Genomic DNA, 57,671 nt, shown 5'->3' with positions numbered 1-57,671 from the left:
CCATTTCGGTGTAGCAGGTCGTTGAGCCGTAAAAGAGTCCGATTTTCATTATATTCGTCGTTATTTGTGTTGCTGTTGTGGAAGATTCTAACCATAAATTGAGGAAGATTGCAGCGAATATCCTATGTGGGATGATTTTTTATGGTATTGGATTGGCAGGTGCTTTAATCTAAATACTGTAAATATAAACAGATAAGGAAGCATTCATGACGGCACAACAGCCTGTCAATCAACAAGATTTTTCGCTTGTTGAGCAATTCTTAGATGCGATGTGGATGGAGCGTGGCCTATCAGAGAACACGTTGGCTTCCTACCGAAACGATTTAATGAAGTTGCTCGTGTGGATGGAAAAACATCGATACCGTCTTGATTTTATCAGTTTGTCTGGCTTGCAAGAATATCAAAGCCACCTTGTAGATTTAGATTACAAACAGACGTCTCGTGCGCGTATGTTGTCGGCGATTCGCCGTTTATTCCAATACCTGCATCGTGAGAAGGTGCGCGCTGATGACCCGAGTGCGCTCTTGGTTAGTCCTAAACTGCCACAACGTTTACCCAAAGATATTAGTGAAGAGCAAGTGGACGCGTTGCTCGAGGCGCCAGACCCGAACGACCCTATAGAATTGCGCGATAAAGCGATGCTAGAGCTACTCTACGCGACAGGGTTGCGTGTGACAGAGCTCGTCAGTTTGACCATGGAAAATGTTAGCTTGCGCCAAGGGGTGGTGCGCGTGACTGGTAAAGGTGGTAAAGAACGCCTAGTTCCTATGGGGGAAAACGCGGTCGATTGGATCGAGACGTTCATTCAACAAGGGCGTCCTGCGTTACTTGGTGATACATCATCTGATATTGTTTTTCCTAGTAAACGCGCAAGACAAATGACTCGTCAGACGTTTTGGCACCGTATTAAGTACTATGCTTTGATAGCAGGGATTGATACTGATCAGCTGTCGCCGCACGTACTGCGTCATGCCTTTGCCACGCATTTATTGAACTATGGCGCAGATCTCAGGGTCGTACAGATGCTTTTAGGGCATAGTGACTTATCGACCACGCAAATTTATACTCACGTGGCGACTGAACGATTGAAGCAGATCCACAGTCAACACCACCCAAGAGCATAACAATGGTTAGATTCATCCATGTCCTCTTGGAAAAACGATTTTACATTAAGGTGAATTTCATGAGCGTATTACGCCGACTAACTCTGCTGACTTTACCATTTTTTGTTACCGCTTGTGGTGCAGAAGAAAGTCAGGCTCAAACGGAGACTCCTGCGCAACAAGTGGCGCCAGCTGCACAAAGCGGCTTTGATGAAGCAGCATTAAAAACTAAGTTCTCAAAGCTTGGTTTATCTATCGTTGATATTCAACCATCAGACGTCGCTGGCTTATTGGAAATTCAAACCAATGGCGGGATCCTGTTTGCTTCAAATGATGGTAGCCATTTTATCGCCGGTACGCTTTATGCCATTAATGATGATGGCAGTTACAAAGATGTCATAGCAGAGCGTCAAGCGCCGCTTAACGCCGAGAAAATTGCGCAGTTCTCCGATAGCATGATCGAATACAAAGCCGACGATGAAAAGTACGTTGTGACCGTATTCACCGATATCACATGTGGTTACTGTGTGCGTCTGCATAGCCAAATGCAAGGCTATAATGATCTAGGTATTACAGTGCGTTACATGGCTTACCCTCGCCAAAGTGCAACTGGCCCTGTGGCAGAACAAATGGCAACGATTTGGTGTGCTGAAGATCCGGCGTCGGCAATGCACAACGCGAAAGTGAATCGTACATTTGATAACCCTGCGAAAGACCTGAAACAGTGTAAAGAAACCATCCAGGCGCATTACAATCTAGGTCGCCAATTGGGTATTTCTGGTACGCCAGCAATCTTCTTACCGAATGGCGAAATGGTTGGTGGCTACCTACCACCTGCAGAGCTATTGAAACGTTTAAAGCAACTATAATCCATTAGGAGCAGAGTCGGCAAAGTTGTCGGCTCTTTTAAGCATGATAGAAATTCAACGACGTCCTGAACCTGATCTTTCCCTTCTTCCTGATTCCATTCCTCCGATTCTTAAACGTATCTACATCAACCGTGGGATAACGGATCTTTCACAATTAGAAACGTCGGCCCGTGGGTTGCATTCATATCAAAAACTCGGGGGGATTGAGCAAGCTGTCGATCTTTTGTTTCAGGGGATAAAAGAACAAAAACGCATCATCGTTGTCGGTGATTTTGACGCTGATGGCGCGACAAGCTCAGCATTATCAGTACTCGCGCTGCGCATGCTTGGTAGTCACAATGTGGATTACCTAGTGCCAAATCGTTTTGAAGACGGTTATGGGTTAAGCCCAGAAGTCGTTGACCAAGCCTTAGAGCTTGGCGCTGAGATGATCATGACGGTGGATAACGGCGTCTCATCAATCGAAGGCGTGCGTTACGCAAAAGAAAATGGCATTACCGTGCTTGTTACCGATCACCACTTGCCAGGACAAGTGTTGCCTGATGTGGATGCAATGGTGAACCCAAACCTTGAGAGCTGTAGCTTTCCATCTAAAGCGCTTGCGGGTGTAGGGGTCGCGTTTTATCTCATGATGGCACTATGCGTTCATATGCGAAAACACAATTGGTTTGCAGAACAGGGGATGCAAGAGCCCAAGTTGATGGAACTGATTGACCTTGTTGCACTGGGTACCGTCGCCGACGTCGTTCCATTGGATGAAAACAACCGCATTCTTGTACACCAAGGCTTGCAACGTATTCGTGCGGGCAAAGCGCGTCCCGGCATCCAGGCATTAATTGAGGTCGCGAAGCGCGATGCGCGTCGTTTAGTTGCGTCCGATTTTGGCTTTGCTTTAGGTCCACGTATTAACGCTGCAGGTCGTCTTGATGACATGTCTTTCGGTGTTGAACTATTGATGTGTAACAACATCCACGCTGCTCGTCGCATGGCAAGTGAATTGGATGGCTTGAACCAAACTCGTAAAGAGATTGAAGAAGGCATGAAGCAAGAAGCGATGGCTTTCTGTGAGCGCCTTCAGTTTGGTGAAGGCAATGAGCTTCCTTATGGCCTAGCCTTGTTCCAACGTGATTGGCATCAAGGTGTGATTGGTATTTTGGCTTCGCGTATTAAAGAGAAGTTTCACCGTCCAGTCATTGCATTTGCTGATGGCGGAGAAGGGACGATTAAAGGCTCGTGTCGTTCTATTCCGGGGCTACACATGCGCGATGCGTTGGATTTCATCGACACGCAAAACCCGGGTTTGATCATCAAGTTTGGTGGACACGCCATGGCAGCAGGCTTAACGATTAAAGAGCAGGATTTTGAGCGTTTCAGTCGTTTGTTTGATGAAGTGGTAAAAAAGGAACTCGATGAAGCGGCGCTAAAAGGCGTGATCATGTCCGATGGCGAACTTAAGCCGGAAGAGTTCTCTATGCATGTTGCTGAACAGCTGCGATCGGGTGGCCCTTTTGGACAAGCTTTCCCAGAGCCAATCTTTGATGGTGAGTTTAAAGTACTGCATCAAAAGCTGGTGGGTGAGAAGCATCTTAAATTGATGTTAGAGCCGCTTTATAAAGGTCACCCTACCAATGTGATGATCGACGGTATCGCATTCAATGTTGATCTACGTCGATGGCCAGATGCATCGGTTAAAACAGTACGTCTCGCGTATAAGCTGGATGTGAATGAATTTCGTGGTAATCAATCATTGCAATTGATGATCGACCATATCGAAGCTAAGTAATACCTAGATTAACCTTTCTTATAGAGTACGGTTATCCCTAAGTGGGTGTAAAATTTTATGACCGTGCTCTCTCTCACCGCAATCTGATTTCTCATCCGAAATTTTCCTGTATCTCGGTCACATTTTTCAGTAGAATTTCTCGGTTAAATTCTATTCTAAAATGTTGAGTAAACATGTTTGAAATCAATCCAATTAAAAACCGTCTGCAGGACGTGTCTCAGCGCACAAATGTCCTGAGGGGGTATCTTTGACTATGACGCGAAGAAAGAGCGTCTAGAAGAAGTCAACGCAGAACTTGAACAACCAGATGTATGGAACGAACCTGAGCGTGCGCAAGCACTGGGTAAAGAGCGTGCATCACTAGAAGCGGTTGTTGAAACCATTGATCAACTAGAGCAAGGTGTGGAAGATGTAGAAGGTCTTCTTGAGCTGGCTGTAGAAGAAGAAGATCAAGAAACATTTGACGAAATTGAACCAGAACTCGCTGAGTTGGAAGAGAAGCTAGAAAAGCTTGAATTCCGTCGTATGTTCTCTGGCGACCACGATAGCTCTGATTGTTACATCGATTTGCAAGCTGGCTCTGGTGGTACAGAAGCACAAGACTGGACTAACATGCTGCTGCGTATGTACCTACGTTGGGCAGAAGCGAAGGGCTTCAAAGCTGAAGTGATTGAAGTCTCTGAAGGTGAAGTCGCGGGTCTTAAGTCGGCAACAGTTCGCATCTCTGGTGAATATGCGTACGGTTGGTTACGCACTGAAACGGGCGTTCATCGTCTTGTTCGTAAATCTCCGTTCGATTCAGGCGGTCGTCGCCATACGTCATTTGCTTCTGCGTTCATCTATCCAGAGATTGATGAAAACATCGACATCGACATTAATCCTTCCGACCTACGCATTGACGTTTACCGTGCGTCAGGCGCAGGTGGTCAGCACGTAAACACCACAGAATCTGCGGTACGTATTACGCACGTACCTACGAACACAGTGGTTCAGTGTCAGAATGACCGTTCTCAACATAAGAACAAAGATCAGGCAATGAAACAGCTTCGAGCGAAGCTATTTGAGCTTGAATTGCAAAAGCAAAATGCGGAAAAACAAGCTAATGAAGACGCTAAGTCTGACATTGGCTGGGGTAGCCAGATCCGTTCTTACGTATTGGATGACTCACGTATTAAGGACCTCCGTACGGGCATTGAAAACCGTAATACTCAAGCGGTTCTTGATGGCGATCTGGACAAATTTATTGAAGCTAGCCTGAAATCAGGTCTATAAAGCTTTTCACCGACAAAAACAGGATACATCGAAAATGACTGATGCTGTTCAAAACGAAACTGTACTAGAAGAAAATAAGCTGATTGCTGAACGCCGCGCTAAACTGGATGCAATCCGAAAGAGCTGCAAAGCGAACGGCCATCCAAACGACTTCCGTCGTGACGCACTAGCGGGCGACCTTCAGAAAGAGTTCGGTGAAAAGACGAAGGAAGAGCTAGAAGAGCTTAACCACGTAGTAGCAATCGCTGGCCGTATCATGGCTAAACGTGGTCCATTCTTGGTAATTCAAGAAACTTCTGGCCGTATCCAAGCTTATGCTGACAAAGCGGTTCAAAAAGTACTTAAAGAAAAATACCAAGGTCTAGATATCGGTGACATCATCGGTGTTAAAGGTGCACTTCATAAGTCTGGTAAGGGTGACCTATACGTGAACATGGAAGAGTACGAGTTGCTAACCAAAGCACTACGTCCACTTCCAGAAAAGTTCCACGGTCTAACTGACCAAGAGATGCGTTACCGCCAACGTTACGTTGACCTGATCGTTAACGAAGACTCTCGTCAAGCGTTCGTAGTACGTTCTAAAGTAATGTCTGCAATCCGCAACTTCATGATCTCTAAGCAGTTCATGGAAGTTGAAACGCCAATGATGCACGTTATCCCTGGCGGTGCGAGTGCGCGTCCATTCATCACGCACCACAACGCACTAGACATGCCAATGTACCTACGTATCGCGCCAGAGCTATACCTGAAGCGTCTAGTTGTTGGTGGTTTTGATCGCGTATTCGAAATCAACCGTAACTTCCGTAACGAAGGCCTTTCTCCACGCCACAACCCAGAATTCACAATGATGGAATTCTACATGGCGTACGCAGACTACAAAGATCTGATGGACCTAACTGAAGAACTACTAAGCTCAGTGGCGCAAGAAGTTCTAGGTTCAACGTCAATGCCTTACGGTGATGAAACGGTTGAGTTTGGTGGTACTTACACTCGTATGAGCATGTTCGAAGCAATCAAGCACTACAACCCAGACCACGCGCAAATCCAAGCGCTAACAGAAGAAGACCTACAAAACCGTGATCTAATGGTTTCTATCGCGAAATCTGTTCATGTTGAAGTAGAACCTTTCTGGACATGTGGTCAGCTTCTTGAAGAGATCTTTGGTGAAACAGCAGAACCTAAGCTAATGCAGCCTACGTTCATCACTGGTTACCCAGCAGATATTTCTCCGTTGGCTCGTCGTAGCGATGATAACCCGTTCTTTACAGACCGCTTTGAGTTCTTTATCGGTGGCCGTGAAGTAGCGAACGGTTTCTCAGAGCTTAACGATGCTGAAGACCAAGATGCACGCTTTAAAGCACAGGTTGAAGCGAAAGAGTCTGGTGACGACGAAGCAATGTTCTACGATGCAGACTACATCACTGCTCTAGAGCACGGCCTACCGCCAACAGCAGGCCAAGGTATCGGTATCGACCGTTTGGTTATGCTACTGACTAACACGCACACTATCCGTGACGTGATCCTATTCCCTGCAATGCGCCCGCAAGCGTAATTCGATAGGATGAGTAAAAAACCACCTTCGGGTGGTTTTTTTTTGCCTTTTAGTTAAGTTAATTCAAGTTGTTGCATTTGCTTTTTAATGGGATATGCAAATAAACATTCGCCAAATCTCAATCTATTGCATAGTCTTAATACTGAGACAGACGTGAGGGGGCGGAGTCTCGATAATGTTACCCGCTCGCAAAGATAAGTTTGTGGCACAAAATTTCTATTAACAATGAAAAAGGGTTAGAGAATGGCTGGGCAGTTTAAGATGGATTCCATCCCGGGATCGCTTGTGGTAGTTGGCGGTACTTATGAGCCTTGGTTATCGGTACTGGAGCAAGTGGGCTGGAAGTGTCACCAAGTAGGTGATTTACGCAAAGCTAATACGCTGTTAGAAGATATTGGTCCATGTATCGGTATTGTTGATCTCAGCCATGACGAGTTCAGCTTGAATGGCTTGGCGAACTTAGTCAGCTCTCACAAACACGTACGTTGGTTAGCGTTTATTCGTGAATCTCAGCTTGGCACTGACACCATATGCCAGTTCATTGTTAACTTTTGTATCGATTTTTTCACAGCGCCGATCCCAGATGCACAGTTATTAAGCACAATAGGTCACCAGCTTGGCATGCTTAAGTTGGAGAAAAAAGTTTGGCCTAGTTTTGGTAGCAGTTTAGATATGGGTTTGATCGGTGAATCTATCCCGATGAAACGTTTACGCGATCAAGTGAAGCGCATTGGTCCAACGGACGTCAGCATTCTGATTTCTGGGGAAAGTGGGACTGGTAAAGAGGCGGTTGCTAGGGCCATCCATAAAGTCTCTTCACGCTCTCATAAACCGTTTATGGCAATTAACTGTCGCGCACTCAATGAACAACGTTTCCAAGCTGAAGTATTTGGTATTAACGCCGATGAAGATATGGAAGCATGCCTGCTTGAACAAGCAGATGGTGGCACCGTGTTGTTTAATGACATTCTTACCATTTCAAAAGAGCAGCAAATGAATCTGCTGAGATTCTTGCAAGAAGGCACCATTGATACTAAAGATGGCGTAAAAGCGGTTAACGTGCGTATTCTTGCTGCTAACTCGTCGGATGTTGAAAAAGCTTTGATTGACGGTGACTTCAATGAAGAGCTTTACCATTACATCAACGTTCTGCGCATCAATGTCCCTAGCTTGAAAGAACGTGCGAGTGACATCGCATTGCTGGCTCGTTTCTACTTACAAGAGTTCTCAAAAGAGTACAACTCGCAAGCAAAAAGCTTTTCTGAGGATGCATTCAAGGCACTGACACGTTATTTCTGGCCTGGAAATGTGCGTGAGCTGATGAACCAAGTGAAGCGAGCGGTATTAATGTCCGACAGCGTAATGATTGAAGAGCATCACTTAGATTTACCTCAACGTAATGACTCAAAGCGCAGCTTGAAATCAATCCGAGAGAAGAGTGAACGTGATGCGTTGCTGGTTGTTTTGGAATCTCATTCTGGTCAAGTTTCAAATGCGGCGAAAGAGCTCGGAGTTTCGCGTGCAACCATGTATCGACTACTTAATAAACATAACTTGATTTCCGAACAAGCCATGTAGTTGGCCTTTCCCTGTGTTAAATAGGCGAATAAATACAATAAAAGAGAGTGGCCACAGAGCCGCTCTTTTTATTTTTGTTTGGTTTGATTTATAAAATCCGCAAATTTATATATTCCTCAGGTGAATATGTTATACATAAAAGTATATGAAACTAAATTGCGGTGTATTGATTTGTTTTTAATCAAAAAGGCAAAAAATGTTTGATATATATTCATCAAAGCTTACAATTTAACCGTAACTCAATGAGTTATACCTTTCATAAACGGATTAATTTTTAGCTAGGAGGCGCAAGATGAAACATTACGTTGTTAACACCACTGCTTGCGCTGATCGTATGCCTATCGCTCCGATAACCCTTAAATCGGATGATACCAATACCACTGGCTCACAAGATAAAAATTAATCCGTAACCTATCATATTTATTACTAGGCTGCGGGAAAGTAGCGGCTTAGTATCAACAGAATATTTCTGTTCATTTTACGCACTATTTTTCCCAGTCGAATACATCGATAATCGGAGAAAATATTATGCGTCACTCTATTTACTTACAATTGGCCACTTTGCTATTGAAAGCAGACCTTAAACGCGAAGAAAAGCAATGGCAGCGTACCATACGCCGAACTGCTCATGATATTCCATGGACGAATGTTCATCTATTGAGGGATATTGGTTTAGATCGCGATGGTCGTTCTACACGTGCCAATGTTCCGGATGCAGTAAAAGTTGAACGTCGAGTTCGTCATCTTCGTCGAGTTTTAACGTCGCGAATAATGACGTAATCGTTAGCGTGTTGGACTGACTGAGTTGCTAACGAGTCATTCAACACGCTTAACTTTTTATATGAAGTATGACTTCATTGGATAAACAGCTGATCTTGAAGGTCAGCTGTTTTCGTTTGAGGGGGGTACCGTTAAGGGCAAGGATTCGAGTAAGTTGTACCTATTGCTTGAATTTCAGTAAGTAGTTCGTCGCTAAGTTGCAAATCAATACTGTCGATATTGGCTTTTAATTGGTCTAGGTTTGTTGCACCGATAATGTTAGAAGCAACAAATGGACGCTGATTGACAAACGCGAGCGCCATTTGTGCAGGGTTTAGACCATGCTCTTGAGCTAAATTGACGTAAGCTTCGGTCGCTTTAACACCTTGCGGAGTGAAGTAGCGCGCAAAACGCTCCCACTTAGTGCATCGAGCGCCTTCAGGTTTTGCCCCGTTTAGGTATTTACCACTCAGGCAGCCAAATGCCAAAGGAGAGTAGGCAAGTAACTGAACGCCTTCGTAATGGCTGATTTCAGACAAGCCAACTTCGAAGCTGCGGTTCAATAAGTTATATGGGTTTTGAATGGAGACAATTCTTGGCAAATCGTGTTTTTCTGCCAAACGCAATAGCGACATCACACCCCACGGCGTCTCGTTGGATACGCCGATATAGCGCACTTTACCTGCATTCACTAATTCAGTAAGCGCTTCCAACGTTTCAATTAACGTGACTTCTTCTTGTTTGTCAGGGTATGGGTAGTTGAGTTGACCAAAGCAGTTGGTTTGACGCTGCGGCCAATGTAGTTGGTACAAATCGACATAATCGGTTTGTAGACGATTAAGGCTGTCATCAATTGCTGTATGGATGTGGCGACGATTAAGGCTCATGTTGTCTCTAATGTGAGGAACATTGCGAGGGCCTGCCACTTTTGTTGCCAGTACTACTTTCTCTCTTTTGCCGCTTTTTGCTAACCAATTACCGATGTATTGCTCGGTGAGCCCTTGTGTTTCCGAGTTTGGCGGTACAGGGTACATCTCTGCGGTATCGATGAAGTTCACCCCATGATCGAGGGCAAAGTCGAGCTGTTCAAAGGCGTCCTTTTCTGTGTTTTGCTCGCCAAACGTCATAGTGCCGAGGCAGATTTTACTGATCTCAAGTGATGAGTGCGGTAGTTTTGTGTATTGCATATCACGTCCTTGAAGAGTTACCGACTAAATAAGTGACTCCAATATAGGGGATTTGTAGCCGCAATCGCAAATGATTTACGTATAAAGGAAGAGCAAACTCGAAAGCTACAGTTAGCCTAACTACACTTAAATGATCGTGTGAAGGAGGTATGTTATGCAGAAGCATCAATTGGACATGTGGCTACATGGTCCACATAAAGATACTTATAAAACTCCCAAAGTATTTGTGATTGGGTGTTCTGATGTCTCTGACTATCTTTTAGCTGTGGAGTACAAGCATCAACTTGAGCCGATTAAAGACGGTGAAGACCCGATACATTTTGGCTCTCTAGACTTAGTAAAAGAAGAACTATTGAGGTTAGGGGTCGATAAAGCGTATTTAAGGCTGCGCAATGCGTATGACGAATGTGGCACTGAAGAGGCAGCCTCATACTGCGATATTGAGTTATCGCTCGTGACGCACTAAATAGCTGATATAGTTTTATTCTGGTTGAGTGTTAATGTAGTGCTTGAGTAAGATCTGTTCAGTAAACTGTGTTCTAAGGTAAAAGCCTCGGGGCAGAGTTTTCATCGGCTTACCATTTGAGTTATATGCTTCGGTGAGCGCTTTTGCATTTGCGGCTTTAGGGCGAAGATGCAGCGCTTCTCCGTGTCTGGCGGAAATTTGATCAAATCTTCCCAAGACGATCATCTCCATTAACTCTTCCCAGTCATTTCGCAAAATCCGTTCTTCTTCTTCATCTGGTGACCAAATGAGTGGACTGCCCACACGTCTTTCAGCGAGTGGGATTTCTCGTTCTCCTTCTACGGGTACCCAAAGCACACGAGATAGCTTGTTTCGAACATGACTTGTTTCCCATGTAAGACCATGAACACCAGTGAGGGGGGCCACAGAAACAAAGGTTGTTTCTAAAGGTTTGCCAGAGTAACTGATCGGAATACTTTTCAACTCGATCCCTAGTTTTGCGAAATCTTGTTGAGGTTTACTGCCAGCTGGAGCGCCCAAGTGCCATTCGAGTAATTGACCCACCCAACCTTTATCACGTTTTAAGTTTTCAGGAACAATCATATTCGCCTCGGCGGCCAACTCAGCAAAACTGAGTCCTGCCATATCATGCGCTCGTTCCAATAGCTCTGCTTCTGTTTGTGGTTCTGGTTTCATAGTTACAAGGTGGTATTACAAAAAATATAGTTTATCAAACTCCGACCAAATCTACTGTTTAAGATTTCACCGAGGCGGTGTAAGAACGATCAATTCATAACTTATCCACAGGTGGAGGAGATATAGATAAGATCCTGACGAGGTCTGTATGAATAAACAGGGGTTAAAATGCATTTTTGGGGTTGATTTTGTTGTAATCATCTAAACGAATAGCAGGTAAGTGTGGATAAATAGCCTGTTGGTGGATCTTTGACCGATCTGAGTTTGGTGAAAAGATCATCAAGAAATTGAAGATCGAATTATCGTTGTTTTTAAAAATAAATACTTTCTTATCAATGTTTTATGTTTGTTTTTTTGTTTATTCATTTGTTTTTCATTTGATGGGATTGAACTGAATTACTCATTTGAATTGAATTCTTCACAAAGTTATTCACAGAAAAGGTGAATAAATGTGGGCAATGTCTCACTCTTGTGTTGATAAGGTATGGTTTGATTAAAAGATATCCAAAAATGCTGAAAAGGTAATAAATCTTGCTCATATCACATCAGTAAGTTTGCTAGTAATGGGGATATGTGGAAAAATCACGGTAATAAAAAATTTATTCATAGAGGTTAGCCAGTGATAGATGGCGATGGTTACCGACTTAATGTTGGTATTGTGATATGTAATAACCATGGTCAGGTCTTCTGGGCTAAACGATACGGGCAACACTCATGGCAATTTCCACAAGGTGGGATTGACGAAGGTGAAACCCCTGAACAAGCCATGTTCAGGGAGTTATACGAAGAAGTCGGTTTAACGAAAAAAGACGTTAAGATCATTGCAACAAGTCGTCATTGGTTAAGATATAAGCTACCAAAGCGATTGGTGCGTTGGGACTCCAAGCCTGTTTGTATCGGCCAAAAACAGAAATGGTTTCTGCTGAGATTAGAATGCGATGAGTCTCGCATTAATATGCAACGCGGAAAATCCCCTGAATTTGATGGTTGGCGCTGGGTAAGTTACTGGTATCCAGTTAGGCAAGTTGTTTCTTTCAAGCGAGATGTTTATCGACGAGCGATGAAAGAATTTGCATCCTTAGCCATGCCTTTTCGAGAGAGAAAAGCGAAAGGGAAAAGAAAAAAGCAACGTAGAGGATAATCATGCTCAGTCAGCTAAGGGAAATAGTTGAGAAAGTCTCCAGGGTCGATGATGTGCATCTGGCACTCGATATATTGGTGAAAGAGACTTGTGCTGCCCTTAGTACTGAGTGCTGTACTATCTATCTTGCTAATGAAGAAATGCAGCGCCTTGAGTTAATGGCAACTCAAGGCCTTATTTTTGAAGGTGATAGTATTCATATCAACTTCAATGAAGGCTTGGTTGGGTTGGTAAAACGAAGCGCTGAACCCCTTAACCTTGCCGAAGCCTCAAAACACCCCGAGTTCAAATTCTTTCCTCAACTCGGCGAACAGATTTACCACTCTTTTTTAGCTACTCCAATCATTCATCGTAAACAAGTTTTAGGTGTGTTGGTGATCCAACAAAAAACACCGCGCTTGTTTAGTGAAATGGAAGAATCGTTTCTTGTTACTTTATCCGCTCAGTTAGCGGTGCTCATTGCACATGCGCAGAGTCTTGGGCATTGGCAGTTAGCATCTAAACCCACGGTATTAAAAGGTTTGCCTGCGTCTACTGGTGTCGCGATTGGAGAGTTTTGGTTCGACAATACCCAGCCGAGTTTATCGGATGTTTTCCCTTCGTCCACGTTAGATAAGGAACGCGAGCACGAGACATTACTGGTGGCCATAGAGCGAGCGTTAAATGACTTTCGCCGTATGCGGAAAAAGCTGGACAGTGAAATCAACAAAGATGCGCTTGCGATCTTCGATCTGTTTACTCACTTACTGAATGATCCGATGCTTCGCGGTGATTTGAAGAAGCAGATTGAAAAAGGAGATAGGGCAGACTGGGCGTTACGCCAAGTTGTAGAGTCATACTCGAATCGATTTGCCAGAATGTCGGATGTATACATGCGTGAAAGAGCGCAAGATATCCGAGAGTTAGGGCAAAGGCTGCTCTATTTTCTACACAACAGCGAGCAAGAAAATTCTGCAATTGATCGTCCCATTATTTTGGTGGCGAATGAACTCACTGCCACCTTGCTCGCTTCTGTACCTAAAGAGTTTTTGTTAGCTGTCGTATCATTAGAGGGAGGCGCTAACTCTCACGCTGCCATTTTATCTCGAGCTCTTGGGGTCCCTGCAGTCATGGGCGCCAACATTAATCCGGATGTGGTTAATGGCAAACTCGGGATAGTCGACGGCTATACGGGTGAGATCTTCTTAGAGCCAAACCGCCAGTTGTTGCGAGAGTATCGCAGCTTAGTAAGCGAAGAGTCTGAATTGTTTGCCATGGTAAACAAGGACCTCGCACTCCCTGCGGTTACGCAAGATAATCACCATATCGAAATTATGCTGAATGCGGGACTCAGTGCAGACAGTAATATTGCCATCAACACAGGTGTTGATGGTGTTGGGTTGTACCGAACTGAGATTGCATTTTTACTTCAGCATCACTTTCCTTCGGAAGATGAGCAGTATCATCAATACCAAGCAATACTTAACAGCTATCCGAATCAACGAGTAGTGATGCGTACTTTGGATATTGGTGGTGACAAACCTTTGCCGTATTTGCCCATCGAAGAAGATAATCCGTTTCTAGGCTGGCGTGGCATTCGTTTTACATTGGATCATCCAGACATTTTCTTGATCCAGCTGCGTGCAATGTTAAGAGCGAGTGCAGAAAGCGGAAACTTAAGTATCTTATTGCCAATGGTGTCAGGGGTAAAAGAGCTAGACGATGCCATTAGCTTGATTAATCAAGCTCACAGCGAAGCCGTTTTGCTTGATGATAGAATTCAATTCCCACAAATTGGGGTCATGATTGAAGTACCATCGATGGTGTATCTGTTGCCAACGATTGCTCACCGTGTTGATTTTGTTTCTGTCGGGACAAACGATTTAACTCAGTATTTATTAGCGGTAGATAGGAACAATTCGCGCGTAGCGGATGTCTATGAATCTATGCATCCTGCGGTACTGTTAGCGCTTAAGCAAATCCATGAGGTGTGTGATAAATATCAGGTGCCCGTGTGTATTTGTGGTGAGCTAGCGGGTGATCCATTTGGCGCTCTTCTCTTACTTGGGTTAGGGTATACCAGTTTGAGTATGAACACCTCCAATGTGGCTAAGGTGAAATATTTGATTCGTCATAGCCAACAAGAAGAATTAGAAAAATTAGCGGAGCAAGCAATGACAAAGTCCTATGGGGAGGACATTCATCAAATGATGCATGACTTCTTCATTCAACAGGGCTTTGCGGGCTTTATCCGTGCAGGTAAAAAGTAGGAAATCGTGACCGTCTCTTTATTTTTGTTATTGTTGGCGCTAGGCGCTTTTGTGGGTGTGATGGCGGGGTTACTCGGTATCGGTGGTGGTTTGATTGTTGTTCCTGCCTTGTTGTATTTGCTTCCTCTTGCTGGGATCTCTCCAGAAATGAGTATGCACATGGCCTTAGCCACTTCGTTAGCGAGTATTATTGTCACGTCTGGCTCATCGGCGATGAATCACCTTAAGCTCGGCAATGTCGATATGTTTGTCGTAAAATGGTTGATGCCTGGTGTGGTCATTGGTGGCTTTGTTGGTGCCAATATTGCTGAGTGGATCCCTACACACTATTTGCCGAAAGTGTTTGGTGTCATTGTTCTTTGCCTGTCAGTACAAATGTTTCGTTCCATTAAAGTTACGAGCAGTAAACCTATGCCGAGCAGCCCTGTGACTGTAGTTTACGGCACGGGAATTGGTGTCGTATCAAGCCTTGCTGGTATTGGTGGTGGCTCACTGTCGGTACCATTTTTAAATAAACATGGGATAGAGATGCGTAAAGCGGTGGGCTCATCCTCCGTTTGTGGTTGCGTGATTGCTATTTCTGGTATGATCGGCTTCATCTTACATGGCTATAAAGTGGAAGGCTTACCTTCATACAGTATTGGCTATGTTTATCTTCCCGCTTTATTAGCGATTGCTATGGCCTCGATGCTCACAACAAAAGTGGGTGCGAAGCTCGCAACTAACCTTCCAACTGCGGTATTAAAAAAGATATTCGCGGTGTTCTTAATGTTTGTTGCAGCGACCATGCTGCTCTAAGTTTGTACCCAAGTCATTCTCGCTGAACCAAGCATCTAGAGGTTACTTGGGTATATTTATTTTGTTGTGATAAGAAGAGAATGATTTATGTCTCAGGGATATATTGAATTTCCCAATATTGATCCGGTTTTAATCTCTATTGGTCCTGTTTCGGTTCGTTGGTACGGTTTGATGTACCTTGTGGGCTTTATGTTTGCTCTATGGTTAGCGAACCGACGTGCAGATAAGCCTGGAAGTGGTTGGACACGAGAGCAGGTTTCTGATTTGTTGTTCGCAGGCTTCCTTGGCGTGGTGATTGGTGGCCGTGTAGGCTACGTGCTTTTCTACAATTTTGAGCTCTTCATGGCTGACCCTTTGTATCTATTTAAAGTGTGGACCGGTGGTATGTCTTTCCACGGGGGCTTACTGGGGGTGATTACTGCGATGTTCTGGTATGCACACAAAAACGGGCGAACTTTCTTCGGTGTTGCTGACTTTATCGCGCCGCTTGTGCCATTTGGTTTGGGTATGGGGCGTTTAGGTAACTTCATGAACAGCGAGTTGTGGGGCCGAGTAACGGATGTGCCTTGGGCGATCGTTTTCCCAAATGGCGGTCCACTGCCACGTCATCCATCGCAGCTTTATGAAATGGCGCTTGAAGGTATCGTACTTTTCTTCATCTTGAATTGGTTCATCAAGAAACCTCGTCCTCTAGGTTCTGTTTCAGGGCTATTTTTAGCTGGATATGGTACATTCCGCTTCTTAGTTGAGTACGTGCGCGAACCAGACGCTCATTTGGGTTTATTCGGTGGCTTTATTTCCATGGGACAGATTTTATCCCTGCCAATGGTGGTTATCGGTGTCCTCATGATGGTTTGGGCATACAAACGTGGTCATTACAAAGACGAATTACCACAAAAGACGAAGTAAGGTATTGGTGTGAAACAGTATTTAGATTTGTGTCAACGCATCGTTGACCAAGGTGTTTGGGTTGAAAATGAGCGTACAGGCAAGCGCTGCCTGACCGTAATCAACGCGGATTTAACCTACGATGTTGCGAACAATCAATTTCCGTTGGTCACCACACGTAAAAGTTTTTGGAAAGCAGCCGTTGCAGAGCTACTAGGGTACATTCGTGGTTACGATAATGCGGAAGATTTTCGTAAGCTGGGCACGAAAACCTGGGATGCCAATGCCAACCTAAATGATGCCTGGTTGAATAACCCATACCGTAAAGGCGAAGACGACATGGGCCGTGTCTATGGGGTTCAAGGGCGCGCCTGGGCGAAACCTGATGGTGGTCATGTTGACCAGCTACGTAAGATAGTGGATGACTTAACGCGTGGCGTTGATGACCGCGGTGAAATCTTGAACTTCTACAACCCGGGTGAGTTCCACATGGGGTGCTTGCGTCCTTGTATGTACAGTCACCATTTTTCATTGCTGGATGATACGCTTTACCTGAATAGTACTCAGCGTTCGTGTGATGTACCGCTTGGCTTAAACTTCAATATGGTTCAAGTTTACGTGTTCTTGGCGATTATTGCGCAAATTACGGGCAAGAAACCTGGTCAGGCATTTCATAAGATTGTGAATGCTCACATTTATGAAGACCAGCTTGAACTGATGCGCGATGTTCAGTTGAAACGTGAGCCATTAAAAGCGCCGACGTTCCATATCAACCCAGAGATTAAATCTCTAGAAGATTTGGAAACATGGGTCACACTGGATGACTTTTGGGTTGAAGGGTACGAGCATCACGATCCTATTCGTTACCCATTCTCAGTGTAACGAGTATCGTTCTTCAAGATATAGAAAAAGCTCCGAATGGAGCTTTTTTCTTTTTTGTACTTAGAAGGTATTATTTTAGTGCACTGACAATATAACGGTGAATTGGGTTGGTCTGCATCGGTTTGGACAGTGCCGGGCTAATAAACTTAGGTTGAGTGAATATTTCTTTACTCACTAATGAACGGATAAGCTCAAAGTACTTCAGCTCCGTTTTCCCGCACAACAATAGTGAAAAGTCATCGCCCAATTTATCATAGGCATTGAGCACCTCTCGGAATCCTCTAAGATACAAGTAATCCTTCGTTAAACCTCCACCTCGATACACTCGGGCAGTCGTTGTAAATGCTTGAAGATCAGAAGCTTTATACTGTTCTTTTAATAGCATGAACGTATGGCGGAAATCGCGATCCTTGATCATCGACTCTACTGCCAGAACTCGTAAGGCTAAGGTTCTTAGGCGCTTGATACTGAAATGTCCTGACAGATACTCACATAATATAGCCAGCCCTTCTTGAGTGTTGGTATTGGCAGGACAACCTAAGCTCAGGACTTTTAGCGGTTGTTGACGACCGTTAAGCGTAGTTAGGAGATGTACTCCCATTTCATGATGTGCAAGAGCCTCCAGCTCATCAGTGGTGATGTACGCCGCGTGGTTAATTTTGACTCTAGATCCTGAAACTAGTGCGTTTGCTAACATCCCGTCCAACACCTGTATTTCACATTCATACCCATTGCGTTGAGCAAAATTTTGCATGAAACGTGCTATTGCACGGCTATCGTGCTGAGGTTCTTTTTCTTCTTCTGTAGGAAGGTGCAATATGAAATGGGCGTTGGCAATATCTTTGGCGCTCGGTTCCCCATAATAGCGTAAGGAGTTATAAAGAAACTCTTGCGTACCTATGGTATTCACTTGATCCAGTTTATCTGCATAAGACTGAATTACATCCGCGTACAGCCTCTGCAGTTGGGTGTCTTGAATGTTTTCTAGAGGTAGCTCATATAGACGTCGCTTTGCGCTGTGGGTATCTACGTTAGTAATTGAATATTGAAAATTAGGCTCTTGAGAATATTTGTTTTTAATGAAACGTTCTCTTTCTTGAGCATAATTAAGAGGATTCACGCTACTGAGGATATCAATATCAGCAACCAGTTGGGTTAGGTTTTCGTCTATTGCGAGTAGCTGATCAGAAATAGCGTCATTAAGCTGCGTCATGTTGTCGACTCCAAATGAGATAGCTCAGCATAAGCATGCTGATGTGGCTCAAATTATCACCGGACAATCGATTTGAACAGTTTAATTATCATAAAAAAGGCTCCACGATGTGGAGCCTAAACAATAAGCGATGGTATGTCGTTGTTGTTACGTTGTTAGGGCTAGAATTGCACCTGGTAGAATAACGAATACTGACATTAGGTAACCACCAACAACTGCTTTATTCTTAATAGCCATTTCAGAAATCATCTCAGCGCCTTTAACCGGAATCTCACGTAGGAATGGAATTCCAAAGATAAACAGCGTCGCCATGATGTTAAATACTAAGTGGACTAGAGCGATTTGTAGTGCGAATACTGCGAACTCTCCAGATACCGCTGTCGCTGCTAGTAGTGCCGTAATACAAGTACCAATGTTAGCACCCAGAGTGAAAGGGTAGATATCTCGTACTTTCAACACGCCAGTACCAACCAACGGAACCATTAAACTTGTCGTGGTTGAGGAAGATTGTACTAGAACGGTCACGATTGAGCCTGATACGATGCCGTGAATAGGACCACGACCGATGGCGTTTTTCAAAATTTCACGTGCGCGACCAACCATTAGGCTCTTCATCAATTTACCCATCACTGTGATTGCAACGAAGATAGTCGCAATACCCAAAGCAATAAGCATGACGCCGCCAACAGTATCACCGAAGGTAGAAAGTGGCTCTTTAATTGCGCCTACGACTGGCTTTGTAATTGGTTTAATAAAGTTGAAGCCTTTAATGCTCATATCACCAGTAGCAAGCAGTGGAGAAACAAGCCAGTGAGAAACTTTCTCTAAAATGCCGAACATCATTTCCAACGGAAGGAAAATAGCGACAGCAAGCAAGTTGAAGAAGTCATGAATGGTTGCACTTGCAAATGCACGTTTGAACTCTTCTTTACAGCGCACGTGGCCAAGAGACACAAGCGTATTGGTCACTGTGGTACCAATGTTAGCACCCATCACCATAGGGATAGCGGTTTCTACAGGTAAGCCACCTGCAACCAAGCCTACAATAATAGACGTTACAGTACTTGAAGACTGAATTAAGGCTGTTGCCACCAAGCCGATCATTAGACCTGCAACTGGGTGTGCGGCAAATTCAAATAGCACCTTAGCTTGATCGCCAGTTGCCCATTTAAAGCCACTACCAACCATAGATACTGCTAGAAGAAGCAGATATAACATGAATGCCAAGTTAGCCCAGCGTAACCAACGAGCTGTGCTCGAAATTGGTGCCACTGTTGAAGTAGCTTGGTTCATCATAATTTTCTCCGTTGACCTTTCAGTTCATTTTTCGGTCTGTAGTTGAATCTGCGGGCGATGTTAGAGAACAAATATTTCAGTAATATTACAGATTTCTTGCTGTGAGAGATTTTTATTGTTCTTTTTGATAATGGCGTAAAAGAGGAAGAAAGTTAATTTTTAACTTGTTGATTTTAATGGTTAAATTTTGATTTCGTTTTGTTTGGTTTTTGCGTTTTTTTGTAGAGAAAATGCGCCTCAGTTCAACTTTTATGACAGTGTTGACTTTATACTTTCGGTAAAACTTATGCTTTTGTAAGGTATTGTATGGTTTTGTCGAGTTTATTGTTTGTCTCTGTCACATTTGGTATAAAAAGTATCACTTTCTTTTCGGGACTCGATCATGTCACATCTAAACTACAACCATCTCTATTATTTCTGGATGGTGTGCAAACAGGGCTCTGTAACTAAGGCGGCTGACGCGCTCTTCCTGACACCGCAAACCGTGACAGGACAGATTAAAGCGCTTGAAGAGCGCATGAAAGGAAAGTTAACCAAGCGCAATGGTCGTACAGTTGAGCCCACTGAGTTAGGTCAGCTTGTGTTTAAGTACGCCGACCGGATGTTCGGTTTGAGTTATGAGATGTTAGATATCGTCAATTACAGCCAGCACTCGAACATTCTATTTGAAGTTGGTGTAGCCGATGCATTATCTAAACGCTTGGTCAGTAAAATACTGATGACGACCGTCCCGGAAGATAACAGTATTCATTTACGCTGTTATGAATCGACCCACGAACTGCTACTTGAACGCCTTTCTCAGCACAAGCTAGATATGATCCTTTCGGATTGTCCCGTTGATTCTACTCAAAGTCCTGGCCTTTATAGCAAAAAGTTAGGTGAAAGTAGCATGAGCTTTTTTGCTTCTTCTGAAATTGAAAATGTGCGATTCCCTGAGATCTTGGAACAAAAAAAACTTCTGATTCCCGCGAGCCGAACGGCTATGGGGCGTAAAGTTATTCAATGGTTTGATCGTCAAGGCCTTCAACCCAATGTGCTAGGGGAGTTTGATGATGTTGCGTTGATGAAAGCTTTTGCTCGGTACCACGATGATGTGATTTTCTTGGCACCGACCGTATACATGTCGGAGATTGAAGACGACCGAAATTTACAGCTAATTGGCCATGTCGATGGGCTAAAAGAAGAGTACTACGTGATTTTTGCGGAACGAATGATCCAACACCCCGCGGTAAAAAATGTTTGTGATGCTGATTTCAGTCAAATGTTTGAGTAAACCCGTATCGTTGCGTAAATAAATAGATTACTATCAATAAAAATATAATTCTAAATAATATCTAAGTAAGCAAGATACTTGTTTTAGTGAGCAAAACTATTAATTATTGATGGCGCACCAATTAAAATCCTTGGTGGATAATATTGGTGTATCACTAACAACTAAATTAGAGATTCTAATAATGAAGACTCTGGAAGTGTATCTTGATTTTCTTAGATATATAAATCAGTGCAACACAACAAGCTGGCCAGGGTTGGAATAAGTAAGTTGTAGCTAGAGGTCCAACACATGAATCTACAAGAAATGGAGCAGAACTCCGCAAAAGCCGTCGTGTTGCTCAAAGCGATGGCAAACGAGAGACGCCTACAAATCCTTTGTATGCTGCATAACCAAGAGCTGTCCGTGGGAGAGCTGTGTGCAAAGTTAGAGCTAAGCCAGTCGGCATTATCTCAGCATCTTGCTTGGCTTCGCCGTGATGAGTTAGTCACGACAAGGAAAGAAGCACAAACGGTATACTACACATTAAAGAGTGATGAAGTGAAAGCGTTAATAAAAACACTGCATAGTCTTTATTGTGCTGAGAGTGCTCAACATTAATTAAATAGTCCTAATATACTGCTCATTTTAGAGTGTGAATCTAACTTGTTGGAATATTTGAGAGTGGCGTTAAACTTTTGATGATAGGGTACTACTCATCGACCAATTTGCTATGTTCTCAAGTGTTTTATTAGTGCTTTCTAGTTTGAGCGTTATATGGGTAATGAATAAGCTGATGTCTTTAAATGGGACATTCAGAAAAAGAAAAGCTGGCATTGCCAGCTTTTTTTATTAAGAAAATTTTGTAGATATAAAAAAACCGACACAAGGTCGGTTTTTTCTTCACTGTAAAATCAGAACTCTATTAAAGAGCTTTGATTTGTGCAGCGAAACGAGACTTATGGCGAGCTGCTTTATTCTTGTGAATAAGGCCTTTAGTTGCCATGCGGTCTAGGATAGGTGTAACTACAGCGAATGCAGCAGTTGCAGCTTCTTTGTCGCCTGCTTCGATAGCAGCAACAGTTTTCTTCATGTAAGTACGCATCATTGAGCGACGGCTAGCATTGTGCTGACGACGTTTCTCAGCTTGGATAGCGCGCTTCTTAGCAGATTTACTATTTGCCAAGGGTCTAACTCCCAAAAACTTAGTTCTGTGACAATTTAAGGGCGAGGAATATCCCTCATTTGCGCTTAAATGTCAAATGATTTGTGCAAAAACCGATCTAAGCCAAAACAAATTTTGGTAAGAGAGGTTATCGCGGTTAAGATGGCGGGGATTCTAACAGCATTTTTATACCAATGCTAATAATTATCCGCGAAAGGCACACTTATTCCTTACAACCCGCGGATAGATTTTTGACGTCTATTTGCAGCACCTGTCAGAGAAACAGTATAGGGTTAGCTGTCTTATGGTGATATTCCGAGGTTACAGTGAGTAAACGACTACTCAAGTCTGGCATGATCGTCAGTGCTATGACATTTATTTCCCGCGTTCTTGGCCTAGTTCGTGATGTTGTAGTGGCAAATTTAATGGGGGCAGGAGCAAGCGCAGACGTTTTTTTCTTCGCCAATAAAATTCCTAATTTTTTACGACGTTTGTTTGCTGAAGGTGCTTTTTCCCAAGCGTTTGTACCTGTTTTAACGGAAAGCCATGCTCAAGGCGACATGGATAAAACTCGGGAGCTCATTGCTCGTGCAGCGGGCACATTGGGGGTGATAGTCTCAATTGTTACCATCTTAGGTGTTCTAGGTTCCGGTGTGGTGACTGCACTGTTTGGTTTTGGTTGGTTCCTAGACTGGATGCATGGTGGTCCCGCGGCTGAGAAGTTCGAACTTGCTAGCGTGATGCTCAAGATTACCTTTCCTTATTTATGGTTCATCACTTTTGTTGCCCTATCGGGAGCCATTCTCAATACACTAGGTAAGTTTGCGGTTTCTTCGTTTACTCCCGTCTTCCTCAACGTAATGATCATTTTGGCAGCATGGTTTATCTCGCCGCAGATGTCACAGCCAGAGATTGGTCTTGCCATCGGTGTTTTCCTTGGTGGTGTGGTTCAGTTCTTATTTCAAATCCCTTTCCTTATTAAAGCGGGGGTTATGGTTAAGCCGAAATGGGGCTGGCGCGATCCGGGCGTGGTGAAGATCCGAACCTTAATGATTCCTGCTTTGTTCGGTGTGTCGGTAAGCCAAATCAACTTGTTGTTTGATACTTTTATTGCCAGCTTTCTGCAAACCGGTTCGATCAGTTGGTTGTACTATTCAGATCGCTTGTTGGAATTCCCGTTAGGTCTGTTTGGTATTGCTATTGCAACGGTGATTTTACCAGCATTATCACGCAAACATGTTGACGCACAAAATGAAGGATTCGCACAAACCATGGACTGGGGGGTGCGCATGGTGATCTTACTTGGCCTTCCTGCAATGCTTGGTTTGATGGTACTGGCAAAACCTATGTTGATGGTGTTATTCATGCGAGGTGAGTTTTCGCCACAAGACGTACATCAAGCATCATTGTCACTCTTTGCTTACGCTTCAGGCTTGTTGAACTTTATGCTGATTAAAGTGCTCGCTCCGGGTTATTACTCGCGTCAAGACACTAAAACGCCAGTGAAATACGGCATCATTGCGATGGTGACCAACATGGTATTTAATGCAATTTTTGCGTACTTCTATGGCTACGTTGGCTTGGCTATCGCGACGGCACTATCGGCATTTGTGAATATGGCACTGCTGTATCGTGGCCTGCACATCGCAGAGGTATACCAAATCACTAAGCGAACCGTCTTCTTTATTATACGTTTAGCTATTGCTGGCGCGGCGATGGTGGCGGCAATCTTATGGCAACTGGAAGATATGTCAGTATGGCTGGGCTGGAGCTTTGCTCACCGAAGCGCGGTGCTAGGGATGTTGATCGGTTTAGGAGCCGTGGTTTACCTAGTGGTTCTATTTTTAACTGGTGCGCGTTTAAAAGACCTAAAAGCTGGGACAGACTGAGGGTGATTAGTATATAATCCGTCAGTTTCACACAGTGTAAAGTAAAACAGAGGCAGAAAGCAGTATCCAATGGAACTGATTAGAGGCATTCACAATATCAACCCGCGACATCATGGTTGTGTGCTGACTATTGGCAATTTCGATGGTGTCCATAAAGGCCATCAACAAGTATTGCAGCAAGTGTCTGAGCAAGCGGACAGGCTATCCTTGCCTTCTGTTGTGATGACCTTTGAACCTCAGCCGATGGAGCTGTTTGCCAAAGACAAGGCACCTGCAAGGTTGACGCGATTACGCGATAAGTTCGTGCAATTGAGTAAGCTCGATATTGACCGCTTACTGTGTGTCAATTTCAATCGCCATTTTGCAAGTTTAACCGCGGAAGAGTTTATCCGTGACTTGTTGGTCGAGCGTTTGGGTGTTAAGTTTCTTGTCGTTGGTGATGATTTCTGCTTTGGCAAAGGCCGTACAGGTAACTTTGCAATGCTGCAGGAAGCAGGGGAAAAATACGGCTTTGATGTCGTAAGTACCCAGAGCTTTTGTTTACAACAATTACGTGTCAGCAGTACGGCTATCCGTCAAGCGCTGGCGCGTGACGATTTGCATTCCGCGCAAGAGATGCTGGGAAGAAACTACAGCATCAGCGGTCGTGTTTCTCATGGAAGAAAGCTAGGTCGAACCATTGGGTTCCCTACTGCAAATATTCCTTTGAAACGCTGTGTTTCTCCGGTTTCCGGAGTCTATGTTGTTCAAGCGCTTGGCTTAGGAAATAAGCCAGTTGGTGGTGTTGCTAATATTGGTCAAAGACCAACCGTCAATGGTGTTCGCCAACAGTTAGAAGTGCACTTATTCGACTTTCATGCCAATTTATATGGCAAGCTACTAGAAGTGGAACTTTTGCATAAACTTCGAGATGAGCAAAAGTTTGAGTCGTTTGAAGCACTTAAACAACAAATCGAATTGGATGCTGAAGCAGCAAGGGTGTGGCTGCGTCAGCTTAAGCGTTGAGCGGTTTATTCCACCGTTCAACATAATGTCTATTTTTCGCCCAATATAACGGAATTAAGAATCGATGAGTGAGTATAAAGATACCCTGAACTTACCTGAAACAGGGTTTCCAATGCGCGGCAACCTGGCCAATCGTGAGCCAGAAATGCTTAAGCGTTGGTACAAAGAAGATCTTTACGGTGAAATCCGTAAAGCTAAGAAAGGCAAAAAGTCATTCGTATTACACGATGGCCCTCCTTACGCAAATGGTGACATTCATATTGGTCACGCACTAAACAAGATTCTTAAAGACATTATTATTAAATCCAAAACACTTTCAGGTTTTGACGCACCTTACATCCCAGGCTGGGACTGCCACGGTCTACCAATCGAATTAATGGTAGAGAAGAAAGTAGGTAAGCCAGGCCAAAAAGTGACAGCAGCGGAATTCCGCGAGAAATGTCGTGAATACGCAGCTGGTCAGGTTGAAGGTCAGAAAGAGAGCTTCAAACGCCTTGGTATCATGGGTGAGTGGGACAAGCCATACCGCACTATGGATTTCGCAACTGAAGCGAACATTATTCGTGCTCTTGGTAAGATCGCAAGCAATGGTCACCTGCTAAAAGGTTTCAAACCTGTTCACTGGTGTACAGACTGTGGTTCTGCTCTTGCTGAAGCGGAAGTAGAATACAAAGATAAAGTATCGCCATCTATCGACGTTCGTTTTAAAGCGGCTGACGAAGCGGCACTGCTATCTAAATTTGAACTGACAGAAGGTCATGAAGGTCACGGTGACGTATCTATCGTTATCTGGACAACAACACCTTGGACACTGCCTGCAAACCGCGCAGTATGTCTACGTGATGATCTAGAGTACGTGCTTATCCAAACAGAAGGCAACAACGCTGAGCGTATCATCGTTGCTGCTGAGCTAGCGAAAGACGTAATGGACCGTGCGGGTATCGAGCACTTCCACAACCTTGGCTTTGCTAAAGGTGCGGACCTAGAGCTTTCTCAATTCCAACACCCATTCTACGATTTCACTGTACCGGCGATCCTTGGTGATCACGTTACGACTGATTCAGGTACTGGTGTTGTTCACACTGCTCCTGGTCACGGTCAAGAAGACTTCGCGGTTGGTAACAAGTACAACCTAGAAGTAGCAAACCCAGTTGGCTCAAACGGTGTTTACCTACCAGATACAGAGCTATTTGCTGGTCAGCACGTATTTAAAGCGAACGATGCAGTAGTAGAAGTACTAAAAGAAAAAGGTGCACTACTACACCACCACGCTTACGAGCACAGCTACCCACACTGTTGGCGTCATAAGACCCCAATCATCTTCCGTGCTACACCTCAATGGTTCGTTTCTATGGACCAAGCTGGCCTACGTGCTAAAGCATTAGAGTCAATCAAGAATGTAGAGTGGATGCCTGAGTGGGGTCAAAGCCGCATCGAAGGTATGATCGAAGGTCGCCCTGAGTGGTGTATCTCTCGTCAACGTACTTGGGGTGTGCCAATTGCTCTGTTTGTTCATAAAGAAACAGCAGAACTTCATCCAAACACGCTAGAGCTGATCGAGAAAGTCGCTAAGCTGGTTGAAGAGAAAGGCATCCAAGCATGGTGGGATGTAGATGCCGCTGAACTACTAGGTGCTGACGCTGACCAATACGAAAAAGTGCTAGATACGCTAGACGTATGGTTCGATTCAGGTGTCACTCACTTCTCTGTTGTTGATGCTCGTGAAGAGTACAACGGCAACAGTGCAGACCTATACCTAGAAGGTTCTGACCAACACCGCGGTTGGTTCCAATCTTCTTTAATTTCATCTATTGCGATGAAAGACGAAGCACCTTATAAACAAGTACTGACACACGGTTTCGTGGTTGATGGTCAGGGTCGTAAGATGTCTAAATCTATCGGTAACGTGGTTGCGCCAAAAGACGTAACCAACAAGCTAGGTGCTGACATTCTTCGTCTATGGGTTGCTTCTACAGACTACACTGGTGAAGTTGCGGTTTCTGATGAAATCCTAAAACGCAGCGCAGATGCGTACCGTCGTATCCGTAACACAGCGCGTTTCTTCCTAGCTAACTTGAGCGGCTTCAACCCTGAAACAGACATCGTTCCTGTTGAAGAGATGGTTGCGCTAGATCGCTGGGCGGTTGGTCGTGCACTAGCAGCACAAGAAGAGATTGTTAAAGCATACGAAGAGTACAACACACACGGTGTAACTCAGCGTCTAATGCAATTCTGTTCAATCGAAATGGGCTCTTTCTACTTAGACGTAATTAAAGACCGTCAGTACACAGCGAAACGTGGCGGCAACGCTCAACGTAGCTGTCAGACTGCACTTTACTACATCGTAGAAGCGCTAGTTCGTTGGATGGCGCCAATCATGTCGTTCACTGCAGATGAAATCTGGAACGAAATGCCAGGTCAACGCGACAAGTTCGTATTCACTGGTGAGTGGTTCGACGGTCTATTCGGTCTTGCTGAAGGTGAAGAGCTGAACAACGAATTCTGGTCTGAGATCCAAGCGGTTCGTGGTGCGGTAAACAAACTTCTAGAAGATGCGCGTAAAGAGAAAACCATTGGTGGTGCACTACAAGCTGAAGTGACTCTATTTGCTGATGACGCACTAGCGGCGAAGATCAACAAACTTGAAGATGAACTGCGCTTTGTTCTACTAACCTCTGCGGCGAAAGTTAAGCCTCTAGGTGAGAAGACGGATGCAGCACAAGCCACAGATATCGAAGGCTTATTTGTTGAAGTAGCAGCAGCTGAAGGCGAGAAGTGTGATCGTTGTTGGCACCACACGCCAGACGTAGGCACAATTGAAGGTCACGAGAAAATCTGTGGTCGTTGTGTGTCTAACGTAGACGGCGAAGGTGAAGTACGTAAATTCGCGTAATTGCCTAGAACGACTGAACTTTTTTTTAAAATTAACAGCCCCAGTATTTACTGGGGCTGTTTGTAGGTAAAGTAATGAGTGAAAAAGCACTGACGTTAAAGCAATCTGGAGTTCGCTGGCTGTGGTTAGCAATTCTGGTATTTATTGCAGATATTGGCATCAAATTGGTGGTGATGGACAACATGGGCTACGGATGGGCAAACCGAATTGAGGTGTTGCCATTCTTCAACCTACTTTACGTTCATAACTACGGTGCCGCTTTCAGCTTCTTGAGCGATCAAGCTGGTTGGCAGCGCTGGTTATTTACAGGTATCGCGTTTGTTGTTACGGGTCTTTTGACCTACTGGATGAGTAAGCTTCCAGCAAAAGAAAAATGGAACAACATTGCTTATGCACTGATTATTGGTGGTGCAGTGGGCAACGTGTTTGACCGCGTCGTTCATGGCTTTGTTGTTGATTACCTAGACTTCTTCTGGGGTAACTACCACTGGCCAGCATTCAACCTTGCTGACATGGCGATCTGTATTGGTGCGGCAATGATTATTCTGGATGGCTTCCGTAAAAAAGACGCTGACAAGTAATCTTTTGCGGTATATCGAATAACCCTAAGCGTCGTCCGTTGATTCGAGCGACGCTTTTTATTATGTTGGAGCGCCAATCAGCATATCAATGTATAAAAAGACCAAGCTGACAGCGTAATAACCCAAGAACAAGGAAGCATTAACGTGACAACAATAACCAATGAATCGGTAGTAACCCTTCACTTTACGATTAAAATGAAAGACGGATCGGTTGCAGATAGTACTCATAACATGGGTAAACCAGCGAAATTTGTTATGGGTGATGGCAGCTTGAGTGAAAACTTTGAGCAGTGCTTGATAGGCCTCGAAACAGGCGCACAAAAAGCGATTGAGCTAAAGGCAGAAGACGCGTTTGGTATGCCAAACCCTGATCATATTCACTATATGGATCGCACTAAATTTGTAGGTGATGCAGAAGTGGAAGTTGGTACAATCATGGCCTTCAGTGGCCCTGATGGCATGGAAATCCCGGGCATCATTACTGAGATTGCAGGCGATTCAGTCACTGTGGACTTCAACCATCCTCTAGCGGGACAAGACGTGACTTTCGAAGTTGAAATTTTGTCAGTAGAATAGCGAACCAAATAAAAGATAACTTCCATGAGCAATGAAATGAAAATCCTGTTAGCTAACCCACGTGGTTTCTGTGCTGGTGTTGACCGCGCGATTAGCATCGTAGAGCGTGCGCTAGAGATGTATCAGCCACCGATTTATGTGCGTCATGAAGTGGTGCATAACCGTTTTGTGGTTGAAGGTCTAAAACAGCGTGGTGCTATCTTCGTTGAAGAACTGCACGAAGTGCCAGACAACAACATTGTGATTTTTTCTGCTCATGGTGTATCGCAGGCAGTTCGTCAGGAAGCCAAGCTGCGTGATTTGACCGTATTTGACGCAACGTGTCCTTTAGTAACCAAAGTGCATATGGAAGTGGCGCGTGCGAGCCGTCGTAATATGGAAGTGGTTCTGATTGGTCACGCAGGTCACCCTGAAGTCGAAGGTACGATGGGGCAATACGCCAGTGAAACCGGTGGTATGTACTTGGTTGAAACTCCAGCCGATGTTGAGAAACTGAAGGCGATTGTGAAAGATCCATCCGATCTTCATTACGTAAGCCAAACGACGCTTTCTGTCGATGAAACTGCCGATGTTATCGAAGAGCTACGCCGCGTGTTCCCAGATATCCAAGGTCCACGTAAAGACGATATCTGTTACGCGACACAAAACCGCCAAGATGCCGTACGTGAATTAGCTGGTGATGTAGATGTGATGGTTGTGGTGGGTTCTAAAAACTCATCAAACTCTACACGTCTTAAAGAGCTAGCTGAAAAGCTAGGGACACCTGGCTACTTAACCGACTGTCCGGAAGATATCAAACCTGAGTGGTTTGAAGGCAAAACAAAGGTCGGCGTGACTGCGGGAGCATCTGCTCCGGAAGAGCTCGTTAATCAGATTCTAGAGCGAATCAAAGAACTCGTTGGTGCCGAAGCGGTTGATGAAGTACTTGGCCGTGAAGAGAATATGTTCTTTGAAGTACCTAAAGAACTGCAAATCAAGCAAGTGGATTAGTCTCCATTTATCGAATATTCAAAAGGCGACCTGTGGGTCGCCTTTTTTACATCTCTCTTAACTCATTTAGGTAATCACGAATTTGGTCTTTTCCTAAACCATCGATAATCATATCAGACATCTTCGTGATTCTTCGCTCAAGCGACTGAGCAACCTTTTCGCAATGTGCGTACATGTCTTCATCAGAACCATCGGTCGGAAAAGCATCAACTTGCCAGTTTACTCGAACACCACCTGCAAGCCACTGAGGAGCGGTTTCTTGATGTAAAGAATCGCAGAGAATAATAACGATGTCGGGAAGAAACTGAGTTCGCTCCTCCCATGAATGCGTGTGGATATGCGGAATGGGGAGTTGGGGGTCATCTAAGTATTTTTGCACCAATGGGTGCACCTTGCCTGTGGGATGTGAGCCTCCACTGGTGACACTAAAATCCGCTGACAGGATATTGGTTGCGATTGACTCCGCGAGGACGCTTCGTCCAGCGTTGTGCTTACATATGAATAAAACTTTATACATCGTCGCCTCGTCTTTTCAGAGCGTCCTATTTATACGATAGCGGAAACTCAGCGATGATGTGTGAAGTTTTTGTGTTAGTGGCTAATGCCGAGCATCTCTTTGAGCACCTTTAAGTAGCGGCGGCTTACTGGTATCTCAAAGCCTGTTTTGGTAATGATTTCCGCTAACCCATTTTCCAGTAACTTGATTTCGCTAATCGCTTTAATACTGACTAAGTATTGACGATGGCAGCGGACTAGAGGGGTTTTCTCTTCCAACGTTTTTAATGTCAGTTGGGTGCTCGCGGTTTGGCTGGTGGAGCGTACATGCACGCCGCTGATATCACTGTAAGCACATTCCACCGTGTCGGTGGCCATGATAACGATGCGGTTGTGTCCGATGCACGGTATTTGATCCAACGTGTCAGGTGTAATAGCAGACAGTTGTTGCGTTAGGGCGGATTGGCTAATGACTTTGTTGAGTCGTTTGACCGTTTTAGTTAACCGGCATGGGTCGACAGGTTTGAGCAAGTAATCAAAGGCATTGTCTTCAAATGCTTGAATCGCATACTGATCATAAGCCGTGACAAAAACCACATAAGGCATGGTTTCTGGATCAAGCATCCCTAGTAATTCAATCCCCGTGACTTGAGGCATTTGGATATCGAGAAACACCACATCAGGCTTGAGTTCATTGATTTTTTTTAGGCCAAGAATTGCGTTTGAGGCATCGCCCACGACCTCAACTTGGCCAGTTTCATCCAGTAACTCTGCTAGCTCTTCACGAGCAAACTGTTCATCATCAATGACGAGTGCGGTTAACATCCAACATTACCTTTATTGCTTCAGCGTGCTTTTATGATTTTGGGGGAATGATAAAGCTCATTTTAGTAAATTGATGTGGCTCGCACGTAATTTTTAGCGCTGCATCACGTCCAAATTGATTAGTGAGACGTTTGTCGACAATTTCTAAACCTAGCCCTGAGTGGTTTTCTTTTGGCGGTTCAAAACTGCCTGCGTTGTCTTCGACGGTAATCAAGTGACCTTGTGGGTGTGCTTCGCTGTATATGTGAACTTTACCACCTTCAAGCATGTTTGAAATGCCATGCTTAATGGCATTCTCAACCAAAGGCTGGAGTGTAAAGCTTGGTAATTTGATGTCCAGCAATTCAGGTTGAATATCGATTTCAACCTCTAAGCGGTCCGTAAAACGCGCTTTTTCGATGCTCAAGTACGAGTTTACATGTGCAAGCTCTTCCTTTAGCGTCACGGTATTAATGTTCTGCTTTAAATTGCTGCGGAAGAAGTGCGATAGATTTTGGATTAGCTCGCGCGCTTTGTCAGGGTCACGACGAGTAATCGCACTAATAGTATTGAGAGCATTAAACAAAAAGTGTGGATTCACCTGAGCGTGAAGCAATTTTATTTCTGCTTGGGCGAGTAAGGCTTGTTGTTGTTGGTAATCGCCATAAAGGATTTGGCTAGATAGAAGCTGGGCTATTCCTTCCGCCATCGACATGTTGGCCGTCGAGAACAATTTACGCTTTGGTTCATACAGCTTTATGGTACCAATGACCTCTTTCCCTGCACGCAGTGGGATGATCAGCGCAGATCCGAGCTTGCAATCTTTTGCAATGGAGCATTGGTATGGACGCTCCGCGCCATCAAGATAAATGATGTCGTTTTTCTCCATGGAGTCTAATGTGCTTTGCGATGAAATCGGCGTGTTTGGTTTATGGTGATCATCGCCAATGCCCACAAACGCTAAGATTTTTTCTTGGTCAGTAATCGCGACAGCGCCCACTTTGGTTTCTTCGTAAATAATACGTGCGATTTTCTCTGCGTTTTCGGTGTTGAAGCCGTTGCTTAGAATTCCCACTGAGCGATCAGCAATGGTGAGCGCTCGACGCGAAAACGTCGCAGAAAACTTTTCAAAGATTGCTTTTCTGTCTTGCAGGATACTCATGAACAACGCCGCACCAAATGAGTTCGCGATGATCATAGGCGCTGCAATAGCGGACACCAGTTCATAGGCTTGATCAAAAGGTTTCGCGACGGCGAGCAGCAAAATCATTTGCACCACTTCTGCAACAAACGTGACGCTGAATACAACGCTTGGATTAAACAGCAATGCACCTTTATTTCGCTTGATAAGGTAAACGTGGAGCAAACCACCAATTACGCCCTCGGCGGTGGTTGAAATTGCACAGGCTAGGTCGGTAAAACCACCAAGAGAGTATCGATGGATGCCACCAGTAAATCCGACGGCGAAACCTACAACAGGTCCACCAAACAGCCCGCCCATAACTGCGCCGATCGCACGAGTATTGGCAATAGCATCGTTGATGTGCAGACCGAAATAGGTGCCGAGAATACAAAAGCCAGAGAAGAGTACGTAACAAATTAGGCGGTGGCTTAAGCGCGAAGAAATACTCAGCAAAGGTAAGATGATTGGCGTTTTACTTAGCATGTAAGCCAAAACTAAGTACACACACATCTGTTGTAAAAGGGAGATGACCAGTTCCATAGTGAACCTAACCTAGAATCAATGTTGTTATTGTATACCTAAGTAACCTCAAGATGCTTGGCTCAGATAGATAAGAACAGCTAAGTAAATGATGCTGCGCTGTGCTTTCTGAGTCTTAAAGTGACTTGGGTATAAAACAAAAAGAGCCTGCAATTGGCAGGCTCCTATCTTAGTCACTCAGATGTGACGAGTATTACGCTGTTTCTGATACGGCTTGTGGTTTCTCTTCGTCAGCCAGTTCAGTTTCACCTTTACCCTTAGAGGTTTTGATAACGTAACCTGTCACAGCTAGGGCAAACACAATACCTACGATAGTTGATAGTTGCATTGGCAGACCAAAACCTAGCGAGCTGTTGTTTAAGATGAACGTGACACATACCGTGGTCATGAAGATAGCTGGGATAGTGGTAATCCAGTGCAGCTTGTTGTGACGCAGAAGGTAAGCGGACGCAGTCCAAAGCATCATTACCGCTGTTGTTTGGTTTGCAAAACCGAAGTAGCGCCAGATAATGCCGAAGTCTACTTGAGTTAAGATACCGCCGATAACAAACAGTGGAAGTGCCATCAGTAGACGGTTACGTAGCGTTTTTTGTTCCATGTTGAAGTATTCAGCAAGGATCAAGCGGCTTGAACGGAACGCTGTATCGCCAGACGTAATTGGTAGGATAACCACACCCAGGAACGCAAGGATACCACCGAACACACCTAGCAGACCAAATGATGCGCTGTATACCACGTTACCAGGGCCACCGTTTTTCACAGCTTCTGATAGAGCGTCTAGAGAGCCGAAGAAAGACAGAGCGATAGCACACCAAATTAGCGCGATAACACCTTCACCAATCATTGCACCGTAGAATACGAAGCGACCGTTTTTCTCATTTTCCATACAACGCGCCATCAGTGGAGACTGAGTTGCGTGGAAGCCAGAGATAGCGCCACATGCGATAGTGATGAACAATGCAGGCCATAACGGCATGTCACTTGGGTTGAGGTTAGAGAACATGTCCGAAACTTGGAAGTCACCCATTACAGTGTGTTCGCTAGAGAAAGCAACGGCTGTCATTAGGCCAACAGACATAAAGATAAGTAGGGCGCCAAACAGTGGGTAGAAACGACCAATGATTTTATCGACAGGAACAATCGTCGCAATGATGTAGTAAGCAAAGATAGCAATAACCATCGTCGTCATGCTTACACTCAAGCTTGTTTGATCATTGATGAGGTTAGTAATCATGCCAGCAGGGGCTGAAACGAACACTACGCCAACTAGAAGCAATAGGACAATGGCAAAAATATTCATAAAGTGTTTTGCGCCATTACCTAGGTAGCGACCTGTAATGGTAGGTACAGATGCACCGCCGTTACGCACTGAAAGCATGCCTGAGAAGTAATCGTGTACTGCACCAGCAAAAATACAACCGACTACAATCCAAAGCATCGCCGCAGGACCGTATAGTGCCCCCATGATCGGGCCAAAAATTGGACCCACACCTGCGATGTTAAGTAGTTGAACTAGGTAAACTTTCTTTGTTGACATTGGAACGAAGTCAACACCGTCCGATTTGGTGTGAGCTGGCGTTTGGCGTTTTTCATTGATGCCGAAAATCTTCTCGACGAAAGCGCCGTAGATGAAGTATCCGCCGATTAGGGCTGCGACACAGGTTAGAAACCACATCATAGCAATTGTCCTTGGTCTTAGTTGGGTAGGGTAATTTTTTAATTTCAGGATGCATGTTATGCGTCACTTGTGTTAAATGCATTCGGTTAGTAGATGAGTGGTCGAATAGAGCACTGAGTGGTCGATATGCTGCTTGAGCGGTTTTTAAAAATGGCGAAAGGTTGATGACAGTCTTGAGCGGCTGATTTGAGTCATCAGTGGTTAAATCTGCAAGCTCAGCGGCAAGCGCCAATAATTAGTGGTAAGCTTATTTTTGAAAACAATTACTTAAGGAAGAACCATGAAAAAGGTAACGGTAGGTCTGGCACTGGCTTTACTTGCAGGATGCACAGCAACGACAGCAGATCTTGCCAAGTCGGGAGATTGGCATCAGATCGGATATCAAGATGGCATAACCGGACACACATCGCGCACGATGAGCGAGCTTCGTGAGTTGGGTAGTGTTAAGCAAAGTGACTACGACCAAGGTTATTTAGAAGGTTTACGTGAGTACTGTAATCCTGCTTTTGCGTATCAAATGGGGTTATCTGGTCAGTATTACGAAGGGGTTTGTGAAGGTACTGAGCAAGCGCAAAAATTCCGCATGGAATGGCAACGTGGTTGGAATGAATACTCAAATTAATAGTCAATAAAGCCGTTGTTACACTGTCTGCATCACATAAATGTGGCAAAATCTTCCTTATTAAACTATGTTCACACTGCTTGATAGTGAGCACAGAAAAAAAGGAATCACATTATGTCAACGCAAATGGCTGGTGGCTGGAGTCCATTTCATGAACTCACAGCAGAGAATAAAGAAGTATTTGCTAAAGGTATCGAGGGGTTTGTCGGTGTCAAATACTCCCCTTTGGTTGTGGCTACTCAAGTCGTAGCCGGACAAAACTATGCGTTTTTCTGTAATGCAGAAGTTGTCTACCCTGGAGCACAACCATACCCAGCAATGGTTCATATGTTCAGTGACCTTGAAGGTAAAGTCGGTATTACTCACATTGAACGATTAAACTACTAAATTAAGCCATAAAAGGCGCCTGACTTTTAAATAAGTGAGGCGCTTTATTGATTAAGATTGATTAGTTTGCGCGATCACGACTTTTCTTAAATATCCTTGCTTGGCGTTCAGTTGCTCAGTCGCGCTTTCTCTATCCAGCCCGGTTAAAATCATCAAAATCGCTAACTTGGCGTCGTAGTCCGTTTCTTTGAGCGCCGTTTTAGCCTCTTGGTTAGTACAATCTGTTGCTTGCATAACAATACGAGCCGCTCTTGCAACTAGCTTTGCATTCGTCGCTTTCACATCTACCATTAAGTTCTGATAACTTTTGCCCAGGCGAATCATGCTTGCGGTAGTGAGCATGTTTAGTACGAGTTTTTGTGCCGTCCCTGATTTTAAGCGAGTGGACCCCGTTAACGCTTCAGGTCCAACAACGGGGCTAATCGCAATATCGGCAATATCTGCAATCGGAGAGTCAGGGTTACAAGATAGTGCTACAGTGGTGGCACCAAGCTCGTTCGCATACTCTAAGCCACCAATCACGTAAGGTGTTCGTCCACTTGCCGCAATACCAACGACGACATCGCGTTGTGTTAGCGTATTCTCTTTAAGATCTTGCTCGCCTAATGTAGGGTCGTCCTCCGCCCCTTCTTTTGCACGGAACATTGCCTCTTTTCCACCGGCAATAATACCAACGACCATCTCTGGATCTGTGCCAAAAGTTGGTGGGCATTCTGAAGCGTCCAAAACGCCAAGTCGACCACTGGTACCCGCACCGATGTAAAACAACCGACCTCCGACCTTAAATGCTTCCGTGATCTTATCAACGGCTTCAGCGATCTCAGGCAATACTTTTTCAACGGCAAGAGGAACGAGTTTGTCCTGTTGGTTGATGCGTTGAACAATATCGAGAGAAGGCAGCAAGTCGATGTCCATGGTGTCTGGATTTCGCCCTTCAGATACCAGATGGGATAAAGCTGCGATAAGTGCATCGTTCGTCATAATGAATTAAGCCTTTTTGTTTAGGATCTATTGCCCTTAATTTTTTGAATAGAGTACACCCAGTGAAGCGAGACGACTTGCCCCCGTAACTTCCGGTAAGTTGCTAGGGAGGCCGTGAATATGGCGCTGCGCAAGCCAAGCAAACGCCATTGCTTCCATGTAGTCGCCATCAACGCCTTTTTCTGCCGTTGTCGCAACGCTCCATTGTGGCAATAACTTAGCTAGTCGCTGCATCAAAAGTGGGTTTCTTGCTCCACCGCCACAGACCAATAGTTGAGGTGTGATGCCATGAGAAAACTTGTCGACTTCGTTGGCAATGGTAATCGCAGAGTATTCGCAGAGTGTACGCTGTACGTCTTCGGTTGGTAAATTGTGATGGGCCAGTTGTTGATGCAGCCAGTCAATATTGAACAGTTCTCGTCCGGTACTTTTAGGGGCTGGCATGGCGAGGTAAGCTTCTTTGAGTAATTGAGTCAACAAAGTAGCGTTTACCGTTCCTTTAAGTGCAAATTGTGCATCTTCGTCGAAGCTTTGCCCAGTATGCAGCGCACACCATGCGTCCATCAACATATTGCCCGGGCCTGTGTCATAGCCAATGACTGGTTGTTCTGGATGCAGTACCGAGATATTGGCAATGCCTCCAATGTTAAGTACCACAGTTGTGGAATCCTGCATCGCAAAAATGCTTTTATGGAAAGCAGGGACGAGTGGGGCACCTTGTCCACCTAGCGCCATGTCTTTACGACGAAAATCCGCTACCGTATCAATGCCTGTCTTGACTGCGATAATGTTTGCATCGCCCAATTGAGTGGTAAACGGCAAGTTTCCGGTAGGCTGATGGAACACTGTTTGACCGTGATTACCAATCGCACGAATTTGCTCTGCGACGTAACCAGACTTATTGAGTAGCTGTAACACAGCATCTGCAAATAGGTGGCCGAGCTGGTGGTCAAGTTCACCTATGGCTTTTAAATTTGTTGCTTGACCGGTACAAACAGATAACAGCATGTCTTTTAGTGCTGCGGGCATTGGGTAGTCGTCGTGCGCAATCAGGCGAACGTGCTCATCGCTTATTTCAACTAGAGCGGTATCAACACCATCCATACTCGTTCCAGACATCACACCAATGTACAGTTCGTTAAATTTCATAGCCGATCTCGTCAATTCTTCATTCACTTATTGTAAAGCAAATCTGAAGCGAATAACCTCATCGAATACGAGATATTCAGCCGATTTTGAGGAGAAAACATGGGACCGTTATGGGTTGACGTTGCGGGGTATGAACTGACCGCTGAAGACAAAGAAATCTTGGAGCATCCTACGGTTGGTGGCTTAATTCTATTTGCTCGCAACTATCATGATAGCGAACAGCTTCAAGCACTTACTCAATCCATCCGAAAGGCGGCTAAGCGCCCGTTTTTGATCGGTGTGGATCAAGAAGGCGGCCGAGTGCAGCGTTTTCGTGAAGGTTTCTCATTAATTCCTGCTGCTGATGAGTACGCTAAACATCAAAATGGTGAAGAGCTTGCTCGTATGGGCGGTTGGTTAATGGCAGCAGAGCTGATTGCCCATGATATTGATTTAAGCTTTGCCCCGGTACTTGACCAAGGCCATCAATGTAAAGCGATCGGTAATCGTGCATTCGGTGAAGATGCCGATACCATTCTTCGCTATAGCACTGCATATATGCAGGGAATGAAGAGTGTTGGCATGGCAACGACAGGCAAGCACTTCCCTGGACATGGTGGCGTGATTGCAGACTCACATCTAGAAACACCATACGATGAGCGCAGTGATATTTTTGAACAAGATATGGCGATCTTCAAAGCGCAAATTGATGCCGGTATTTTAGATGCCATGATGCCTGCTCACGTGATTTTCCCACATTATGATGCTCAACCAGCCAGCGGTTCTGAATACTGGTTAAAACAGGTCCTGCGTCAGCAATTGGGTTTTAAAGGTTTGGTTTTTTCGGATGACTTGACCATGGAAGGCGCTGCGATCATGGGCAGCCCTGCCGAGCGAGGTGCTCAAGCATTGAGAGCTGGCTGCGATATGTTGTTAATGTGTAATAAACGAGAAGCGCACGTTGAGGTATTAGACAACTTACCGGTTTCAACCGTGCCACTCGCGGATGGATTACTGAAAAAACAGTCATTTTCTCCAAGCGAACTTAAGCTATCTCAAGAGTGGAAAGCGGCGAGTGAAGCGATGAAACGCTTGACTAGCTAAACCTCTTGTAAAAGATTCAAAACAGCGATTAGAAGCCAAAGTTAATTATGCTTTGGCTTTTTATTTAACTGTAAACTTTAATTTACAATAAATGTTTTTTATTCTGTACGCTTGTTTTTCTTTTTTAGCCTGTTATCTTGTCGTTAAAGCTTAGTTGTCTCACCAAGGGTTTGGTTGGGTGTAAAAATAAATATACAGGTTAGAGTTATGCAGAAAAGTGAGTTGAGCAATATTAATATTATCGAAGAACAGGTTCTTATTACTCCAGAGGAACTAAAAACCAAACTTCCTTTGAGTGAAAAAGCACGTCGCTTTATTCAAGAGTCTCGTCAAACTATCGCTAATATTATTCACAAGAAGGATCACCGCCTGCTTGTTGTATGCGGTCCATGTTCTATCCACGACGTAGAAGCGGCGAAGGATTACGCAAAGCGCCTTAAAGCACTCTCTGAACAACTAAGTGACCAACTGTATATTGTTATGCGTGTTTACTTTGAGAAGCCGCGCACCACGGTCGGCTGGAAAGGCCTGATCAATGATCCACACCTAGACGGCAGTTTCGATATTGAACACGGTCTGCATGTTGGACGCGAACTTCTGGTGGAGTTGGCAGAGATGGAAATCCCGCTCGCGACTGAGGCTCTAGACCCAATTAGCCCACAATACTTGGCGGATACTTTTAGCTGGGCTGCAATCGGCGCACGTACGACGGAGTCACAAACTCACCGTGAAATGGCAAGCGGCCTGTCTATGCCAATCGGTTTTAAGAATGGCACCGATGGCAGTTTGGCAACCGCAATTAACGCGATGCAAGCTGCGTCCTCTAGCCACCGTTTTATGGGAATTAACCGTGAGGGACAAGTCGCACTATTAACCACCCAGGGCAATGCTAATGGACATGTGATCTTACGTGGCGGTAAGCAAACTAACTACGATTCGGTATCAGTCACTGAGTGTGAGCAAGAGATGGCGAAATCTGGTCTTGATGCTTCATTAATGGTGGATTGCAGTCACGCCAACTCACGTAAAGATTACCGTCGCCAGCCATTAGTCGCGGAGGATGTGATTCATCAAATCCGTGAAGGCAATAAATCTATTATCGGTCTTATGATTGAAAGCCATATCAATGAAGGAAATCAATCTTCTGACTTAGCTCTTGAAGAGATGAAATACGGTGTATCTATCACTGACGCATGTATCAATTGGGATTCAACTGAGGCACTATTACGTCATGCACATGAAGAGCTAGTGCCTTTCTTAGAAAATCGTCTAAAGGCTAATTAATACAGGATTTAAGGAACATCAATGGCAGTTGAACTTAACGCATTACGCGATCAGATTGATGCAGTCGACAAGCAAATGTTGGAGCTATTGGCTCAGCGTTTAGCGCTCGTAGAGAAAGTTGGGGAAGTAAAAAGCGAACATGGTTTGCCAATTTATGCTCCAGACCGCGAAGCGGCGATGTTAGCTTCTCGTCGCGCTGAAGCTGAAAAAATGGGAATTCCTCCACAGCTTATTGAAGATATTCTGCGTCGAACAATGCGTGAGTCTTATGCCAGCGAGAAAGATTCCGGTTTTAAGTGTTTGAACCCTGATTTACGCTCAGTTGTTATTATTGGTGGTAATGGTCAATTGGGTGGTCTGTTTGGGCGTATGTTCAAATTGTCGGGCTACCAGGTCAAAGTTCTCGGCAGTAAAGACTGGGATCGTGCGGATGAGATTCTAGACAACGCGGGTTTAGTCGTGGTCACGGTGCCGATCCATCTAACGGAAGGGGTGATCGAAAAACTGGGGAACTTGCCGCAAGACTGTATTCTGTGTGACCTGACTTCTATCAAATCGAAGCCTCTGCAAGCAATGTTGAATGTGCATCAAGGTCCTGTGGTTGGTTTGCACCCAATGTTTGGCCCAGATGTTCCGAGCCTTGCCAAGCAGGTTATTGTGTACTGTGATGGCCGTGGTCACGAGCATTACCAATGGCTATTGCAACAGTTTGGGATTTGGGGCGCAAGCTTGTGCCAAATCGATGCACAAGAGCACGATCATGGCATGACGTTGATTCAGGCGCTGCGCCACTTCACTTCGTTTGCTTACGGTATGCACCTTAGCAAAGAGAATCCGAACATCGATCAGTTGTTGAAGTTAAGCTCGCCAATCTACCGCCTTGAATTGGCGATGGTGGGACGACTGTTTGGTCAGGATCCGAACTTGTACGGTGATATCATTTTCTCTTCTCAAGAGAATATCGATATGATCAAGCGATTCCATCAGCGTTTAGGTGATGCGGTAGCGATTCTGGATAGCAGAGACAAAGCGCGATTCATCGAAAGCTTTAAGCAGGTGAGTGATTGGTTTGGTACTTATTCTCAACAATTTATGAATGAGAGCCAAAACTTACTCAAACAGGCGAATGATAATATTCATCGCGGCTAATCACGGGTCATTTAGCCGTGCAGAGTCCGAAACAAAAAGAGCAGCGTAAGCTGCTCTTTTTCGTGTTGATGGACAAATCAGTTCGTCGCAGTATTACTCGTATCTTCACTTGATACTGTGTTGATACTGGTATCGCGATAGGGTGAATTGGTTAAATTGACTTGTAGGCGTACAACGTTATCAATCAATTGAACCAAAGGTCCCCATTTCACTTTTTTCTCTTTTTCAAAGACGTCATTGAAGTTTTCTGGCGTCCACTCCATTAAGTATTGAGGGTTGAGTGCTCGTCCGAGGAAGCGTACTTCATAGTGCAAGTGTGGCCCTGTGGAGTTGCCAGAGTTACCGCATTGAGCAATGATGTCGCCTTTACTAACAAACTGACCGCTTTTCACTTTGAAGCGTTGTAGATGAGCAAAGGAGCTCATAAAGCCAAATGAGTGACGAATGGTGACATAGTTACCATAACCACGATTGCTCGGGCGAACGGTTTCCACCACACCGTCAGCCGGTGCCAGGATCTCTTCTCCTCTTTTACAAGTCAGATCGATACCAGTATGAACATGCCTCTTACCTGAAATCGGATTAATACGACTGCCGTAAGAAGAAGAAATACGTTGGTATGTGACTGGACTGTCATTTGGTATCAAACGGAACATCGTCGCTCGAACAGCAGAATCGATAGCGGCTGCGTCAATTCGCTCCTCTAACCCCATGCTGTTCTCATCGATCATCAACTCTTCGTCTGCGAGACCTAAAACCGATTCAACGTCGAATACCCGTTTGCCCAATAGCTGAATTTGATTGTTTTTGTCCGTCAAAGACTGGGAAAGCGAATGATTGGTATCAAGCTGTTCTTCGTAAAGAGCCGTCACTTCGGCCTTTTCACTTTCCAGTTTGGCGATGATTTGTGTTAGTTCGTCTTTATTGTGCATCTGCTGCTGATTAAGGTACCACGCGCCACCAACGACGGCGGGTAATGCCAATACTGAAGCAAATACTGCTAGGACCGAACTGCGGCCCAAATAGAACTGCTGATCGCCGTCTTTCGTCGGGATCTGCATGATGATTTTTTTAGACATAGTTATTGTTACTTAAATAGGCGTTCATTTATTTTTCTCCTAAAAACCAGAGAGGTGCTCTAACTCTCGATTCAGAAGGTCGTTATTGCCTACATTCAATTCTATAAATCGTTTTAGTTGGCTAATGCTTTCGATGTCTATCTTAGCGATCTTCAACCTAATCTCACACTTAGAGATATTCACAATTTGCGCTTTTAACGTAATCACTTGTTCGGATTGATCAAATGAAAAAGTCACATGGACTGGAAGGGTTGGATCCAAAGCCTCAGTCTCTTCCACTTTCATGAGTAAACCATGCAAGGAAAGATCTTGAATCCTAGCTTCAATTGCCAAGTCACGTTGTTCTATCTTAGCTGGAGCTTGATGGAGAATACGTGAAAAGCGTCGTCTCTCTGTCATATGAATATTCTCGTCAGGTCGTCAAACAGAATTGAATAGTATATCAATGCGAACAAAAAATGTTCGATTGTTGTTTGAAAAGTGTCGAGGTCGCTACAGAGTGACGTAAGTGCTATGTCATGTTCTTAACGAACGAGACGGGCTAATGAGCTCTTTTTATAACAAAGAAAACAAAGGCCGCTATGATAGCGGCCTTTGTACAAATTACAATCAAACTTTGTGGGTTGCGATTACTTCGCAATACGCTTGTATTTGATACGGTGTGGTTCTGCGGCTTCAGGACCCAATGTTTTCTTCAACCAATCCATGTACTCTGTGTAGTTACCTTCGTAGAAGTTAACTTGGCCTTCGTCACGGTAGTCAATGATGTGGGTTGCGATACGGTCAAGGAACCAACGGTCGTGCGAGATAACCATTGCACAACCAGGGAACTCTAGTAATGCTTCTTCTAGAGCACGCAGTGTTTCAACGTCAAGGTCGTTGGTTGGTTCGTCGAGTAGCAACACGTTACCGCCCGCTTTAAGCAGCTTCGCAAGGTGGACACGGTTACGTTCACCACCCGATAGTTCACCAATAATCTTTTGTTGGTCACTGCCTTTAAAGTTAAAGCGTGAACAGTATGCGCGAGCTGGGATTTCGAAGTTGTTGATCTTAATGATATCAGCACCTTCAGAGATCTCTTGGAATACGGTTTTAGAATCGTCCATGCTGTCACGGAACTGATCGACCGATGCCAGTTTTACTGTATCGCCCATCTCAATTGTGCCCGAGTCTGGTTGTTCAGTACCACTTAACATCTTGAATAGCGTCGATTTACCTGCGCCGTTCGCACCGATGATACCAACAATCGCACCTTTAGGGATGCTGAATGACAGGTCATCAATCAGAACACGACCGTCAAATGACTTAGTCAGGTTCTTCACTTCAATAACCTTATCACCTAGACGCTCACCAGGTGGGATAAACAGTTCATTGGTTTCATTACGTTTTTGGTGATCAGAGCTTTGCAGTTCTTCAAAGCGAGCCATACGTGCTTTTGACTTCGCTTGACGACCTTTAGGGTTTTTACGTACCCACTCAAGCTCTTTCTCGATAGTCTTTTGGCGAGCACTCTCTTGGGAGGTTTCTTGTTGTAGACGAGCGTCTTTTTGCTCCAGCCATGAGGTGTAGTTGCCTTCCCATGGGATACCTTCACCACGGTCCAGTTCTAAGATCCAGCCCGCAGCGTTATCTAGGAAGTAACGGTCGTGGGTGATGGCTACTACGGTACCTGTGTAATCCACTAAGAAGCGCTCTAGCCAAGCAACTGATTCTGCATCTAGGTGGTTGGTAGGTTCATCAAGCAATAGCATGTCTGGCTTAGAAAGTAGCAAGCGACAAATAGCCACACGGCGGCGTTCACCACCTGATAGGTGCGCAATTTTTTGGTCCCATTCAGGTAAACGAAGTGCGTTTGCCGCACGCTCAAGCGCATTTTCTAGGTTATGACCATCTTTCGCTTGGATAAGGGCTTCTAGCTCGCCTTGCTCTTTTGCAAGTGCGTCGAAGTCTGCATCTGGTTCAGCGTATGCTGCGTAGACTGCGTCCAAACGTTTCAGAGCGTCAGCAACGTCAGCAACCGCTTCTTCAACAACTTCACGAACGGTTTTTGATTCGTCTAATACTGGTTCCTGAGGTAGGTAACCTACGTTTAGACCAGGTTGTGGACGCGCTTCACCGTCGATATCCGTGTCGATACCTGCCATGATACGTAGCAGTGTGGATTTACCTGCACCGTTCAGACCTAAAACACCGATTTTCGCACCAGGGAAGAAGCTCAGAGAGATGTCTTTAAGAATTTGACGCTTAGGTGGCACAATTTTGCTCACCCGCGACATGGTATATACGTATTCAGCCATTGCCGATCGTTCCTAAATTAACTGTCATTCAAACCCATCATTTTATACCAAGTGCTTTGTTTTTGTTACCGCATTGCAAGAATTTCCCTAACGAATGGATTTCTTATTTTGAGCTGACCGGAAACTTACACGGTTAGGGTATACACTTTTGTTATTCGTTAAGAATGACGAAGTGTTTTCTATGCGAGTTAGAAACGCTTTGTCTCCATCGTCTTAAAAGTTTGACGAGTACAATTTTTAATACACTAAGTTGCTTTACATGGACATCTGCATTCTGTGTAAATAGATGCATGTGTGAAAATTGCCTTAACATCACATGAACTCTAACAAAACTAGGCTTTAGGGCAGTATATGTCTGGGGAAAATGACACAAATGAGATTCAACGTATCTGAATTGGCTAAAAACGTATGCTGCGCCGCCGCGTTGTGTGCTATGAGTTTGAGTGCTAATGCCGCGCTGAGTTTGGAAAAGCAGCGCGAAGTATATGAGCAAGCTCAAGATTTATTAGATAAAAATGACATCGACGGATACCTTTCGATTCGTCCTAAAATTTCTGACTATCCACTAACGCCTTATGTGGATTACCGCACTTTTATTAGACAGTTACCGGAAAAGTCACCACAACAGGTGAACGAGTTTATTTCTGAGCACGAGTCTTTTCCATTTTCTCGTCGAGTTCGCGCTCCATACCTCAATCATCTTTATAAGCAAAAAGATTGGAAAACCATTACTGAGTTTCAAAAAGTCATTCCTAGTGGTGAGCGTTACCAATGTATTTTCTACGTCGCTCAATTAAAGCAAGGCAAGAAAGTCGCGGCGTTTAAAGGGGCTGAACATATGTGGTTACGTGGCATCAGCATTGCTGATGAGTGTGACCCATTATTTGAAGCATGGGACAAGGCGGGTGAGCGTACCGATGAACTGATTCTACAGCGTATGTTACTGGCGTTTGATGCTCGTAATGGCGGTTTGATGAGTTACTTGCTCAAACTGCCTAAATCAGCGCAGGCAAAGCAACAAGCCAAAGAAATGAAAGCGTTGTTTGATAATCCTTCAAGTGTTGCGGAATTCGCGAAGAAAAAACCTGCGAATGATTTTAATCGAGCGCAAAGTGAATATGCGTTAGAAAAGTTGGCTCGCATGAACACTAGCCAAGCACAAGGTGCGTACGATGTCGTCATTAAAGGACAGAAGTTTTCTCCAGAAAAAGCGCAAGAACTTGCCGACTATATTGCATTTCGATTGACTCGTACGGAGTCTGAGTCATTAGCTAAATGGCGCGATGATAAAACGAAAACCAGTCAGTACTTACCGTTGATTGAAACGCGCATCCGCTTAGCGATTCAAAATGCAGATTGGAAAGGCGTACAAGAGTGGATTGCTGTTCTAAATAAAGAAGAACAAGCCACGCTACGCTGGCAATATTGGCTTGGAAGAAGTGAAATAGCGTTAGGTGATGACATCGCGGGGAAACAGCGTTTAGCAACTCTGCTTGGGCAACGAAACTTCTACAGTGTGGCTGCCGCCAATGCAATCGGACAATCAATCAAATACCCAACGCATACGGTTAAGTTGGATAAGAAAGTTGTTCAACCCTATCAAGACGCGCTAGCTCGTATCGAAGAGTTGATCGCGACGGATAAAATCGCAGCAGCGAAGAGTGAATGGGCACACTTACTGCGCCGCGTAGGGAAAGATGAAAAGGCGATGTTGGCGGCTTATGCATCATTTAAACGTTGGCATAACCTAACGGTGACCGCGAGTATTCAAGCGCAGATGTGGGATAATATCGAACTTAGGTTCCCAATAGCACACCGCTGGTGGTTTAACTTTTATGCGAAAAAGCACAACATTGATCCCGTCACGATGATGTCTCTCGCTCGACAGGAAAGTGCGTTAGATGTTGAAGCCCGCTCTCCAGTTGGCGCTCGTGGTCTTATGCAGATCATGCCTGCGACGGCGAAGTACACGGCACGTAAATATAAGTTGAGTTATCAAGGTACGCAGGATCTCTACAATGTAGAAAAAAATATCGAAATTGGTAGCCATTATTTGCAAGGTTTATTAGAGGATTACGATAATAATCGTATTTTTGCTCTTGCTGCTTATAATGCAGGTCCTAACAGAGTAAAAACGTGGCGAGAGCGTACCCAAGGAAAAGTGGATGCTTATGCCTTTATTGAGGCAATTCCATTTAAAGAGACGCGCGGTTATGTACAAAACATCTTGATGTTTGAAACATACTATCGTGATCTTTTGGGTATCGATGGCGCGTTCTTGAATCAACATGAGATCAATACCAAGTATTGAGTGAGGTAACTTGATGTCGCACGAACCCGAGTACAAAGACTGGCAACAGATTATTGAGCTAATTCGAACAAGTATGGGCACCCAGCAAGATGACATGCTGTTAACAATGCTGATGTCACGTGATGAGAGAGAGTCATTAATATCACGCGTTAATATAATTAACGAACTTCTTAAAGGAGAATTATCTCAACGTCAGATCAGTCAGATGCTTGGTGTGGGCATTGCCACCATTACTCGTGGCTCTAACGAACTAAAGTCGAAATCTGATGAAGAAAAAGACAAGTTGAAAGTCTTGTTAGAACAAGTTGCGGTATCTAAGTAGACAGTATATCCAATTTGCTTTTAGGCCTTGGTGTTACAATTGACTAAGATAACGTATTACAAAGGGCGGAAATATCCGCCCTTTTGCGTATCTAGAGAATAGGCTGAGTGTTATAAATTTGAAGGAAAGTGCTCAGGGTTTGTGAATGGAATTAAAGCCAGAATCAAGGCTTGGTGATAGACTGAGCTTCGAGTTAGCTGGTTTTGGGTTAGCAGGCTAATAGCGCCACCTTTCTGTTTGATGTTATCAGTACCAAACACTTCGTCCATTACATCTCCCAACTCATTCGCATCCTTGAGTTTTTCCAAGACTTTTGGCGGCAACATTAAGCTTGCAGAACGAGATTCACCGCGGTGAGTCTCTGATTCAACAACCATCCAAGCAAACGTCACGTTTGCTTCAATTCCCGCTTCGAGACCGACATAGTAATCCGCGTTTGGCATCTCTACTTTTGCGTTTTTAACGCGGTTTAGCGCACCACGATGAGTTTCTTCATTCGTCATGGGCTGATCTGCGACCTCACTCGGTACACTGATGCCAACGAAGTTGAACTCTTGATGCGGAAATGCATTACGAAATGCACTTTGAACTGCATTAATTTTGGCTGGGTTTAGCGATGCGATTACGACTTTTTGGGTTGCCATGATCTTTTTACTCACTGGTGTCTATTAACTCAATTTTACTTGCGTAGGCTTTACGTTCTCACTCGGGTAACAGCCTAATACTTTCAAGTGCTTAGTGATTTTTGTCAGCTCTTCAAGTGCCTGTTGCATTTCTGTCGAAGCAAGATGTGATGTCAAGTCTACGTAGAACATCTCTTCCCACGGGTTCCCCATAATTGGGCGTGATTCTAGCTTGGTCATATTGATGCCGTAACGTTGCAGCACTAATAGTGTTTCAACCAATGAGCCTGCCTCTTGGGAGGTCGACATGATCAATGTGGTTTTTGCTGGAATCTGAGTAGAAACTTCAACCGGTTTACGAGCAACCACGATAAAGCGAGTATGATTTTCGGTTTGGTTTGCGATGTTGCCTTGAATTGCTTGCAAGCCATATAGCTTACCGCTTGATGCATTACCAATTGCAGCCACATCATCACGATCCATCTCTTGGACTTTCTGCATTGCATCTGCTGTGCTCGCGCAGGATTCCAGCTTTACCCCTTTCATACGGCTTAAAAACTCACTGCACTGTTGGTGTGGCTGAGGGTGAGAATACAGCGTTTTAATATCTTCCAGACGAATGTCTTTTTTCGCAACCAAGCAGTGTTCGATTGGTTGAGTTAGCTCTCCAACGATGTAAAGCGTCGTGTGTTGTAGTAAGTCATACACTTCATTAATAGAGCCTGAGCTGGTGTTTTCGATTGGCAGAACGCCATAATCAGCATGGCCAGATTCAACCGTTTGAGTCACTTCTTTAAAGTGCTCGCAGTTGAGCTCGATAAGCTCCGTATTTTTACGACTGAAGTATTCGCGACTTGCCAAGTGCGAATAAGAGCCTTTGGCTCCTAAAAAAGCGACGCGAGCAAGTGGCTTACGGCTTTGCTGTGGGTTAACGAGATTTTGCAGATAACTTTGTTGAAGCAGAACTGAGTCTTCAATGATGGTATGGAAAAGCTTGGTGATGTACTGCGCGTCAAGTTCGTATTTATCTTGGCCATTAGAAATTAGCTTGACCAATAATTGCTGTTCACGGACGGCGTCGCGAACAGGCTTTGAGGTTTGTACTTTGCTTTTGGCTACTTCAATGCTGAGTTTACGGCGCTCAGACAACAAGCTGAGAAGTTGGTCATCCAACTCATTCAAGCGTAAACGAATTTCTTCGAGGGAAATAGGTTGGTCAGTCATCAATTCTTTCCTTATAAAAAAGCCTCCCGATTTGGGAGGCTTTCTGTTTGTTTTTGACTTTTCTTTCACAAACGAGTTCGCCCCTCCAACTATGGGAGGAAAAAGAAGTCAAAAATAAACAGTGAGGTTAAATGCATAAATAGTGCTTAATTTATGAGTGTTTAAACACAATAAGCAAGGCTGGGGAGAGCGTCAAGCAAAAAAATAGCGCCTTTCGGCGCTATTTCCTCAATCTGTTCAGTTTACTCTTCTTCTTCCACTAGCTCAGGCTTACTTGCACGTCGAGCTTCAGGTTTGTGGGTCAGCTTGTTCAATTGTCGTTCTAGTTTTTGCTCCACTTCGTTGATAGCTGCGTAAAGATCTTCGTGAGTTGCTGAGGCAATGAGCTGGCCTTTAGGAACTTTGATAACCGCTTCGAATTTCTTCTGTTTGTTTGGTTCCTCACTGAAAGTTGCTTGGCAACCAATTAGGTCTACTTGCCATTTCTCCAGTTTTTTAAATTTGCTCTCAATATGAGCTCGGATTGCAGAGGTGATTTCGATGTTTTTGCCAGTGATATTCATTGTCATAAGTGTTTTTCCTCTGTTGCATCCCTCATGGGTTGAGTTCAGATTACCGCTTTAAGCATAAAAAAATGTGATTCAGATCATTATTTTGCTCGGGTTTTTTATGATGAAAAATGAATGTGATCTCACTCAAGAACTTCTGAGATTTATCGTGAAATTGCTTGTTATCGGTTAGTAAATCCGTAGATTGGATAGAGTACTCAGCTGAAAACGGCCTCGTTTTTAGGGAAGTTTTACGGCCTAATATTTGAGGTGGTTAAAATTTAACTACACGTAAGGTGTGATGACGATCACTGAGTCTTTCCAATGAATCCATTTAAAAAGCCGCTTACTGTACAAGCGGCTTTTTACTGTCTGGCATTTGGCTGACTTTTCGTAGCGGTATCATGAAAATGGGGTCTTTTGGGGCTAGTGAAACCCTTTCTAGACTTTTGACTTGGTCCAAGCTTTCTAGTTGTTTGTATATTATGTAGTAGCGATTAATGCTTGTGACGTACCCAACCGTTGAGCTTAAACTTTTCCGCATAACGACTTCAACGTTATTAAACCAAACATTAGGATCGTAACCTTGTTGGGCTGCACGCTTACGAATACGCTCTACATTGCCGGGGCCCGCATTGTAAGCCGCCAATGTAAAGTAGAGTTTATTTTGTGCAGTAATATCAGGGTCACTGAAGTACTGCTTACGCAAAAAAGCTAAGTATTTCACTCCAGCATGAATGTTGTTTTCTAATTGTCGAACATTTTTGATATTGATATTCGGATCTTGAGCGGTGCTAGGTAGGACTTGCATTATGCCAACGGCACCTCGACTTCCAACTAGGTCGTTATTAAATCCTGATTCCTTGTAAGCGATTGCAGCGATCAGTAAATAGTCGATATCGTATTTCTCACCATAGCGTGAAAATAGCGCCGCGAGTTTTTCTAGTTGAGCAATTTTCTTAGGGTTAAGAGCTCTGTTCAACCATCCCGTATTATCGATGTATTTACCGTAAATAACGTTACCGAGTAGTGTCCCAGAGCGAGACTTCTGGATGAACTTATTCACGACGGCTTTTAATTTGGGACTATTTTCTCGCATTGCCCAAGCAATTTTGCCATTTTTGCGGATAGGGATTTTTTTGTGAACCCGAATATCATCCATCACTTTCAGCCAAAGCTTGGCTTTATGGCTATCGAGAACAATGGCTTTGACGTAACCATTGTTGAGCATTCCGACCAGCTCATAATCTTGAAGTGTTTCTTCAATAAAGTGCACGATAACAGGCGGTAAGCCTTTTTTGTTTAGTTTCTTATTTAGTGTCTGAATGCTTTCAAAGTAGCTAGAACTGGCGCGCACCCAAATCTCTTTGCCGCTCAATTGTTCGATTTTCGTCATCGTTGGTGTGCTTTTGTTTGTCACTACCCACTCTTGAATACCAGTGAGGATGGGTGAACTGAACTCCACTTTCTGTTTGCGCGTGTCGGTAATAGTCAGGTTGGCGACAACTAAGTCACCTGAACCGTTTTCTAAGGCTGGCAGTAGCTGGTCGCGGGCAACAGGAATAATTTGTACGTTAAGCTTTGGTTTGAGTTTACGAAGGTCTTTTTCGAAATGCGCCAGCAATTCTGCGCCTATGCCTTTTGGTGTGCCGCCCTCAATGTAGTAAAAGCCTAAATCAGCAGAAACTAAGACGCGCAGTACATTCTTCTCCTTGATGACATCGAGGTCTCCGGTATAAGGAGGCTGTTTGAGCGGCGAGATTTGCAGTGCGCAAACGGAAGCAGACAATAGGAGCAGCATAACTGCGCAAAGCTTAGATATCGTCACGTTCACATCCTTTTTATAAAGGGGGGAGGAGAACTTTAAGCATATGTGGAGCTAGGAAGATCATCAAGAAAGGGCTGAATACACTATTGAGAGTAATAAAAAACCGCCACGGTAAAAACGGTGGCGGTTCAGTTTAAAGCAAGTTCAATTACTTCACAGGGTTGAGCTCGATAAGCTTTTCAGTTCTTGCTACGGCGTCTTCCAAACCAAGTTGCTTGTAGGCCTCTAGCTGGATAGTCAGTGACTTACGTGCAGCTTCTGTGTCTGGATACGCTTTTTGCAGCTCTTGGCTGCGATTAATAGCAGCGACCCAAGCTTCACGGCGAAGGTAGAAGTCAGCAGTCGCTAAATCATAGTTCGCTAGACGGTTTTTCAGCGCGACCATACGTTTTTGTGAATCTTCTGCGTATGGGCTATTCGGGTAGCGTTGAAGTAGTTTTTTGAAGTCATCAAACGCTTTTTTTACCGGTTCAGGATCGCGATCGCTTCGATCTACGCTGAATAAATCATGCATAAAGTTACGATCTTGCGCCATGTGGCTTAGACCTCGCATGTACAGCACCCAATCCATCTTTTCATGGGTTGGGTTTAAACGCATAAAGCGAGAAATGGTTGCCAAGCCCAAAGCAAGGTCGTCGTTTTTGTAGTACGCATAGATTAGGTCAAGCTGCACCTGTTCTGAGTAGGCACCGAATGGGTAACGTGAGTCTAATGCTTCCAGTTTCTCAATTGCAGAAAGCCAATTACCACTTTGAAGAGAAATCTGTGCGTCTGCATACAGTTCCGAAGGCGGCACATCAGGAACGATTTCTTCTTTGCTTGCACATCCAAACAGAAGGGATACCGCTAAAAGGCCTGTTAAAGTCTGACGTTTCATATCAGGAGTCTGTTCCTTGAATCTAAATATTTCTTAAGCTGCCGTTACTTTCTTTCCAGTAACAGATACAATGACGTAATAGTCTATTTTTTCACAGTCGTGAGCATTAGTCTCACAGTTTTTAAAAAAGTTCGATATGGCTCAGCAGATTGTATTAACAAATACCGTAAAAGATAGCCAGTTAGGTCAACGTTTAGACCAAGCTATCGCCGAATTATTCGCGGACTTCTCTCGCTCGCGCCTAAAAGAGTGGCTGCTTGATGGGAAAGTTCAAGTTGATGGTGAAGTTGTCACTAAACCTCGTACCAAAGTAATGGGTGGCGAGGAAATTACATTGCAAGCCGAGTTAGAAGATGAAGAACGCTGGGAAGCGCAAGATATCCCGCTAGATATCGTCTATGAAGATGAAGATATTATCGTTATCAACAAACCTCGTGACTTTGTGGTTCATCCGGGCGCTGGTACGCCTGATGGCACTGTACTTAATGCGTTGTTGCATCATTACCCTGATATTGCAGAAGTACCTCGTGCAGGTATCGTGCACCGTTTGGATAAAGACACAACGGGTTTGATGGTGGTGGCGAAAACCGTTCCTGCACAAACTCGTCTGGTTCGCGCACTGCAAAAACGTAATATTACTCGTGAGTACGAAGCGATCGCTATTGGTCGTATGACTGCGGGCGGTAAAGTGGATCAACCGATTGGTCGTCACTCTACTAAGCGCACGCTTATGGCGGTAGCACCAATGGGCAAACCAGCAGTAACGCACTACCGTGTTGCTGAACGCTTCCGCGAACACACGCGTATTCGCTTGCGTCTAGAAACGGGTCGTACGCACCAGATTCGTGTGCACATGTCTTACCTTCAGCATCCGTTGCTCGGTGATATTGCATATGGTGGACGTGCTCGCATCCCGACAGGTGCGTCTGAAGAGCTAACGGCAATGATCCGGGGTTTCGATCGCCAAGCATTGCACGCAGTAATGCTGCGCTTTGAGCACCCAATTACGGGCGAAGTTCTTGAGTTTCATGCTCCAGTGCCTGATGACATGGTTGTGATGACTGAAGCGCTTCGTCAAGATACAGAAGAGCACGGCTTACCGGAAGAATTCTAATATGAAGACGATCATTCCGAATTGGCCAGCGCCTAAAAATGTCAAAGCTTTCGCCTCAACACGCATAGGCGGATTTTCGACAGGCCCTTACCAAGGGCTAAATTTAGGTACTCACGTTGGGGATGATTTGTCTTTAGTAGAGAAGAACCGAGCTTGGTTGGCGCAACAGGCAAGCATGCCAAATGCGCCAATCTGGTTAAACCAAACGCATTCAACCGTTGTGGCTCAAGCAAATGAACCAACAACACAGGTGCTTGATGCGGATGGTGTATTTACTTCTTCAAGCCATGTTGTTTGTTCAGCGATGACCGCCGATTGTTTACCTGTATTATTGACTAATACACAAGGTACGCAAGTAGCCGCTGTTCACGCAGGTTGGCGCGGCTTAGCAAATGGCATTGTCGAAAATGCGTTAGCGTTGTTTTCTGGTGAAGTGATAGCGTGGCTTGGCCCCGCCATTGGCCCTCAAGCCTTCGAAGTGGGTGAAGATGTTCTGCAAGCTTTTGTTGATTTTGATTCACAGGCGAATCAAGCATTTGCTCCACGCGATATCGACGGTAAATGGTTTGCTGACATGTCGGTGCTGGCAACGCAACGTCTAAACCGGGCTGGTGTGACACAAGTGTTTGATTCTGGACTTTGTACTTACCAAGATAAAACCTCTTTTTACTCTTATCGCCGTGATGGTAAGACTGGTCGACAAGCAACCTTTATTTGGATCGAAGACTAGCTATAAGCACCAAAGTGCTAAGATGCATACTACTATTTTTGCAAAGCTATCTTTATTCATTCACTCCCTTGAAATTCCCCTCCTGAGTATCCATCTTTCTAACTGTCAAAAGAATTTCCTTTAGTTGAGGTTAGGAAGGTAGATATGCGTCTTGATCGATTCACAAGTAAGTTTCAAATCGCTATCTCTGATGCTCAATCACTAGCGTTAGGGCGCGATCATCAATATATCGAGCCAGTTCACCTCATGGTGGCTTTGCTTGATCAAAATGGCAGTCCAATTCGTCCATTGCTTACTATGCTGGATGTGGACGTAACGCATTTACGCTCTAAATTGAGTGAAATGTTAGATCGATTACCAAAAGTCAGTGGCATCGGTGGGGATGTTCAGCTCTCTAGCTCGATGGGCACATTGTTTAACCTGTGTGACAAAGTGGCGCAAAAGCGTCAAGACTCCTATATCTCGTCTGAAGTCTTCCTGCTTGCCGCTTTAGAAGATCGCGGACCATTGGGGCAATTACTCAAAGAGATCGGCTTAACAGAGCAAAAAGTCAGCCAGGCAATCGAAAAGATCAGAGGTGGTCAAAAGGTCAATGACCCGAATGCGGAAGAGCTTCGCCAAGCATTGGAAAAGTTCACCATAGACCTTACCGAGCGTGCAGAGCAAGGTAAATTGGATCCGGTTATCGGTCGTGATGATGAAATCCGTCGTACTATCCAAGTATTGCAGCGTCGTACTAAAAACAACCCAGTGATTATCGGTGAACCAGGCGTAGGTAAGACAGCAATTGTTGAAGGCTTAGCGCAGCGCATAGTTAACAATGAAGTACCTGAAGGTCTGCGTGGTCGCCGAGTGCTATCACTGGATATGGGCGCACTGGTTGCTGGTGCTAAATACCGTGGTGAATTTGAAGAGCGTTTAAAATCAGTATTGAATGAACTTGCTAAAGAAGAAGGCAACGTCATCCTCTTCATTGATGAACTACACACTATGGTCGGCGCTGGTAAAGGTGAAGGCTCAATGGATGCGGGCAACATGCTAAAACCGGCATTAGCTCGTGGTGAGCTGCACTGTGTTGGCGCAACAACATTGGATGAATATCGTCAGTACATCGAAAAAGATGCAGCATTAGAACGTCGTTTCCAAAAAGTGCTGGTGGATGAGCCGACCGTTGAGGATACCGTGGCGATTTTACGTGGCTTGAAGGAGCGTTATGAGCTTCATCATCACGTCGAAATTACTGACCCAGCGATTGTTGCTGCGGCGAGCTTGTCACATCGCTATGTCTCCGACCGTCAGTTGCCGGATAAAGCGATTGACTTGATTGACGAAGCGGCTTCAAGCATTCGTTTACAAATTGACTCTAAGCCAGAGTCCTTGGATAAGCTTGAGCGTAAAATTATCCAACTCAAAATTGAGCAACAAGCACTAAGTAACGAGCACGATGAAGCGAGTGAAAAGCGTTTGAAAGCGCTTAATGAAGAACTCAATGAAAAAGAGCGAGAGTATGCTGAGCTAGAAGAGGTTTGGAATACAGAAAAAGCAGCTCTTTCTGGCACTCAACATATTAAGTCTGAGCTTGAACAAGCTCGTATGGACATGGAGTTTGCTCGCCGTGCTGGCGATCTAAACCGTATGTCGGAGCTTCAATATGGTCGTATTCCTGAACTTGAGAAGCAGTTAGATCTTGCAACCCAAGCTGAAATGCAGGAAATGACGCTATTGCGTAATAAAGTAACCGACAACGAGATTGCAGAAGTACTTTCTAAGCAAACCGGCATTCCGGTATCCAAGATGCTAGAAGCGGAAAAAGAGAAACTACTTCGTATGGAAGACGTGCTGCATAATCGTGTGGTAGGGCAAAGCGAAGCGGTCTCTGTTGTATCGAATGCCATTCGTCGTAGTCGAGCTGGGCTTTCTGATCCAAACCGACCAATTGGCTCCTTCTTATTCTTAGGTCCAACTGGTGTGGGTAAAACAGAGCTTTGTAAGACACTTGCGAGCTTTATGTTCGACAGCGAAGATGCGATGGTCCGTATCGATATGTCTGAGTTCATGGAGAAACACTCAGTGGCAAGATTGGTGGGTGCGCCTCCAGGCTATGTCGGATATGAAGAGGGTGGTTACTTAACGGAAGCGGTTCGTCGCAAGCCGTATTCGGTAATTTTGTTAGACGAAGTAGAGAAAGCGCATCCGGATGTATTTAACATTCTGCTGCAAGTTCTCGATGATGGGCGTTTAACGGATGGTCAAGGTCGTACTGTTGACTTCCGTAATACGGTTGTGATCATGACATCTAACTTGGGTTCATCTCGTATCCAAGAGAATTTCGCAACATTAGACTATCAAGGTATCAAGAGTGAAGTGATGGATGTGGTTAGCAAACACTTCCGCCCAGAGTTCTTGAACCGTGTTGACGAAATCGTGGTGTTCCATCCACTTGGTCAAGAACACATTAAGTCCATTGCTTCTATTCAATTGGAACGTTTGGCGAAACGACTAGAGGAGAAAGGCTATCAACTAGAAGTTTCCGACAAAGCGCTCGATTTGATCGCTCAAGTTGGTTTCGATCCTGTGTATGGTGCGCGTCCTTTAAAACGTGCAATTCAGCAGAATGTCGAGAACCCGTTAGCCAAATCAATTCTGTCTGGTGAAATCGTTCCAGACAAGACAGTGCAGCTAATTGTTATTAATGACCAAATTTGTGCTCATCAATAATTGTATGGATACAGTAAAATTGAGATAAAAATCACACAAAAGGGGCCGTTTGGCCCCTTTTCTATAGTTTTTTAGAGTCTTTTGTCTGTTTTCTATACGAATAAACTAAAAAGGTGAGTTTTTTTAAAAAATGCACTTGTGTTCTTTAATGAACTCCCTATAATGCGCCTCCGTTATCACGGGAAAGCAAGTGAAGCGGAACCTAAACAACTACGGTTAGTGAGTTAAAATTAACTCGCAGATAAATAACTTAAAAAAGTGTTTGACACGATAAGTTATCTAGCTAAAATAGCCGTCCACTTTGAAGAGAACTTCGAAGTGTGCTCTTTAAAAATATAGACCTATCAATCTGTGTGGGCACTCGTTGATGATAATCCAATTAGAAGCTTAGGCTTCAAATTAGGTTTCAATGATACGAAGTGACCATTGAATCGAAAGATTCAGCACAGTCAATTCAAACATTACTTCTGCTATTTATTAGCGAAAGGAATGTTCAGTATTCATTGAGCCGAACAAAATCTTAAATTGAAGAGTTTGATCATGGCTCAGATTGAACGCTGGCGGC

General features: G+C 44.5%; 51 protein-coding genes and 1 other annotated feature (1 of these 52 running past the window's edge). Of the genes, 31 read left to right on the top strand and 20 right to left on the bottom strand.

Annotated elements, in window-relative coordinates:
* Window positions 1–49 carry the 5' portion of a flavodoxin FldB gene (fldB, locus tag R8O11_RS00255; protein WP_005381790.1) on the bottom strand. Its footprint begins 470 nt before the window's first position, so the window shows 49 of its 519 coding nt (coding positions 1–49); it begins with the start codon at window positions 47–49; its stop codon lies off the left edge, out of view.
* A gap of 157 nt (window positions 50–206) precedes the next feature.
* Here fldB and xerD point away from each other — a divergent pair, with 157 nt between their 5' ends.
* The 7 genes from xerD (at window position 207) to R8O11_RS00220 (ending at window position 8,937) form a co-directional block, all read left to right on the top strand.
* Window positions 207–1,124: a site-specific tyrosine recombinase XerD gene (gene xerD, locus R8O11_RS00250; RefSeq protein ID WP_005381788.1), complete on the top strand. Its 918-nt coding sequence runs from the start codon at window positions 207–209 to the stop codon at window positions 1,122–1,124.
* A gap of 59 nt (window positions 1,125–1,183) precedes the next feature.
* Complete coding sequence (gene dsbC, locus R8O11_RS00245) at window positions 1,184–1,972, top strand: bifunctional protein-disulfide isomerase/oxidoreductase DsbC (RefSeq protein ID WP_318193824.1); 789 nt, start codon at window positions 1,184–1,186, stop codon at window positions 1,970–1,972.
* 43 nt (window positions 1,973–2,015) lie between these two features.
* The gene (recJ, locus tag R8O11_RS00240) at window positions 2,016–3,755 is read left to right on the top strand and encodes a single-stranded-DNA-specific exonuclease RecJ (protein ID WP_017635068.1); all 1,740 of its coding nucleotides are present in this window, start codon (window positions 2,016–2,018) and stop codon (window positions 3,753–3,755) included.
* 173 nt (window positions 3,756–3,928) lie between these two features.
* Window positions 3,929–5,027 (top strand): peptide chain release factor 2 gene (prfB, locus tag R8O11_RS00235; protein WP_100068604.1). Its coding sequence is split into 2 segments (ribosomal slippage): window positions 3,929–4,003 and window positions 4,005–5,027, totalling 1,098 coding nucleotides; the frame shifts between segments, so codons are not numbered across the junction.
* Between the two features lie 34 nt (window positions 5,028–5,061).
* Entirely contained in the window at window positions 5,062–6,579 is a 1,518-nt protein-coding gene (lysS, locus tag R8O11_RS00230) for a lysine--tRNA ligase (protein ID WP_005382861.1), read from the top strand.
* 243 nt (window positions 6,580–6,822) lie between these two features.
* Window positions 6,823–8,157, top strand: a complete 1,335-nt coding sequence (gene vpsR / locus R8O11_RS00225) for a cyclic-di-GMP-binding transcriptional regulator VpsR (protein ID WP_017635067.1) — start codon at window positions 6,823–6,825, stop codon at window positions 8,155–8,157.
* Window positions 8,158–8,685: 528 nt separating this feature from the next.
* Window positions 8,686–8,937, top strand: a complete 252-nt coding sequence (locus R8O11_RS00220) for a hypothetical protein (RefSeq protein ID WP_005381776.1) — start codon at window positions 8,686–8,688, stop codon at window positions 8,935–8,937.
* A gap of 131 nt (window positions 8,938–9,068) precedes the next feature.
* Here the strand turns inward: R8O11_RS00220 and R8O11_RS00215 are convergent, their stop codons facing one another.
* On the bottom strand, window positions 9,069–10,103 hold the full coding sequence (locus R8O11_RS00215; protein ID WP_005381774.1) for an NADP(H)-dependent aldo-keto reductase: 1,035 nt from the start codon (window positions 10,101–10,103) through the stop codon (window positions 9,069–9,071).
* 154 nt (window positions 10,104–10,257) lie between these two features.
* Here R8O11_RS00215 and R8O11_RS00210 point away from each other — a divergent pair, with 154 nt between their 5' ends.
* Window positions 10,258–10,569, top strand: a complete 312-nt coding sequence (locus R8O11_RS00210; RefSeq protein WP_005381772.1) for a DUF6482 family protein — start codon at window positions 10,258–10,260, stop codon at window positions 10,567–10,569.
* Window positions 10,570–10,584: 15 nt separating this feature from the next.
* On the opposite strand, the gene mutH is transcribed toward R8O11_RS00210, so the two are convergent.
* On the bottom strand, window positions 10,585–11,265 hold the full coding sequence (gene mutH / locus R8O11_RS00205; protein WP_017821501.1) for a DNA mismatch repair endonuclease MutH: 681 nt from the start codon (window positions 11,263–11,265) through the stop codon (window positions 10,585–10,587).
* Between the two features lie 619 nt (window positions 11,266–11,884).
* Between mutH and rppH the strand changes: the two genes are divergently transcribed.
* The 5 genes from rppH (at window position 11,885) to R8O11_RS00180 (ending at window position 17,223) form a co-directional block, all read left to right on the top strand.
* Window positions 11,885–12,406 carry an RNA pyrophosphohydrolase gene (gene rppH, locus R8O11_RS00200; protein ID WP_005381953.1) on the top strand — a complete coding sequence of 174 codons (522 nt, stop codon included), beginning with the start codon at window positions 11,885–11,887 and terminating at the stop codon, window positions 12,404–12,406.
* A 2-nt stretch (window positions 12,407–12,408) separates the two neighbouring features.
* Window positions 12,409–14,655: a phosphoenolpyruvate--protein phosphotransferase gene (gene ptsP, locus R8O11_RS00195; RefSeq protein ID WP_033906109.1), complete on the top strand. Its 2,247-nt coding sequence runs from the start codon at window positions 12,409–12,411 to the stop codon at window positions 14,653–14,655.
* 6 nt (window positions 14,656–14,661) lie between these two features.
* Entirely contained in the window at window positions 14,662–15,453 is a 792-nt protein-coding gene (locus R8O11_RS00190) for a sulfite exporter TauE/SafE family protein (RefSeq protein WP_005385965.1), read from the top strand.
* Between the two features lie 87 nt (window positions 15,454–15,540).
* Window positions 15,541–16,362 carry a prolipoprotein diacylglyceryl transferase gene (gene lgt, locus R8O11_RS00185; protein WP_213885727.1) on the top strand — a complete coding sequence of 274 codons (822 nt, stop codon included), beginning with the start codon at window positions 15,541–15,543 and terminating at the stop codon, window positions 16,360–16,362.
* 9 nt (window positions 16,363–16,371) lie between these two features.
* Window positions 16,372–17,223 (top strand): thymidylate synthase, encoded by an 852-nt coding sequence (locus R8O11_RS00180; RefSeq protein WP_017636170.1) that lies wholly within the window; start codon window positions 16,372–16,374, stop codon window positions 17,221–17,223.
* Between the two features lie 70 nt (window positions 17,224–17,293).
* On the opposite strand, the gene R8O11_RS00175 is transcribed toward R8O11_RS00180, so the two are convergent.
* Together R8O11_RS00175 and R8O11_RS00170 are read right to left on the bottom strand one after the other, a co-directional pair.
* Window positions 17,294–18,436, bottom strand: coding sequence for a flavohemoglobin expression-modulating QEGLA motif protein (locus R8O11_RS00175; RefSeq protein WP_017636169.1), 1,143 nt, complete (start codon window positions 18,434–18,436; stop codon window positions 17,294–17,296).
* A gap of 147 nt (window positions 18,437–18,583) precedes the next feature.
* Window positions 18,584–19,729, bottom strand: a complete 1,146-nt coding sequence (locus R8O11_RS00170; RefSeq protein WP_025768431.1) for a Na/Pi symporter — start codon at window positions 19,727–19,729, stop codon at window positions 18,584–18,586.
* A 385-nt stretch (window positions 19,730–20,114) separates the two neighbouring features.
* On the opposite strand from R8O11_RS00170, the gene nhaR reads away from it, so the two are divergent.
* Together nhaR and R8O11_RS00160 are read left to right on the top strand one after the other, a co-directional pair.
* Entirely contained in the window at window positions 20,115–21,005 is an 891-nt protein-coding gene (gene nhaR, locus R8O11_RS00165; RefSeq protein ID WP_017821499.1) for a transcriptional activator NhaR, read from the top strand.
* A 288-nt stretch (window positions 21,006–21,293) separates the two neighbouring features.
* Entirely contained in the window at window positions 21,294–21,602 is a 309-nt protein-coding gene (locus R8O11_RS00160) for an ArsR/SmtB family transcription factor (RefSeq protein ID WP_005381940.1), read from the top strand.
* A gap of 304 nt (window positions 21,603–21,906) precedes the next feature.
* Here R8O11_RS00160 and rpsT read toward each other — a convergent pair whose 3' ends face one another.
* A complete protein-coding gene (gene rpsT, locus R8O11_RS00155) occupies window positions 21,907–22,167 on the bottom strand; it encodes a 30S ribosomal protein S20 (protein ID WP_005381938.1) in 261 nt (86 codons plus the stop codon).
* A 305-nt stretch (window positions 22,168–22,472) separates the two neighbouring features.
* Here rpsT and murJ point away from each other — a divergent pair, with 305 nt between their 5' ends.
* The 6 genes from murJ (at window position 22,473) to ispH (ending at window position 30,080) form a co-directional block, all read left to right on the top strand.
* Window positions 22,473–24,035, top strand: coding sequence for a murein biosynthesis integral membrane protein MurJ (murJ, locus tag R8O11_RS00150; protein ID WP_318193822.1), 1,563 nt, complete (start codon window positions 22,473–22,475; stop codon window positions 24,033–24,035).
* 69 nt (window positions 24,036–24,104) lie between these two features.
* On the top strand, window positions 24,105–25,040 hold the full coding sequence (ribF, locus tag R8O11_RS00145) for a bifunctional riboflavin kinase/FAD synthetase (RefSeq protein WP_318193821.1): 936 nt from the start codon (window positions 24,105–24,107) through the stop codon (window positions 25,038–25,040).
* Between the two features lie 64 nt (window positions 25,041–25,104).
* Window positions 25,105–27,933: an isoleucine--tRNA ligase gene (gene ileS / locus R8O11_RS00140; protein ID WP_238765052.1), complete on the top strand. Its 2,829-nt coding sequence runs from the start codon at window positions 25,105–25,107 to the stop codon at window positions 27,931–27,933.
* Window positions 27,934–28,007: 74 nt separating this feature from the next.
* On the top strand, window positions 28,008–28,514 hold the full coding sequence (lspA, locus tag R8O11_RS00135; RefSeq protein WP_005385948.1) for a signal peptidase II: 507 nt from the start codon (window positions 28,008–28,010) through the stop codon (window positions 28,512–28,514).
* A 144-nt stretch (window positions 28,515–28,658) separates the two neighbouring features.
* The gene (gene fkpB / locus R8O11_RS00130) at window positions 28,659–29,090 is read left to right on the top strand and encodes an FKBP-type peptidyl-prolyl cis-trans isomerase (protein WP_005381922.1); all 432 of its coding nucleotides are present in this window, start codon (window positions 28,659–28,661) and stop codon (window positions 29,088–29,090) included.
* A gap of 24 nt (window positions 29,091–29,114) precedes the next feature.
* Complete coding sequence (ispH, locus tag R8O11_RS00125; RefSeq protein ID WP_017636164.1) at window positions 29,115–30,080, top strand: 4-hydroxy-3-methylbut-2-enyl diphosphate reductase; 966 nt, start codon at window positions 29,115–29,117, stop codon at window positions 30,078–30,080.
* A 46-nt stretch (window positions 30,081–30,126) separates the two neighbouring features.
* On the opposite strand, the gene R8O11_RS00120 is transcribed toward ispH, so the two are convergent.
* The 4 genes from R8O11_RS00120 to R8O11_RS00105 form a co-directional block, all read right to left on the bottom strand.
* Entirely contained in the window at window positions 30,127–30,597 is a 471-nt protein-coding gene (locus R8O11_RS00120) for a low molecular weight phosphatase family protein (protein WP_318193820.1), read from the bottom strand.
* 74 nt (window positions 30,598–30,671) lie between these two features.
* Window positions 30,672–31,400: a two-component system response regulator BtsR gene (gene btsR / locus R8O11_RS00115; RefSeq protein WP_005381917.1), complete on the bottom strand. Its 729-nt coding sequence runs from the start codon at window positions 31,398–31,400 to the stop codon at window positions 30,672–30,674.
* Window positions 31,401–31,431: 31 nt separating this feature from the next.
* Entirely contained in the window at window positions 31,432–33,102 is a 1,671-nt protein-coding gene (locus tag R8O11_RS00110) for a sensor histidine kinase (RefSeq protein ID WP_005381915.1), read from the bottom strand.
* Window positions 33,103–33,295: 193 nt separating this feature from the next.
* Window positions 33,296–34,780 carry a carbon starvation protein A gene (locus R8O11_RS00105; RefSeq protein ID WP_318193819.1) on the bottom strand — a complete coding sequence of 495 codons (1,485 nt, stop codon included), beginning with the start codon at window positions 34,778–34,780 and terminating at the stop codon, window positions 33,296–33,298.
* Window positions 34,781–35,060: 280 nt separating this feature from the next.
* Here R8O11_RS00105 and R8O11_RS00100 point away from each other — a divergent pair, with 280 nt between their 5' ends.
* Both R8O11_RS00100 and R8O11_RS00095 read left to right on the top strand, forming a co-directional pair.
* Entirely contained in the window at window positions 35,061–35,402 is a 342-nt protein-coding gene (locus tag R8O11_RS00100; protein ID WP_005381912.1) for a DUF2799 domain-containing protein, read from the top strand.
* Between the two features lie 114 nt (window positions 35,403–35,516).
* Window positions 35,517–35,789 carry a hypothetical protein gene (locus R8O11_RS00095; protein ID WP_005381911.1) on the top strand — a complete coding sequence of 91 codons (273 nt, stop codon included), beginning with the start codon at window positions 35,517–35,519 and terminating at the stop codon, window positions 35,787–35,789.
* 51 nt (window positions 35,790–35,840) lie between these two features.
* On the opposite strand, the gene murQ is transcribed toward R8O11_RS00095, so the two are convergent.
* Both murQ and R8O11_RS00085 read right to left on the bottom strand, forming a co-directional pair.
* Entirely contained in the window at window positions 35,841–36,770 is a 930-nt protein-coding gene (gene murQ, locus R8O11_RS00090) for an N-acetylmuramic acid 6-phosphate etherase (protein WP_005381910.1), read from the bottom strand.
* A 36-nt stretch (window positions 36,771–36,806) separates the two neighbouring features.
* Complete coding sequence (locus R8O11_RS00085) at window positions 36,807–37,919, bottom strand: anhydro-N-acetylmuramic acid kinase (RefSeq protein WP_005381909.1); 1,113 nt, start codon at window positions 37,917–37,919, stop codon at window positions 36,807–36,809.
* Window positions 37,920–38,018: 99 nt separating this feature from the next.
* Between R8O11_RS00085 and nagZ the strand changes: the two genes are divergently transcribed.
* The 3 genes from nagZ (at window position 38,019) to tyrA (ending at window position 41,435) form a co-directional block, all read left to right on the top strand.
* Window positions 38,019–39,002 (top strand): beta-N-acetylhexosaminidase, encoded by a 984-nt coding sequence (gene nagZ / locus R8O11_RS00080; protein ID WP_005381905.1) that lies wholly within the window; start codon window positions 38,019–38,021, stop codon window positions 39,000–39,002.
* A 207-nt stretch (window positions 39,003–39,209) separates the two neighbouring features.
* Window positions 39,210–40,286: a 3-deoxy-7-phosphoheptulonate synthase gene (locus R8O11_RS00075; protein ID WP_005381904.1), complete on the top strand. Its 1,077-nt coding sequence runs from the start codon at window positions 39,210–39,212 to the stop codon at window positions 40,284–40,286.
* Window positions 40,287–40,307: 21 nt separating this feature from the next.
* Entirely contained in the window at window positions 40,308–41,435 is a 1,128-nt protein-coding gene (gene tyrA, locus R8O11_RS00070; protein ID WP_206959259.1) for a bifunctional chorismate mutase/prephenate dehydrogenase, read from the top strand.
* 77 nt (window positions 41,436–41,512) lie between these two features.
* On the opposite strand, the gene R8O11_RS00065 is transcribed toward tyrA, so the two are convergent.
* The 3 genes from R8O11_RS00065 to ettA all read right to left on the bottom strand — a co-directional run bounded on the left by R8O11_RS00065 (window position 41,513) and on the right by ettA (window position 44,811).
* The gene (locus tag R8O11_RS00065) at window positions 41,513–42,514 is read right to left on the bottom strand and encodes a M23 family metallopeptidase (RefSeq protein ID WP_005381900.1); all 1,002 of its coding nucleotides are present in this window, start codon (window positions 42,512–42,514) and stop codon (window positions 41,513–41,515) included.
* 39 nt (window positions 42,515–42,553) lie between these two features.
* The gene (locus tag R8O11_RS00060; protein ID WP_318193818.1) at window positions 42,554–42,913 is read right to left on the bottom strand and encodes a PilZ domain-containing protein; all 360 of its coding nucleotides are present in this window, start codon (window positions 42,911–42,913) and stop codon (window positions 42,554–42,556) included.
* 230 nt (window positions 42,914–43,143) lie between these two features.
* The gene (gene ettA, locus R8O11_RS00055; RefSeq protein ID WP_213967405.1) at window positions 43,144–44,811 is read right to left on the bottom strand and encodes an energy-dependent translational throttle protein EttA; all 1,668 of its coding nucleotides are present in this window, start codon (window positions 44,809–44,811) and stop codon (window positions 43,144–43,146) included.
* A gap of 364 nt (window positions 44,812–45,175) precedes the next feature.
* On the opposite strand from ettA, the gene sltY reads away from it, so the two are divergent.
* Together sltY and trpR are read left to right on the top strand one after the other, a co-directional pair.
* Window positions 45,176–47,122 (top strand): murein transglycosylase, encoded by a 1,947-nt coding sequence (gene sltY / locus R8O11_RS00050; protein WP_412035058.1) that lies wholly within the window; start codon window positions 45,176–45,178, stop codon window positions 47,120–47,122.
* Window positions 47,123–47,135: 13 nt separating this feature from the next.
* A complete protein-coding gene (trpR, locus tag R8O11_RS00045; RefSeq protein ID WP_005381892.1) occupies window positions 47,136–47,444 on the top strand; it encodes a trp operon repressor in 309 nt (102 codons plus the stop codon).
* Between the two features lie 110 nt (window positions 47,445–47,554).
* On the opposite strand, the gene yjjX is transcribed toward trpR, so the two are convergent.
* The 5 genes from yjjX to bamD form a co-directional block, all read right to left on the bottom strand.
* Complete coding sequence (gene yjjX, locus R8O11_RS00040; protein WP_005381891.1) at window positions 47,555–48,088, bottom strand: inosine/xanthosine triphosphatase; 534 nt, start codon at window positions 48,086–48,088, stop codon at window positions 47,555–47,557.
* Window positions 48,089–48,112: 24 nt separating this feature from the next.
* Window positions 48,113–49,291, bottom strand: a complete 1,179-nt coding sequence (pheA, locus tag R8O11_RS00035; protein WP_017636154.1) for a prephenate dehydratase — start codon at window positions 49,289–49,291, stop codon at window positions 48,113–48,115.
* A gap of 12 nt (window positions 49,292–49,303) precedes the next feature.
* Window positions 49,304–49,425: a sequence feature (Phe leader region), on the bottom strand.
* A 108-nt stretch (window positions 49,426–49,533) separates the two neighbouring features.
* Entirely contained in the window at window positions 49,534–49,860 is a 327-nt protein-coding gene (hpf, locus tag R8O11_RS00030) for a ribosome hibernation-promoting factor, HPF/YfiA family (protein WP_005381889.1), read from the bottom strand.
* Between the two features lie 325 nt (window positions 49,861–50,185).
* Window positions 50,186–51,667, bottom strand: a complete 1,482-nt coding sequence (locus R8O11_RS00025; RefSeq protein ID WP_309474001.1) for a lytic transglycosylase F — start codon at window positions 51,665–51,667, stop codon at window positions 50,186–50,188.
* Window positions 51,668–51,815: 148 nt separating this feature from the next.
* The gene (gene bamD / locus R8O11_RS00020; protein WP_005381876.1) at window positions 51,816–52,544 is read right to left on the bottom strand and encodes an outer membrane protein assembly factor BamD; all 729 of its coding nucleotides are present in this window, start codon (window positions 52,542–52,544) and stop codon (window positions 51,816–51,818) included.
* Between the two features lie 136 nt (window positions 52,545–52,680).
* Here bamD and rluD point away from each other — a divergent pair, with 136 nt between their 5' ends.
* From rluD to clpB, 3 genes are all read left to right on the top strand, one after another.
* The gene (gene rluD / locus R8O11_RS00015; RefSeq protein ID WP_005381875.1) at window positions 52,681–53,658 is read left to right on the top strand and encodes a 23S rRNA pseudouridine(1911/1915/1917) synthase RluD; all 978 of its coding nucleotides are present in this window, start codon (window positions 52,681–52,683) and stop codon (window positions 53,656–53,658) included.
* 1 nt (window position 53,659) lies between these two features.
* Window positions 53,660–54,388: a peptidoglycan editing factor PgeF gene (gene pgeF / locus R8O11_RS00010; protein WP_213903623.1), complete on the top strand. Its 729-nt coding sequence runs from the start codon at window positions 53,660–53,662 to the stop codon at window positions 54,386–54,388.
* A gap of 144 nt (window positions 54,389–54,532) precedes the next feature.
* A complete protein-coding gene (clpB, locus tag R8O11_RS00005; RefSeq protein ID WP_104975872.1) occupies window positions 54,533–57,106 on the top strand; it encodes an ATP-dependent chaperone ClpB in 2,574 nt (857 codons plus the stop codon).
* Window positions 57,107–57,671: the final 565 nt, after the last annotated feature.

The organism is Vibrio sp. 1288, assembly GCF_033344475.1.
Note: the sequence above shows the minus strand (reverse complement) of the source record. Positions and strands in the feature narration are given on the sequence as shown.

What these genes read in the sequence shown, in the direction of transcription:
- xerD (WP_005381788.1), top strand. Translation starts at nt 207, where the DNA reads ATGACGGCACAACAGCCTGTCAATCAACAAGATTTTTCGCTTGTTGAG.
- dsbC (WP_318193824.1), top strand. Translation starts at nt 1,184, where the DNA reads ATGAGCGTATTACGCCGACTAACTCTGCTGACTTTACCATTTTTTGTT.
- recJ (WP_017635068.1), top strand. Translation starts at nt 2,016, where the DNA reads ATGATAGAAATTCAACGACGTCCTGAACCTGATCTTTCCCTTCTTCCT.
- lysS (WP_005382861.1), top strand. Translation starts at nt 5,062, where the DNA reads ATGACTGATGCTGTTCAAAACGAAACTGTACTAGAAGAAAATAAGCTG.
- vpsR (WP_017635067.1), top strand. Translation starts at nt 6,823, where the DNA reads ATGGCTGGGCAGTTTAAGATGGATTCCATCCCGGGATCGCTTGTGGTA.
- R8O11_RS00220 (WP_005381776.1), top strand. Translation starts at nt 8,686, where the DNA reads ATGCGTCACTCTATTTACTTACAATTGGCCACTTTGCTATTGAAAGCA.
- R8O11_RS00215 (WP_005381774.1), bottom strand. Translation starts at nt 10,103, where the DNA reads ATGCAATACACAAAACTACCGCACTCATCACTTGAGATCAGTAAAATC.
- R8O11_RS00210 (WP_005381772.1), top strand. Translation starts at nt 10,258, where the DNA reads ATGCAGAAGCATCAATTGGACATGTGGCTACATGGTCCACATAAAGAT.
- mutH (WP_017821501.1), bottom strand. Translation starts at nt 11,265, where the DNA reads ATGAAACCAGAACCACAAACAGAAGCAGAGCTATTGGAACGAGCGCAT.
- ptsP (WP_033906109.1), top strand. Translation starts at nt 12,409, where the DNA reads ATGCTCAGTCAGCTAAGGGAAATAGTTGAGAAAGTCTCCAGGGTCGAT.
- lgt (WP_213885727.1), top strand. Translation starts at nt 15,541, where the DNA reads ATGTCTCAGGGATATATTGAATTTCCCAATATTGATCCGGTTTTAATC.
- R8O11_RS00175 (WP_017636169.1), bottom strand. Translation starts at nt 18,436, where the DNA reads ATGACGCAGCTTAATGACGCTATTTCTGATCAGCTACTCGCAATAGAC.
- R8O11_RS00170 (WP_025768431.1), bottom strand. Translation starts at nt 19,729, where the DNA reads ATGAACCAAGCTACTTCAACAGTGGCACCAATTTCGAGCACAGCTCGT.
- nhaR (WP_017821499.1), top strand. Translation starts at nt 20,115, where the DNA reads ATGTCACATCTAAACTACAACCATCTCTATTATTTCTGGATGGTGTGC.
- R8O11_RS00160 (WP_005381940.1), top strand. Translation starts at nt 21,294, where the DNA reads ATGAATCTACAAGAAATGGAGCAGAACTCCGCAAAAGCCGTCGTGTTG.
- ribF (WP_318193821.1), top strand. Translation starts at nt 24,105, where the DNA reads ATGGAACTGATTAGAGGCATTCACAATATCAACCCGCGACATCATGGT.
- ileS (WP_238765052.1), top strand. Translation starts at nt 25,105, where the DNA reads ATGAGTGAGTATAAAGATACCCTGAACTTACCTGAAACAGGGTTTCCA.
- lspA (WP_005385948.1), top strand. Translation starts at nt 28,008, where the DNA reads ATGAGTGAAAAAGCACTGACGTTAAAGCAATCTGGAGTTCGCTGGCTG.
- ispH (WP_017636164.1), top strand. Translation starts at nt 29,115, where the DNA reads ATGAGCAATGAAATGAAAATCCTGTTAGCTAACCCACGTGGTTTCTGT.
- R8O11_RS00120 (WP_318193820.1), bottom strand. Translation starts at nt 30,597, where the DNA reads ATGTATAAAGTTTTATTCATATGTAAGCACAACGCTGGACGAAGCGTC.
- btsR (WP_005381917.1), bottom strand. Translation starts at nt 31,400, where the DNA reads ATGTTAACCGCACTCGTCATTGATGATGAACAGTTTGCTCGTGAAGAG.
- R8O11_RS00110 (WP_005381915.1), bottom strand. Translation starts at nt 33,102, where the DNA reads ATGGAACTGGTCATCTCCCTTTTACAACAGATGTGTGTGTACTTAGTT.
- R8O11_RS00105 (WP_318193819.1), bottom strand. Translation starts at nt 34,780, where the DNA reads ATGATGTGGTTTCTAACCTGTGTCGCAGCCCTAATCGGCGGATACTTC.
- R8O11_RS00100 (WP_005381912.1), top strand. Translation starts at nt 35,061, where the DNA reads ATGAAAAAGGTAACGGTAGGTCTGGCACTGGCTTTACTTGCAGGATGC.
- R8O11_RS00095 (WP_005381911.1), top strand. Translation starts at nt 35,517, where the DNA reads ATGTCAACGCAAATGGCTGGTGGCTGGAGTCCATTTCATGAACTCACA.
- murQ (WP_005381910.1), bottom strand. Translation starts at nt 36,770, where the DNA reads ATGACGAACGATGCACTTATCGCAGCTTTATCCCATCTGGTATCTGAA.
- R8O11_RS00085 (WP_005381909.1), bottom strand. Translation starts at nt 37,919, where the DNA reads ATGAAATTTAACGAACTGTACATTGGTGTGATGTCTGGAACGAGTATG.
- nagZ (WP_005381905.1), top strand. Translation starts at nt 38,019, where the DNA reads ATGGGACCGTTATGGGTTGACGTTGCGGGGTATGAACTGACCGCTGAA.
- R8O11_RS00075 (WP_005381904.1), top strand. Translation starts at nt 39,210, where the DNA reads ATGCAGAAAAGTGAGTTGAGCAATATTAATATTATCGAAGAACAGGTT.
- tyrA (WP_206959259.1), top strand. Translation starts at nt 40,308, where the DNA reads ATGGCAGTTGAACTTAACGCATTACGCGATCAGATTGATGCAGTCGAC.
- R8O11_RS00065 (WP_005381900.1), bottom strand. Translation starts at nt 42,514, where the DNA reads ATGTCTAAAAAAATCATCATGCAGATCCCGACGAAAGACGGCGATCAG.
- R8O11_RS00060 (WP_318193818.1), bottom strand. Translation starts at nt 42,913, where the DNA reads ATGACAGAGAGACGACGCTTTTCACGTATTCTCCATCAAGCTCCAGCT.
- ettA (WP_213967405.1), bottom strand. Translation starts at nt 44,811, where the DNA reads ATGGCTGAATACGTATATACCATGTCGCGGGTGAGCAAAATTGTGCCA.
- sltY (WP_412035058.1), top strand. Translation starts at nt 45,176, where the DNA reads ATGACACAAATGAGATTCAACGTATCTGAATTGGCTAAAAACGTATGC.
- trpR (WP_005381892.1), top strand. Translation starts at nt 47,136, where the DNA reads ATGTCGCACGAACCCGAGTACAAAGACTGGCAACAGATTATTGAGCTA.
- yjjX (WP_005381891.1), bottom strand. Translation starts at nt 48,088, where the DNA reads ATGGCAACCCAAAAAGTCGTAATCGCATCGCTAAACCCAGCCAAAATT.
- pheA (WP_017636154.1), bottom strand. Translation starts at nt 49,291, where the DNA reads ATGACTGACCAACCTATTTCCCTCGAAGAAATTCGTTTACGCTTGAAT.
- hpf (WP_005381889.1), bottom strand. Translation starts at nt 49,860, where the DNA reads ATGACAATGAATATCACTGGCAAAAACATCGAAATCACCTCTGCAATC.
- bamD (WP_005381876.1), bottom strand. Translation starts at nt 52,544, where the DNA reads ATGAAACGTCAGACTTTAACAGGCCTTTTAGCGGTATCCCTTCTGTTT.
- rluD (WP_005381875.1), top strand. Translation starts at nt 52,681, where the DNA reads ATGGCTCAGCAGATTGTATTAACAAATACCGTAAAAGATAGCCAGTTA.
- pgeF (WP_213903623.1), top strand. Translation starts at nt 53,660, where the DNA reads ATGAAGACGATCATTCCGAATTGGCCAGCGCCTAAAAATGTCAAAGCT.
- clpB (WP_104975872.1), top strand. Translation starts at nt 54,533, where the DNA reads ATGCGTCTTGATCGATTCACAAGTAAGTTTCAAATCGCTATCTCTGAT.